The sequence below is a fragment of the Pseudomonas sp. 25 R 14 genome (assembly GCF_900004755.1).
Lineage (GTDB): Bacteria > Pseudomonadota > Gammaproteobacteria > Pseudomonadales > Pseudomonadaceae > Aquipseudomonas > Aquipseudomonas brenneri.
Map to the genome: position 1 here is coordinate 186022 of NZ_CVTS01000039.1, position 55113 is coordinate 241134.

Sequence of the window (55113 nt, forward strand, 5' to 3'; positions counted from 1 at the left end):
GGCGGTGGTCGAGACATGGCCGGTACGCAAATCCATCGGCTGCAGGGTTGCGCCGTCGAGAATCTGCACTTCTACTTTGGCGGCGGCGGTTTTTGGGGCGGTATTGCGCAAGTTGCCCGTGGCCGGGTTGATGGCCGGGCTGGTGCTTTCATACAACACGGCAACCTTGGTCGCATCTGGGCAACTGGCGCCACCCCCCACGTAGATAAAAAACGGCTTGGAACTGGCAGTCGCGCCCGCCGTCGACAGGGCACTGGCTTGTACCTTGTCCAGGACTACCGGAAAGTTTGCCCCGGAGCCAGCAACACCGCCGGTTCCGCCACTGATCGTGCAGGTGGTGCCGGTAATTTCGCCCGTCAGGGTAATGGTGCCATCGGCGGCAGAGGCCACAGGTACGAGGAAGCCACTGGCAAGCAACATGACTATCGCCAGGAGGTTGTTTTTCATTACGCAAGTTTTCCTAAGTGTTAAGTAGATGCCTCGGCACACGACGCGCAGGCACAAGCCCGCTCGCCGGATTCGGGCTTAATGACGCAAAAGGGGTTGGATCTTGAATGGCAGGTTGTTTATCAGGGCCAACACTGATCCAAGCAATAACGCAATGGACCAAACAACCTTTCCTCGTCAAAATGTGTTGCAAAGTTTGGCAAGGTTAAAAAACACCCACAACTGGCCAAGTGGCTAGGTCCGCACGTGAAACATGCTTATTTCCATAGGCCAACTATCCTCCTGACATTCGACGTATTGCCTGTAGCCGTTGCCAGGCGTCTCCCCCCCACTTCGCTACAGGCTGCATAAATGCCACTCACCATCAAAGGCCCGCGCAAACGCACCGCCCGTTACTTGATCACAGCCCTGTGTGGCCTGCTGCCGATACTGCTGGGGGTGGTCATCCTGTACATGCAGGCCCAACGAACTCTGGAGCAAAGTACCGAGCAGACGGCCGTCGAGGCCGTGCGCCAGTTCGACCTGATGCTCGACAACACCGCCCTCGCCGCCCAGGACCTGCTGCCACTGGCGGGCAAGGACTGTGACAACACGGTGAAACTGGCGCTTCGCGAGCAAGTCACCCGTCGCCCATTCGTACGCGCCACCACGCTGTCCTGGCAAAAAACCATTTATTGCAGCTCGTTGTTTGGCGACGCCTATGTGTCACCGGTCAACCCTGACGACTACGTCAATGGCCGCTTGTGGCTGATGAATGGCAACCCGGTCACGCCTGATACCGCACTGCTGGTGTACCGGCTGGTGGACGGTGACAAGGCCGCGTTTGCCTCGATTGACGGCTATCACCTGACAAATGCCCTGCGCCTGATCAGCCGCTATGCCGACCTGGTACTACAGGTCGGGCCCAATTGGCTGAGCAGCAACGGCAAAGTCCACACCACCTCGCCACCGGTATTTGCCGTGGCCCACCACCAGCTCGGCTCCCAGCGTTACGCCTACAGCGTGGAGGCCGGGATGCCCGAAGGTGAAGTGTGGCGTTACATGGAAGCGCGCTACCCGGCCTTGTTCAGCCTCCTGGTGTTCTTTGGCGTGCTGGCAGGCGTGCTCGCGCACTGGCTGCAAAAACGCTCCTCAGCGCCCACCCATGAGCTGCAGCGGGCGCTGGGCGCCAATGAATTCGTAGCGTATTACCAACCGGTGGTTCGCGGCGACACCCGGCAATGGGCCGGCTGTGAAGTATTGATGCGCTGGCAGCATCCAAAGGAAGGCCTGGTGCGCCCGGACCTGTTTATCCCCCTGGCCGAGCACTCCGGGCTGATCGTGCCTATGACCCGCGCCTTGATGCGCCAGGTCGCCACACAACTGGCGCCCCACGCCGCTCGCCTGGGCGACAATTTCCATGTGGGGGTCAATATCACCGCCAGGCATTGCCAGGACCTGGAGTTGGTGCAGGACTGCCGGGAATTCCTTGCGGCCTTTAAGCCGGGCCAAGTCCTGTTGACGCTGGAGTTGACCGAGCGCGAACTGATCGAACCCACCGACGTGACTCGCCAACTGTTCCAGGCCCTGCACGAACTGGGCGTGCTGATCGCCATTGATGACTTCGGCACCGGCCACTCCAGCCTGGGTTATTTGCGCAACTTCAATGTTGACTACTTGAAAATCGATCAAAGCTTTGTCGCAATGATCGGCGTCGACGCACTATCGCGGCATATACTCGACAGCATCATTGAGTTATCGGGCAAGCTTGACTTGGGCATCGTGGCAGAAGGTGTGGAAACCCAAGAGCAATGCGACTATCTGGCGGCGCAAGGCGTGGACTTCTTGCAAGGCTATCTGTTTGGCCGCCCGGTGCCTTTTGACGCCTTCATTAAGTCTTTGCAGTGAAATTGAATATCCATCTAGCAGGATGATGAAATATTGTTATTTATACAAAAGACATGATTTACTCGTGACTCATTAACTACTACAATTTTTCCTGCCTGCGCTGAATCGGCAGGAGAGCCACTTTTTACCGAGTCACGCTGAGGCTCTTGGCTTATAGCTTTGTTTGCAGTTGGTATCAGCCAAATACACTATTGGAGTAAAGATTTTGTCCAGACTCGCCGAATTTCGTGCAGCAGAAAAAGCCCTTCAAGAACAGCTCGCCCAGCTGGAATCCCTGAAGAACGACGCTGGTTTGAAGAAAGAAATCGAATTTGAAGAAAAACTTCAAGGGCTGATGAAAACCTACGGCAAGAGCCTGCGCGACATCATTTCCATCCTTGATCCAAACCCAGGCAAATCGGGCATCCAGGTAGCTGCCGCACCAAAAACCCGCCGTGCACGCGTGGTCAAGGTGTATCACAACCCGCACACGGGTGAACTGATTGAAACCAAGGGCGGCAACCACCGCGGCCTGAAAGCCTGGAAAGAACAGTATGGCGCAGCCACTGTAGACTCCTGGCTTCGCGGCTAATACTGGCGCACTAATAAAAAGCCCTGCAGACGCAGGGCTTTTTTGTTTTTGCGCTTCGCTTTCAAACCCTGTGGTTTTCGAAAGTGAATTTTGAAATACATTCCAGTGGGTACAAACCCGCCCAGCGGGCGCTGAGCGCCAATGCCGGATAGTTGTGCGCTAATCGTCACTGAACCAGGCCAGGCATCTAGCCTTCACCCATCAAAGTTTCAAGCTTGCACGCACCGAACTGACTTCTTCCTTACTCGCCGCATAAGCATCAGCGTGTCCGGCGTATGAAAAAACATAGGCCTTATTCGTATCAACAGCGCCCACCAGTGTTTGCGAGAGCACATGCCGACCGTTCTCGGTAACGACGCAGGTAGTTTCCAGCGCCTCAAGGCGACTTAAAGTGGTCGAGTGCATCTTGTTACAAACACTTTGATAACCGCTACGGGCAAAGTCCTTCTGGATAGACTTGCGCATCTGGAGCAGCACACCTTGCAGATTGACCACATGTCCAGGCTCGATCGGTGTACCCGTCAGCTCCATGACCATCTGTGTCTCGCCGTTTTCATTGTTCTTTATTGCACGCTGGCGAGATACCGGTGACGGCGTGGCCGCTGCGTCGGCATCCGGCACCACTTCTTCTACCTGCCAGCCGCTAGGCCAATGAATCTCGGGATCTGCCGCCAGTACAGCAGTGCTGGCCAAGATCAGGCACAAGGTGCTCAACAGCGGTTTGTTCGATCGGCTCATTGCAAAAAACACTCGAAGTTCAAGCCGTAAAGTTTGAGCCTGCGCATGGGATGGTCGCAAGGCCCGCGTAAGCTTTTTCATTTGGCGCGGCCGGCGCGGCTTGCGTATCATGGCCCGGCTGCACGGATGCCTGTCAGCCGCAAGCCAAAGGACCGCTCAAGTCACGAGCTGCGTCTGCCCCATTTTTTCTGGAGGGCCCATGAGCCTGCACGAATTGAATACCTTCCCGGGCGTCACTGCCCAACCCGACACCGCCACGTCGAACTTCGTGTTCAACCACACCATGTTGCGGGTCAAGGACATCACCAAGTCGCTGGACTTCTACACTCGCGTCCTGGGGTTCTCCCTGGTTGAAAAACGCGACTTCCCGCAAGCTGAGTTCAGCCTGTACTTCCTTGCCCTGGTCGACAAGGCGCAGATCCCCGCCGATGCCGCCGAACGCACCCAGTGGATGAAGTCGATCCCGGGCATCCTGGAACTGACTCACAACCACGGCACCGAAAACGATGCCAACTTCGCCTACCACAATGGCAACACCGACCCGCGCGGCTTTGGCCATATCTGCATTTCGGTGCCGGATATCGTTGCGGCCTGTGAGCGCTTTGAAGCGCTGGGCTGTGACTTCCAGAAGCGCCTGACTGATGGCCGCATGAAAAGCCTGGCGTTTATCAAGGATCCGGATGCGTACTGGGTCGAAATCATCCAGCCAGCGCCGCTGTAAACACCCACAAAAGCTGCACCCACAAAAAAGCCCATGATCGCTCATGGGCTTTTTAGTTGCAGGCCTTACGCTCGGATCAGGTGATCAAAAGCACTCAGGGAAGCCTTGGCACCCTCACCCACCGCAATCACGATCTGCTTGTACGGCACCGTCGTGACGTCACCGGCGGCAAATACGCCTGGCAGTGAAGTCTCGCCACGGGCATCGACAATGATTTCGCCACGGGGTGACAGCTCCACCGTGCCTTTGAGCCAATCGGTGTTGGGCAGCAAACCGATCTGCACAAAGATGCCTTCCAGGTCGATGGTCTTGAACTCGCCGGTATCGCGGTCCTTGTAGGCCAGGCCGGTGACTTTCTGGCCATCCCCCTTGACCTCGCTGGTCAGCGCACTGGTGATCACGTCAACGTTTGGCAGGCTGTAGAGCTTGCGCTGCAACACGGCGTCGGCGCGCAACTTGCTGTCGAACTCCAGCAAGGTCACGTGGCTGACAATACCGGCCAGGTCGATGGCCGCTTCAACGCCGGAGTTACCGCCGCCGATCACCGCCACACGCTTGCCCTTGAACAGCGGACCATCGCAATGCGGGCAGAAGCATACGCCCTTGGCCTTGTATTCCTGCTCGCCCGGCACCCCCATTTCACGCCAGCGCGCACCAGTCGCCAGGATCACGGTCTTGGACTTGAGGGTCGCACCGCTCTCGAAGCGAATCTCATGCAACTCGCCGGGATTTTTCGCCGGGACCAGGCTGCTGGCACGCTGCAGGTTCATGATATCCACGTCGTACTGACGCACGTGGGCTTCCAGGGCGCTCGCCAGTTTCGGGCCTTCGGTTTCCTGCACCGAGATGAAGTTTTCGATGGACATGGTGTCCAGCACTTGCCCACCAAAACGCTCGGCGGCCACACCGGTGCGGATACCTTTGCGTGCAGCGTAGATTGCAGCCGCAGAACCGGCCGGGCCACCACCGACGACAAGTACATCAAAGGCGTCCTTGGCGCTGATTTTTTCGGCAGCCTTTTCGATGCCGCTGGTATCCAGCTTGGCGAGGATTTCTTCCAGGCCCATGCGACCCTGGCCGAAGTTCACCCCGTTGAGGTAGACGCTGGGCACCGCCATGACCTGGCGCTCGTCGACTTCAGCCTGGAACAGCGCGCCATCAATCGCGACATGGCGGATGTTCGGGTTGAGCACCGCCATCAGGTTCAGCGCCTGGACCACGTCCGGGCAGTTCTGGCAGGACAGCGAGAAGTAAGTCTCGAAGTTGAACTCACCTTTAAGGCTGCGAATCTGTTCAATCACTTCGACACTGGCCTTCGAGGGGTGGCCACCGACTTGCAGCAGGGCCAGCACCAACGAAGTGAATTCATGACCCATGGGGATACCGGCAAAACGCAGGCTGATATCGGCACCCGGGCGGTTGATGGAGAACGACGGCTTGCGCCCGTCATTGCCATCGGTTTTCAGGGTAATCAGCGTGGTGAGGCTGGTTACGTCCTGCAAAAGAGCAAGCATTTCCTGGGATTTCGCACCGTCGTCGAGGGAGGCGACGATCTCGATCGGCTGGGTGACCCGTTCCAGGTATGACTTCAACTGAGCTTTAAGATTGGCGTCCAACATACGGGCGATTTCCTATTAATTCGGTTTATTGCAGACAAAAAAACGCCCGAGCGAATCTCGCCCGGGCGTTTTGAGGGCGGATGCAGCTTACTTAGGTGCGGTAATCCGCCCTTGATACTTCACAGACTTAGATCTTGCCGACCAGGTCCAGGGACGGAGCCAGGGTAGCCTCGCCTTCTTTCCACTTGGCTGGGCACACTTCGCCTGGGTGGGCAGCGACGTACTGGGCAGCCTTGATTTTGCGCAGCAGCTCGGAAGCGTCACGGCCAACGCCGCCGTCGTTCAGCTCAACGATCTTGATCTGGCCTTCTGGGTTGATCACGAAGGTGCCACGGTCTGCCAGGCCAGCTTCTTCGATCAGCACGTCGAAGTTGCGGGAGATGGTCAGGGTCGGGTCGCCGATCATGGTGTACTGGATCTTGCCGATGGCTGGCGAGGTGTTGTGCCAGGCAGCGTGGGCAAAATGGGTGTCGGTGGACACGCTGTAGATCTCGACGCCCAGTTTCTGGAATTCGGCGTAGTTGTCAGCCAGGTCTTCCAGTTCGGTTGGGCAAACGAAAGTGAAGTCGGCTGGGTAGAAGAATACGACAGACCACTTGCCTTTCAGGTCAGCGTCCGACACGTCTACGAAGTTGCCGTTTTTGTAAGCGGTCGCTTTGAACGGTTTTACTTGGCTGTTGATGATAGGCATCGTTGACTCTCCGTCAGGGGTTAGTAAGTTGATGAGTGAATCCTACCCAGTCTCATCGCCGATGGCTCATTGGCAAACCTGATGCTGCCGATTGGTTTTGGCTATCAACACACTGTATTAATAGAAGAAATCTTAAAGCAGCGGATCGCGGATCTGAGTCATACCAAGAAAGGGCGTCGCTTCAACATAGCGCATGGCTGACTTCATGTCCTTCCAGCCGACATACGTCATCAACGACTTCAAATCCCAACCGCTGCGATGGGCCCAGGTGGCAAAGCCACGGCGCAGGGAGTGACTGGTGTACTGCTCGGCGGCAATGCCTGCACGCTCAAGGGCCTGGCGCAGCAGCGGGATCACGCTATTGGCATGCAACCCCTCCTCCCCCAGATTGCCCCAGCGATCAATCCCGCGAAACAGCGGGCCGCGCACCAGGGCCGAGGCACTCAGCCATTCAATGTAGGCCTGCACGGGGCACAGGCGCAGCAGCGCGGGGGTTTGATAAGTGCGCCCGAGGTTTTCACGATCACTCTTGCTGCGCGGCAAGTACAAGGTGATGCCCGCGCCCGGCACCGCCTGCACGTGTTCGATCTGCAGCCGGCACAACTCATCGCTGCGAAAGCCGCGCCAAAAGCCCAGCAGGATCAATGCCGCGTCGCGCTTGGCGCGCAACCAGCCCGGGCGATCGCCGGCAGCTCGGGCTTGCTCGCCTTCGCGTTCAAGCCAGCCAACCACCTGTTCCAGGTGCTGGAGCTGCAAGGGTTCGGCCTGTTTTTCCTGGGCGGGATGCAAGGCGCGAATCCCCTTGAGCACCTTGCGCACTACCGGCGCCTTGGTGGGGTCGGGAAAGCCCTGGCTGGAATGCCATTGCGCCAGCGCCGACAAGCGCAGTTTCAGAGTATTGACCGATAACACCCCAGCATAGGCCACCAGGTAACGCGCCACGCTGTCGCTGGTGGCGGGCAGGAAACCACCCCAAGTCACTTCAAAGTGCTCGATAGCCGCGCGGTAGCTGCGGCGGGTGTTGTCGCGGGTGGCGGCGTTCAGGTAGCGATCAAGTTCACTCATACCACTATCGGGCAAGCCGGCTCCTACAGGGATTGGTGTACGGACATTGGGCTGCAATTGAGTCCAATGGGCACTGACACGGGATAATACGCCAATATCCCATCTTATAACTCATCAATTTATACGTTTTGTTATTCATGATACAATACGTATATACATACTACATACCACAGTACTAAATCGACGGAGACCCCATGGCTCGCGGCGGCATCAATAAAGCAGTAGTTCAAACGGCACGCCTGGCAATCCTCGCCCGCGGCGAGAACCCCAGCATCGACGCCGTACGCATCGAGATGGGCAATACCGGCTCGAAAACCACCATTCACCGCTATTTGAAGGAACTGGACGAGAGCGAAACCCGCCTCACCATCACCGAGGCGCCCCTCGATGATGAGCTTGGCGAACTGGTCTCACGCCTGGCCCAGCGCCTGAAAGAAAAGGCCCAGGAGCCCATCGACCTGGCCCTGGCGCAGTTCGAGCAGCAGAAAACCGCCCTGCTCACCCAGGTAGAAACACTTGAAGCAGCACACAGCCAGCTCCAACAGCAATTGGATATCCAGGCCGCCGCCCTGGCACAAGAAAGCGCCGCCCTGCAAACCGCCAGCACCAGCCTGCAGACCGAACAAACCCGCAACGCCGGGCTCAGCCAGGCGTGCAGTGACTACGAGCTACGGATTACGGATAAGGACGAACAGATTCGCTCACTGGAAGAAAAACACCTGCACGCCCGCGATGCCCTTGAGCACTACCGCAACGCCATCAAGGACCAGCGCGAGCAGGAGCAACGTCGCCATGAAGGCCAACTGCAACAACTCCAGGCTGAATTGCGCCAGGCGCAGCAGAGCGCCATGGTGCGTCAGGATGAAATCACCCAGCTGCATCGTGACAATGAGCGGCTATTGATTGAACACCGGATAACGGCGAAGGAATTGGCCGCCCTACAAGAGCAAAGCCGCAAGGATCAAGCCCAGCAACTCAAGCTGAGCGAACAGGTAAGCCTGATCGAGAGCGAACGCACCTTGCTCCAGGAGCGTCTGCGGGTTGCCGTGCTGGACAGCCAGTCACGCCAGGACGCGCTGACCAAGCAGCAGCACACCCACAAGACTGTAGAACTGGACCTGATCAAGGCCCAGGCCACCATCGAGGCGCTGCGCCTGGCTGCCGTCGTTGCAACGGCGCCAGAGGCAACAACCGAGGACTGATCAGCCAGCCACTGGCGTGCGCATGGTGACGAATTCTTCCGCCGCCGTAGGATGCACGCCAATGGTCTCGTCGAAATGCTGCTTGGTCGCCCCCGCCTTGAGGGCGATCGCCAGCCCCTGGACGATCTCGCCCGCATCCGGCCCGACCATATGGCAACCCAGCACCTTGTCGGTGTCTGCATCGACCACCAGCTTCATCAACGTGCGCTCCTGACACTCGGTCAGGGTCAGCTTCATCGGCCGGAAACGGCTTTCGAAGATTTGCACGTTATGCCCATCAGCCCGGGCCTGCTCTTCGCTCAGGCCCACGGTACCGATATTCGGCAAGCTGAACACCGCCGTAGGAATCATCGCGTAGTCCACCGGGCGATATTGCTCAGGCTTGAACAGACGACGCGCCACGGCCATGCCTTCGGCCAAGGCCACTGGCGTCAACTGCACGCGACCAATCACATCACCAATGGCCAGGATCGACGATTCGGCGGTCTGGTACAGATCATCGACCTCGACAAAACCACGCTCGTCCAGCTTGACCCCGGTATGTTCCAGGCCCAGGTTATCCAGCATCGGGCGCCGGCCCGTGGCATAGAACACGCAATCGGCCTCCAGCACACGACCGTCCTTCAAGGTGGCCTTGAGGCTGCCATCGGCCTGCTTGTCGATACGCGCGATATCGGCGTTGAATTGCAGGTCCAGGCCACGCTTGGTCAGCTCTTCCTGCAAGTGCTTGCGCACCGCACCATCGAACCCTCGCAGGAACAGATCACCGCGATACAGCAGCGACGTCTGCGCGCCCAGCCCGTGGAAAATCCCGGCGAACTCCACCGCGATATAACCGCCGCCAACCACCAGCACGCGCTTGGGCAGTGCTTTAAGGAAGAACGCCTCATTGGAACCAATGGCGTGCTCATGCCCTGGGATCTCTGGGATCTGCGGCCAGCCGCCCGTGGCGATCAGGATGTTCTTGGCCGTGAAGCGCTCGCCATTGATCTCGACTTCATGGGGCCCAGTCAGGCGCGCATGGCCTTCATGCAGGGTCACGCCGCTGTTGACCAACAGGTTGCGGTAGATCCCGTTGAGGCGATTGATCTCGCGATCCTTGTTGGCGATTAGCGTCGCCCAATCAAAATCAGCCTCGCCCAAGGACCAGCCAAAGCCACTGGCCTGCTCGAAATCTTCGGCAAAGTGCGCACCGTAGACCAGCAGCTTTTTCGGCACACAGCCAACGTTGACGCAAGTCCCGCCCAGGTAGCGGCTTTCCGCCACGGCCACTTTTGCGCCAAACCCGGCGGCAAACCGCGCCGCTCGTACACCGCCAGAACCGGCGCCAATTACATAAAGATCAAAATCGTAGGCCATTTCACTCTCCTCGGCAGGGCATCAGGATACCCGCTTGCGCCCAAAAAACCAGAAAGCCACCCGAAGGTGGCTTTCTTGAGACTCAACAGGCACTGCTTGAATCAGTAAGCCTTGCCAGTCTTGTAGAAGTGCTCGTAGCAGAAGTTGGTCGCCTCGATGTAGCCTTCTGCGCCACCGCAGTCAAAACGACGGCCCTTGAACTTGTAGGCAATGACGCAACCGTCCTTGGCCTGCTTCAACAGGGCGTCGGTGATCTGGATTTCGCCGCCCTTGCCTGGCTCGGTCTCTTCGATCAGCTTGAAGATATCCGGGGTCAGGATGTAGCGACCAATGATCGCCAGGTTCGACGGGGCGTCTTCCGGCGCCGGTTTCTCGACCATGTCACGTACACGAATCAGGCCATCGCCGATATCGTCACCAGCGATCACGCCGTACTTGTTGGTTTCCGAAGGATCGACTTCCTGCACCGCAACGATGGTGCAGCGGTATTTCTGGTAGAGCTTGACCATCTGGGTCAAGACACCGTCGCCTTCCAGGTTCACGCACAGGTCATCCGCCAATACCACGGCAAACGGCTCGTCGCCGATCAGTGGGCGACCGGTGAGGATGGCATGGCCGAGGCCTTTCATCTGGGTTTGACGGGTGTAGGAAAACGAGCACTCGTCGAGCAGCTTGCGGATACCGACCAGGTACTTTTCCTTGTCGGTGCCTTTGATCTGGTTTTCCAGCTCATAGCTGATGTCGAAGTGGTCTTCCAGCGCGCGCTTGCCACGGCCGGTCACGATGGAGATTTCGTTCAGCCCGGCATCCAGTGCCTCTTCGACGCCGTACTGGATCAGTGGCTTGTTTACCACCGGCAGCATTTCTTTAGGCATGGCCTTGGTCGCTGGCAGGAAGCGAGTACCGTAACCGGCTGCTGGGAACAAGCATTTCTTGATCATAAAAGTCCTTAATAAGGGCTGTGCGTACGAAATTCGGCGCAGTCTAATCAGGCCGCAGCCACCTTACAATGGGCGCTGCTGGCGTTGCGATGTCAACATAGAGAAAAAATGTCGGCGTTAGTTCCGCCCGTGTTCAAACAAGCGGCCCCAGCGGCACTGGAAAAAACCAGCCTGCCCCTGATTTCAAAGGGCCACATCCTTTTTAGCACGCTTTATGGGGTTCGGCACTGACCTGCAACAACTTACGCTCCCCCACGGCATTTGGCGCTATCATTGCCCACTTGAACCAGACCACGAGATTGTTAATCGATGTCAGAACCCAAAGGCGTAAACGGCTACCTGATCACTAAGCGAGCAGACGGCTGGCACCTGATCAATTTTCACGGAGACAGCGTCGCCGGGACCTTCGCGACTGAAAGCCAGGCTATTGCGGTAGCTGAAGTGTTTGTGGACGAGGCCGGTCACGCGTCGAGCAAAAGACCCAAGACCAAGTAAGCCACCGCAACTGCGCAAAAAGCCCCGGCAAACGGGGCTTTTTAGTGTTTGTCTGTACCTTGATGGCCGTTCGCTATAATCTCGCTGAAAACGCCCCACACCAGTGTCAGCACGCCCCTCAACACTTCTGAACGACGACCCTTAGATGAACAAGATCCTGGCACTGACAACGGTCCTGGCGCTCGCCGGCTGCACCACCACTTCCGACATTTATCTGAAAAACGGCGAACAGGGCCTGACCATTGATTGTTCGGGCGAGGCCAATTCCTGGGCCAGTTGCTACGAAAAAGCCGACGCGTCCTGTGCAGGCACCGGTTACCGCATCGTCGGCACCGAAGGCACGCCAGCCTTGAAGGACAGCGAAAAGACCCTGGGCGCGGATGTCGGCAATTTCAAAGGCCGCAGCGTGGTGGTGGTCTGCAAGTAACCCGGGCGGTTACATGTGAATCTCGGCGAACTTGATCCCAAGCCCACGAATGGTGTCGATCAGGTCATCCAGGCGCTCAAAGGATTCGACCTCATCCTGGTCATCCACCAGGAAAAAGCTGCGCCCGCCGCTTTTCTTGAAAAACACAATCCATTCCCCCGAGTTGGCCGGATTTTGAATCACATGGGTCGCAGAGATGTGACCCTCTGCATGCCGCTCTCTAACGCGTTCACGTTTCATAATTGGTTTTCCAGAATGACAATGCCGCTCAAACCCCGGGGTTTGAGCGGCATTTTTTGTGGTCTGCCAATAGTTTAACGGATGCCTTGACCAATCAGCACACCATCGACCGTTTGCCCATACAGATTCACGCCGTCATTGGCGTGGAACTTGATGCGCGTTTTCTCCACCGAACCGTCCACCAGGCGTGGGTCCTGCGGGCGCTCGTGGCGGTTGACGTAGGCTGCCACGTCCCAGGCCTGCTGGTCGGTCAAGCTGCCGCCTTTACCCAGCGGCATGTTGTGCTTGATAAAGGAGGCCGCCGTGTTGATCCGATGCATGCCTGCCCCCCAGTTGTAGGAATCCTTACCCCACAACGGTGGCATCACATAGCTGTCGCCCACCTTCTGCCCCTGCCCTTCGGCGCCATGGCACACCGCACACTGAGCCTTGTACACCTCGGCACCCTGCGTCAGGTTGTAGCCCTTGGCCGGTTGCGGCACCTCGGGGTAACCGCGCCCTGGCAACTCCACACCCAGTGGCGCCTTGCTCGCCAACCAATAGGCATAGGTCGACAGCGCGGTAATCTCATGGCTGTCCGCGGCCGGTGGCTTGCCGCCGTTCATGCTGAACTGGAAACAGCCCTGCAGGCGCTCGGCGAAGGTGTTGACCTTGTCATTCTTCTTGCGATAGGCCGGGTACATCGGGTACGCGCCCCAGAGCGGCGCCGAATTGGCCAGGCGCCCCTGATCCAGGTGGCAGTTGCTGCAGTTGAGGCCGTTGCCGACAAACTGCGGGGCCAGGCGCTTGGTATCGACAAACAACGCATAGCCCTGCATCACCAGCTTTCCGTAGGCGTTGTCGGGCAACTCGCTTTCCTGGGGTGGCTGAAACGCCGTGGCCACTGGAGCCGCAGCTGGCACCTGCAATTGCGACTGATCCTCCATGGCGATCGGTGCCGCCGACACCTGCACACTGATCAACGCAGCCAACACGGGTACAAATGACAGGTTCTTCATGGCTTGACCTCCTGGCCAGGCAAGGAGGCGAAGTAGTTGGCAATCCCCTGCACTTCATCCTCCGTGAGGGATTTGGCCACATGCCCCATCAGGTCATTGGGATCATTGTGCCGGGTGCCACTGCGCCAGGCATTGAGCTGGGCGACCAGATAGGCGGCAGATTGCCCGGAAAGCGGCGGAAACGCCTCGCCAACACCGATACCCGACGGGCCATGACAGCTCACACACGCAGGAATCTGCCGCTCCCAGGCGCCTTGTAGCGCCAGTTTTTCGGCGGGATTGGTCGGAGCGGCACTGCGATGGCCGGCAGGCGCGACCGGCGCCGGCATCGCCGCCAATGTCTGGCTCACCGCCGCGATTTCTTCCTCGGTAAGCGCCTTGGCCAGCGACGTCATCACCGGGTTGCTGCGCGCTCCACTCTTGAAGTCATGCAGTTGCTTGCTCAAATACGCCGCCGGCAACCCCGCCAGCCTGGGGAAACCCGCAGCGGCCAACCCCAGGCCATCAGCACCATGACAGGCCATGCAAGCGGCCGCGCCAGGCTGCGCGCCACCTTCATTGAAAACCTTTTTGCCCTCCAGCGCCTGCGCGCTGCCCAGCATGAGCAGCAGGGCGCCACCCATCAACACTCTCTCCACAGACATCATCACGACTCCATTTTTATAGTTATATGCTTAGACCTACAATGCATAAGCCTACAAATGGTAGGGTAATGAGCGGACAGTCACAACCGTCGCGTAAGAAATCTCAGACAATAAAAAGCCCGGCACTACAACCGCAGTGCCAGGCTTATTGATCGGAGCTGATCGCGTATGAGCGGCGTCGTGGGCTCAGCCGGAAATGCAGTCTTCCGCAGCTTTCTTCACGTCACCCGGGCGAATCGGCACATTGGACATGCTCTCGTAGAGCTTGATGCTGCTACCGCTGGAGCGGTCTTCAATTTCAAAAATGGCGGATGGGTCAGCAGAAAACTTCTGCGGCACAATCACGCGCACACCTTCCTTGTGAGGCTCGATCTGCGACGGACGACGGGTCGAAGACAGCTTCTGCACCACGCATGCCGCGTATTCCTGTGGTTTTTTCCCGGAGATAACCGCCAGGGTTGGCGGTGTCTGCTTGATGTCTGAAACCGAAGCACATCCACCTATTGCCAGGGCCAGAACCAATACACTCCACTTCATACAAAACCTCCGATAAAGACCCTACGACAGCGGAGATGGTATTTTTCTCCCGCCCACGTAGGATTTATCCCTGATATATCGGTAAATAACTGTTTTAAATTGTCGAAGACGTCGACGACGACCCGATAATAAACGTGCTGGGGCTGATAAACTCCATCTTAACCTACGTATCGTTCTGATTTTTCAGAAAAAGCCCTTCTGGAGACACCCCCATGAAATTCATCCACCAGCGCGAACACTTGAACGAAGGGGACATTGTCGTCATTGAATGCTCGCAGACCTGCAATATCCGCCTGATGAGCGATGCGAATTTTCGCAGCTTCAAAAATGGTGGTCGCCACACTTATCACGGTGGCGCATTCGACAAGTTCCCGGCCAAGATCACCGCGCCCAGCACCGGGTTCTGGAACATCACCCTGGATGTCGTGACGCGCCGTGCCATCAGCGTCACCCGCAAGCCGGCCTTGTCCCATAAAATCCGCATTGTCCGCCGCACCAGCACCAAACTGAGCTGATTGCGCGGCCCCAAGCCACAGGAATGACCGTGACCCAAACCACCAAATACGTCATCAAGTACAAACTCAACGGTGAACGCCGTTTCGAATTTGCCCAGTTGCACGCGGCCAGCGTCGAAGAGGCCCAAGAGGCCCTGGCGAAAATTCACGATGCCAGTGATGAAATCACTGAAATCACCGTGAGCAAGGCCCTGTAAAACCATTACCGGCGACGGAGTGATTCTGCAAGATGGACACTCATTCCACCGCCGATCTGTTCAACGACGATGCCCTGCAACAACCGGCCGGTCGTGAACAAATCGGCGAACAATCCTACGTTTTCAGAGGCTATGCCCTGCCCTGGCTTGAGCGTTTGTTGCCGGAGTTGCGCGCAGTCCTGACCCAGTCACCGTTCCGGCACATGGTCACCCCCGGCGGGTTTACCATGTCGGCAGCCCTGAGCAGTTGCGGCGAGCTGGGTTGGACCACCAGCCGCCAGGGCTATCGCTACAGCCCCATCGACCCCGAGCGCCAACTGCCCTGGCCCAAGTTGCCGGATGGGCTGCGTGAGTTGGCGATAACGGCTGCCGCCGCCGCAGGGTTTGATGGCTTTGCGCCTGACGCCTGCCTGATCAACCGCTATGTACCAGGCGCCAGGATGTCGCTGCACCAGGACAAGAACGAGCGTGACTTCAGTGCGCCCGTGGTCTCGGTGTCGCTGGGGTTGCCAGCGGTGTTTCTGTTCGGCGGCCATCAGCGCAGTGACAAGCCGCGCAAGATCTCACTGTTCCATGGCGACGTGGCGGTATGGGGCGGCGTCGATCGCCTGCGCTTTCATGGTGTGCTGCCAATCAAGGAAGGCGTGCACCCGCGCATGGGGCCACAACGGATCAACCTGACGTTTCGCGCGGCTGGCTGACCCGGTGAATTCAACCGCAAGCAACGGAGTGTCCGGCCCCACCGTAGCGATTATCCTGGCCATTGATCCCTTGCCGAGCTACTGCCATGAGCACTGAAGATGATCTGCGCTGGGCGGCCATTGTCGCCCGCGACCCCGCGGCCGACCAGGCCTTCGTCTATGGGGTCAAGACTACCGGTGTGTACTGCCGGCCCAGCAGCAGCGCACGCCAGCCGCTGCGCAAAAACGTCGAATTCTTCGACACGCCACAGCAAGCCGAAGCGGCCGGGTACCGCCCCAACAAACGTACCTCGGCCGATCAAACCCAGGTTGCACAACGCCATGCACACTTGGTCGCTGCCGCCTGCCGCCACATCGAGCAGGCCCAGACCCTGCCCTCCCTGGAAGACCTGGCCAACGGCGCCGGCTTGAGCCCGTTCCACTTTCACCGGGTGTTCAAGACCCTGACCGGGCTGACACCAAGGGGCTACGCCCACGCCCATCGTTCACGCAAGGTGCGGGCCCACCTTCAAGACAATCAGTCGGTGACCAATGCGCTGTACGACGCAGGCTTCAACTCAAACAGCCGCTTCTATGAATCAGCCGACCAGTTACTCGGCATGAAACCCAGCGACTACAAGGCCGGTGGCACCCATAACGATATCCACTTTGCCGTCGGCGAGTGTTCCCTGGGCGCGATACTGGTGGCGCAGAGCAATCGCGGAGTCTGCGCGATCCTCCTGGGCGACGACCCGGACCAACTGGCGCGCGACCTGCAAGACCAATTCCCGCAGGCCAATGTGATCGGTGCCGACCCTGGATTTGAACAACTGATCGCCCAGGTGGTGGGGTTTATCGAAGCACCAGCCCTGGGCCTGCACCTGCCCCTGGATCTGCGCGGCACTGCTTTCCAGGAGCGGGTCTGGCAAGCACTGCGGGAAATTCCGGTAGGCAGCACCGCCAGCTATGCCGACATCGCCAAGCGTATCGGCGCACCCAGCGCCTTTCGCGCCGTGGCCCAGGCCTGCGGCGCCAATAGCCTGGCCGTGGCGATTCCCTGTCACCGCGTGGTGCGCAGCGATGGCCATCTTTCGGGCTACCGTTGGGGGGTGGAACGCAAGCAGCAGTTGCTCCAGCGCGAACGCCGCACCCCGCATGAACAGCCACCTGCGTCCAGTGAATAATACAAACTGGCCTTGCCCTGGCCGCCCCTGTTAAAAATGCCGGGCAGTCCTTCCTGAGCGTTCCACCCCTGGAGAAACGATCCATGAGCACCTGGCCAGACACCCGGATTCTTGACCTGCTGGGCATTGAACTGCCGATCATCCAGGCCCCCATGGCCGGCAGCACCAGCCCACAGATGGTGATCGCCGCCAGTGAGGCCGGCGCCTTGGGCTCGATGCCAGCGGCCACGTTGAATATCGAGCAACTGCGCCAGGCCCTGATCACCATTCGCCAGGCCAGCGACCGCCCGTTGAACGTCAACTTCTTCTGCCATCAGCCACCGCCCCCCAACCCCGAGCGCGACTGCCAGTGGAAGGACCTGCTGGAGCCTTACTACCGTGAGTTGGGTGCCGACTTTGAAGCGCCCACCCCGGTCTCCAACCGCGCACCGTTCGACAATGCCAGCTGCGAGGTGGTGGAAGAGTTCCGTCCCGAAGTGGTCAGTTTTCACTTCGGCCTGCCGGAAAAAGCCCTGCTGGACCGGGTCAAGGCCACCGGGGCGAAAGTAGTGTCGTCCGCCACCACCGTCGAAGAGGCCATCTGGCTGGAACAGCATGGCTGTGACGCGATTATCGCCATGGGTTACGAGGCCGGGGGGCATCGCGGGATGTTTCTCAGCGACCGCCTTACCAGCCAGATCGGAACAATGGCCCTGGTGCCGCAAATCGTCGATGCCGTCAGCGTGCCGGTGATCGCCGCCGGTGGGATTGGCGATGCGCGGGGGATCGTCGCTGCATTCGCCCTCGGGGCCTCGGCCGTGCAGATCGGCACGGCGTATCTGTTCACACCCGAAGCCACCATCACGCCCGCACACCGCCAGGCGCTGCACAGCGCCCAGGCCAGCGATACGGCACTGACCAATCTGTTTACCGGGCGCCCGGCGCGAGGCATTGTCAATCGGGTAATGCGCGAACTGGGACCGATCCATCCCACCGCCCCAGCGTTCCCACTGGCTGGCGGTGCTTTGATGCCATTGCGCGCCCTGGACGAGGCCGGTTTCAGCAGCCTGTGGGCCGGCCAGGCACTGCGCCTGGGGCAAGACCTGACAACCCGCGAACTGACCCTGGACCTGGCCCGGCAAGCCCTGATGCAACTCAACAAGGGTTAAGCCCCTGAGACAACTTTGCACTGTACCGACGATGGCGAACCGCTATATATTCCCGTACATAGCGATTAACGATAACAAGCCGCCACGTCGGCCCCCCCCCAAGGAGCTGCTTCATGATGATTCGTGCCTCACGCCTGGCCACCCTGATCGCCCTGTTCACCCTCGGCTCGGCCCATGCCGACGAAGTGCAAGTGGCGGTTGCCGCCAACTTCACCGCACCGATCCAGGCCATCGCCGCCGACTTTGAAAAAGACACCGGGCACAAACTAGTCGCCGCCTACGGGGCCACCGGGCAGTTCTATGCCCAGATCAAGAACGGCGCGCCGTTTGAAGTGTTCCTCAGCGCCGACGACACCACCCCGCAAAAGCTCGAAAGCGAAGGCGACACCGTCAAGGGCTCGCGCTTCACTTACGCCGTGGGCACCCTGGCACTGTGGTCGGCCAAGGAAGGCTATGTGGATGCCAAGGGCGCTGTCCTGAAGGAAAATGACTACCAGCACCTGTCGATCGCCAACCCTAAGGCTGCACCCTACGGACTCGCCGCCACCCAGGTGCTGGCCAAGCTGGGCCTGACCGAACAGGTCAAGAGCAAACTCGTCGAAGGCCAGAACATCACCCAGGCCTATCAATTTGTGTCCACCGGCAATGCCGAGTTGGGTTTTGTCGCCTTGTCGCAGATCTATAAAGACGGCAAAGTCAGCAGCGGCTCGGCGTGGATCGTTCCCGGCCAGATGCATGACCCGATCAAACAGGACGCGGTGATTCTCAACAAAGGCAAGGACAACCCGGCCGCCAAGGCACTGGTTGACTACCTCAAGGGGCCAAAAGCTGCCGCGGTTATCAAATCCTACGGTTATCAATTGTAAATGCCGCTATCGAGTGCCGACTTCTCTGCCATTTGGCTGACCCTGAAACTAGCGTCGCTGACCACTGTGATCCTGCTGGTCATCGGCACTCCGATTGCCCTGTGGCTGTCGCACACCCGCTCATGGTGGCGCGGCCCCATCGGCGCGATCGTCGCCCTGCCGCTGGTGCTGCCTCCCACTGTGATTGGCTTCTACCTGCTGCTGACCATGGGCCCCCATGGCTACCTCGGGCAGTTCACCCAATGGCTGGGCCTGGGCACCTTGACCTTCAGCTTCGCCGGCCTGGTGATTGGCTCGGTGATCTATTCCATGCCGTTTGTGGTGCAACCGTTGCAGAACGCGTTCTCGGCCATCGGCAGCCGCCCCCTGGAAGTCGCTGCCACGTTACGGGCCAATCCCTGGGACACGTTTTTCACGGTGATCCTGCCCCTGGCCCGTCCCGGGTTTATCACCGCGTCGATCCTCGGTTTTGCCCATACCGTGGGCGAGTTCGGCGTAGTGCTGATGATCGGCGGCAATATCCCCGACAAGACCCGCGTGGTCTCGGTGCAGATCTACGATCACGTCGAAGCCATGGAATATGCACAAGCCCACTGGCTCGCCGCAGCCATGGTGGTGTTTTCTTTCCTGGTGTTGCTGGCGCTCTACTCCAGCCGTAAAACCAAGGCAGGCTGGAGCTGATGTCGATGATTGAGGTACGCCTGCAACTGAATTATTCCGGGTTTGCCCTGGACGTCGACCTACAATTGCCGGGGCGTGGCGTGACCGCGCTCTACGGGCATTCCGGCTCGGGCAAGACCACCTGCCTGCGCTGCATTGCCGGGCTGGAGCGAGCCAGCGACGGCTTTGTGCAAATCAACGATCAAGTCTGGCAAGACAGCCACAACGGCGTGTTTGTGCCACCGCACAAACGCGCCCTCGGCTATGTGTTTCAAGAGGCCAGCCTGTTTCCCCACCTGTCGGTGCTGGCCAACCTGGAGTTCGGCCTCAAGCGCATCCCCAAGGCCCAGCGCCGCGTAGACCTGGCCCAGGCCACGCAATTGCTGGGCATCGGCCACTTGCTGGATCGCCATCCACAGCATTTGTCCGGCGGCGAGCGCCAACGCGTCGGCATCGCCCGCGCCCTGCTCACCAGCCCGCAGCTATTGCTGATGGACGAGCCCCTGGCCGCACTCGACAGCCAACGCAAAGGCGAAATCCTGCCGTACCTGGAACGCCTGCACGAGCAACTGGAAATCCCGGTGCTGTATGTCAGCCATGCCCAGGATGAAGTGGCACGCCTGGCCGACCACCTTGTCCTGCTCAGTGAGGGCAAGGCCCTGGCCAGTGGCCCGATTGGCGAAACCCTGGCGCGGCTCGACCTGCCGCTGGCCCTGGGCGACGATGCTGGCGTGGTGATCAATGGCACGGTCAGTGGCCATGACGCCCACTATCAATTGCTGACCCTGCAACTGCCCGACAGCCCGCTGCAAATGCGCGTAGCCCATGCCCCGCTCGATTTGGGCAAACACCTGCGGTTCAAGGTCCGGGCACGGGATGTGAGCCTCAGCCTGCAACCCGGGGAGCACAGCAGTATCCTCAACTGCCTGCCCGTGACCGTGACCCAGGAAATCCCTGCCGATAACAGTGCGCATGTACTGGTGCGGCTCGACGCAGCGGGGACGCCGTTGCTGGCGCGGATCACCCGTTACTCGCGGGACCAATTGCAGGTGCATCCCGGCCAGGTGCTGTGGGCACAGATCAAGGCGGTCGCGGTATTGGCTTGAACGGGAAGAGGTGGGGCTGGCGATGTTTCTTGAACAACTGTAGGAGCGAGCTTGCTCGCGAAAAACTTGAGAGCGCCGCGTTTACCCTGCATACACGCGTTATCGTTCACGCCCTTCGCGAGCAAGCTCGCTCCTACAGGTGGTATTGGCCTTGCCACAGGCGTAGGAAATATGACGCAACTGCGCTAGGCTACCGGTCCTTTCCTATATCAGGACGACCGCCGACGTGAACCACTAAGCCTTCCAACATGTAAACGCAACGAGCCGCCTGGCGCGCTTGTTGGCTTGTGCCACATTGTTCTGGAGGTGCTGATGACTGACGTCAACCGGCTGCCTGTACTTGTTTCCTTGCATCACGTGGGTTTCCAGTTCGCCAATGGCGAGACGCTGCTGGAAGACCTCAACCTGTCTATTGATCACACCCCGACCGGAATTGTCGGCCGTAATGGCATGGGCAAGAGTGTGTTGGCGCGCCTGCTGGCCGGCGTGCTTCTTCCTTCCAGCGGCGTTATCAAATCCTCGGCCCGTATCGCCTATATCCCACAAACCATAGCGTTGTTGCCTGGGCAGACCGTGGCCCAGGTCAGCGGTTGCGCGCCAATCCTGGCGGCTCTTGAGCGCCTGACCAAAGGGCAAGCGCTGCCTGAAGACCTGGAACTGATCGATGATCGCTGGGACCTGGCCGAACGCCTACGCCAGGCGCTGGACAGCGCCGGTTTGCCCGAGATAGACCCCAACCACCCCGCAGAACAGCTCAGTGGCGGCCAATTGGCCAGGGTCGCCCTGATTGGCGCCCTGCTGTGTGCGCCGCAGTTGCTGATTTTCGACGAACCCACCAACCACCTCGACAGCGCCGGCCGCGACTGGCTGCTGGCGACCCTCGGCGCCTGGCGTGGCGCCTTGGTCGTGGTCAGCCATGACCGACACCTGCTCAACACCCTGGGGCGGATCATCGAATTGTCACCCCTCGGTGCCCGGCTGTATGGCGGCAACTACGACGACTATCGTGCGCAGCGTGATGCCGAACAGCACGCCGCCCAGGCGGCCCTGGAGCACGCCCGGCTGGATCGACGTCGCGAGCACCAGCGCCTGAAAAAGGACCTCGACAGCTTCCAGCGCCACGCTGCCAGCTCCCGTAAACATGCCGAGACCGCCAATGTCGATGCCTTCACCAAATCCAGGTGGAAAGGCGCCGCCAACGAAATCGTCAGCCACGTGCGCAGCGCCCATGTGCAGCACAAACAGGCCTTGAACGAGCGTGTGCGCTCGGCCCATGAACGAGTGATCGACGAAACGCCGACTTTCCTGGCCTTGCCCGGCATGCCACTGCCGGCGGGCCGCCAGGTCGCAACCCTGGTCGACACCCAGTTGCCCTGGCTCGATCCCCACGCGCCGAGTACCTTGATCAACGCTAGCCTGTGCGGGCCGGTTCGGGTCGCCGTCAACGGGCCGAACGGCTGCGGTAAATCCACCTTGCTCAAGCTGTTGGCCGGCCAATGGCAACCCATCAGCGGCGAATGCACGGTTCACGTGCCCTGTGCCTATCTCGACCAGCAGTTGAGCCTACTCGACGACCGCCAATCAATCGTCGAACAACTGAGACTGATGGACACACCACTGGCCGAAGCCGAACTGCGCACCCGCCTGGCCCTGTTGCACCTGGACGCCTTGCGTGTGACTCAACCCATCGGCCAACTCAGCGGCGGTGAACGCTTGAAGGCCGCCATGGCGGTTGCCTTATGGCGCAAGATCCCAGCACAACTGTTACTGTTGGACGAACCCACCAACCACCTGGACCTGGAGTCGGTCCTGGCTTTCGAACAGGCTTTGCAAGGATTTGCCGGCGCGCTGATTGCGGTCTCCCATGATGCGGCGTTTCTCAAGGCGCTCAAGCCAACTCACGTCCTGACCTGGGCAGCCTCTGGATGGCAGCTGGAGGTGAATTGAAGGATGTGCCAGGTCATTGCAGTCCGCAGGAAAGCGTCCTACGGTAGTGGCCGGATAATCTCATTGAGGAACCTCTCGCCGTGCTGCCCTCCTCCCCTAAACCCATGGTCAATACCGCCCTGCAACACCAGCACAAATGGCGCGGCCGCATCGGGCTGGCGCTGGTGGCCAGCCTTTCGGTGCTGGCCGGCATGACCGACGCCATCGGCTTTATGGCCAGTGGCGACTTTGTCTCGTTCATGAGCGGCAACACCACCCGGCTGGCAGTGGCAATCAGTGAAGGCGACCTGGGGCTGACCGGTCGCCTGACGCTGCTGGTGGCGACGTTTATTCTGGGGAACGCACTGGGCGTGATCATCAGCCGTCTCAGCAAGCGCCACGCGTTGCCGCTGTTGCTGTGTATTGCCACGCTGTTGTGCGGGGCAGCGGCGTGGCCGATGACCGAGCAGTTGCCGGCCGTGCTCGCCGCAATCATTGCCATGGGCATGCTCAATGCGGCGGTGGAACAGGTCAATGGCCTGCCCGTGGGGCTGACTTATGTGACCGGCGCGTTGTCGCGTTTCGGTCGCGGGCTGGGGCGCTGGATGCTGGGGGAGCGGCGCAATGGCTGGCGTGTACAGTTGATTCCCTGGGCCGGGATGTTTGTCGGCGCGGTGATCGGCGCCTTGCTGGAGCATCAGATGGGGATCAAGGCACTGCTGGTCAGCGGCCTGCTGTCGGCGCTGCTGGGCCTGGCGTCGCTGAAGATTCCCAGGCGCTGGCACTTGGGGTATATGCCACGCTGAAAAGGTGCTTGCCCGACATTAGGGCCTCGACGTCCATGTACTGGTAAAGAGCCATCATGTCGGGCAAGCGCAGGCATTTTAAGGCAAAGCCGGCGGTGTGTCCGCCGGGTATTTCTGAAGAAATCTAAGGAAACAACTTACAGGCAGGTCGCCAAGGCTGCCAGGCGACGCTTGGTGGCCCAATTGTCCTCGGCGGCGTAGTAACGGACCGTGGTGCTGGTACCAGCACTCTGTACATCGACAAAGTAGTTACCGCCCGTGGTGTAGACCGTATGGCCACCGCCTTGCGCTGGCTCCATGAAGCCGCCGGCATCGACGCCGAACACCGCCTCGTCCTGCCAGCCGAACTGAATGCACTGGGCGACAACCAGCGCGGCCTTGTCGGAAGCCAGGGTTTTATAGGGCGCGCCAGAGCGTGCGTCTTTCATCTTCGAACCTGCGCAACCGGCCAGCGCCGCCAGGACCAACGCACCTATCACCACCTTCCGCATGCCATCGCTTCCTTGAAAAAAACGCGACTGTACCACTGCCTACAACAACCAGCGAAACAGATAGAACAGCGCCATGCTCAACAACACCGTGATCAATACGCTGCGGGTCCAGAACATCAGGGCCACCGCACAGATACCGGCCAGCAGATAGGGGTTGGTGGGGTTCAGGTTGAGCTTGTGCTCGGCCAGGAAGATGATCGGCCCACAAATCGCCGTCAACATACCCGGCACCGCGAACCCGAGAAACTCCCGCGCGCCGCGATTCAGGCGCACTGGCAAACGCGGTTCCAAAAACAGGTAACGATTGAAAAACACCGCCAGGCCCATGCCGATAATCATCACAAAAATCATCGCTGCCCCACTCCCAAGCGTTTGCAGGCATACCCTGCGCTCATCCCCAGCAACCCCGACACCACCACCGCCGACTCCCAGTGCCAGTAGCTGAGCAGCACTGAGAACAGCAAGGCCACCGCCACGCACACCACCGTCGGCACATCGCGCACTACCGGGGTGATCAAGGCGATAAAGGTCGCGGCGATGGAGAACTCCAGGCCCAGTTGATCCAAATTGGGGATGCTCTTGCCGAGGACGATACCGGCCAGGGTAAACAGGTTCCAGGCCACGTAGAACGTCAGGCCCACCCCCAGGGCATACCAGCGGTTGAAGGTCTGGCGGTCGTACTGGCTGACCAGGGCGAAGAACTCGTCGGTCAGCAAAAAGCCCAGGCTCATGCGCCACCGCGCCGGCAAGGGCGACAGCGTTGCGCGCATATGCATGCCATACAGCAAGTGCTGGGAGGTCAGCAGCAAGGTGGTGAGCAAAATGGCGATCAGGCTGGCACCACTCTTGACCATGCCAATCGCCACCAACTGCGCGGCACCGGCAAACACAATGGCCGACAGGCCCTGGCTTTCCAACGGGGTGAACTGGGCGTCAATCGCCAGGGAACCGGCCAGCAGGCCCCACGGGGCACAGGCCAACGACAGAGGAATAATCGCAATCGCACCACGGGCGAAAGCGTAATGCGGCAAGGCAGTAGGCATGGACAACAGGCTCATCGACAGACAGTCGACAAGCATGGCAGCGCCCACCAGGATTGTCTTGAACGATCTTGCAGTGGGCAACACTCCTGCACAGGGAAGGAATGTTGCCCGCCGGATTTACTGCTGCAGGGCCGTCGCCGCCTTGTCAATAAATGCCGCCACTTCACCTGGCCTGGAGGCCAGCGAGGCGTGACTGGCGTCCAGGGTGAGAGTCTCCCGGGGCTTGATGCGCGCGGCCATGCGCACCTGGTTATCGGGGTGAATCATGTGGTCCTGGGTGGACACCTGATACCACGACGGTTTGTTCTTCCACGCCGGGTTGCTGACTTCATCGCCGAAGGTACTGGCCAGCGGTGCCTTCTGCGTGATGCCCAGCACATCGCCCTCTGATTGCGATAAGTCCTGGCAGAAACTTTCATGGAACAGCTCGGGCTTGACCCACAGGTAGCCATCGCTGTCCGGGACCAGGTTGGCGGCAGCCTTGGGCAAATGCGCCTGGGTGATTGCGCCCGGGCTTTCCCCCGCATCCGGAGCAAAGGCGGCAATGAACACCAGGCCCTGGACGTTGGGTTCGTTGCCCGCCTGGGAAATGACCGCCCCGCCATAGGAATGCCCGACCAACAACACCGGCCCCTTGATCTGGGCCACCATCTTGCGCGTGCGTTCGGCGTCGTCGGCCAGTGAGGTCAGGGGGATTTCCACCGCGTGCACGTCGCGATAGCCCTTTTTCTGCAGCTCGACGATCACTCGACTCCAATGCGCTGCGCCGCCCCAAAAGCCGTGTACCAGGACAATTGCCGGTTTTTCACTCATTCGATGACTTCCTGTGGTTTGAGCATGAAGGTCTCACGGACAACCGTGACCCTGCCCAGTGTCGACGCAGCCGACGCAATCGTCACCCCCCAGTCGCTGGACGGTCACGCGCCGCTATATCAGGCGAGTTTGACCGACACTCGCTCTACCGCATCCCGGGCTTCACGCAGTTCGTGGGCATCCTGGTTAAGGCGGTGGATGGTGTTGAGCAGGCGCTGGCGCAGCACTTCATCACTGAGTTTTTCGACGGCACGCATCAAGTCGAAGGCCGCGGTTTCGTTGTTGTCCGCGACAGAATCGAGGGTCTTGCGCAGATTGCGAGTGGCACGGGTCACACCGTTACTTCCTTTATCACCAATGGCGGGCACTTTAGGACAGTTGTGTTTCAGTTTAATTTCAACCACTTGGCAGCAATGCCCAAGGCGTTGATCCAGATCAACAGGATCTGGGCTTGCCCAATACATATGAATATCCGTATATTCGAATAAGCATATATAGAGCTACGACAATCATGACTGATCTTTTCTCTCCTCCCGATGTATTCAAATGCCTGGCCGATGCGACCCGCACCAGGCTGGCCTTGTTGATCCTGCGCGAAGGCGAACTGTGCGTCTGCGAACTGATCCATGCCCTGGATGACAGCCAGCCGAAAATTTCACGGCATCTGGCACAACTGCGCAGTTGCGGGCTGCTGGTAGACCGTCGCCAGGGCCAGTGGATCTACTACCGCCTCAACCCGCAATTGCCGCACTGGGTGAGTACGGTGCTGGAGACCACCTTGCACGCCAATCAGCCCTGGCTGCAAAACGACGCGCAGCGCCTCGATGCAATGGGCGACCGACCACAACGAGCCAGCACCTGCTGCTGACCCCTGGAGAAGAGCCTCATGCTGATCGCAGCCGCGATTTTTCTAGTCACCATTGTGCTGGTCATCTGGCAACCCAAAGGCCTGGGCGTGGGCTGGAGCGCCTCCATCGGTGCGATCCTCGCCCTGGCCTGCGGGGTTATCAGCCTGGCAGACATCCCGGTGGTGTGGCAGATCATCTGGAATGCCACCGGCACCTTTGTCGCATTGATCATCATCAGCCTGATCCTCGACGAGGCTGGTTTTTTCGCCTGGACCGCGTTGCACGTTGCGCGCTGGGGGCGTGGCCATGGCCGTCGCCTGTTTGCCTATATGGTGCTGCTGGGAGCGCTGGTCTCGGCACTGTTCGCCAATGACGGGGCGGCCCTGATCCTGACGCCGATTGTCATGTCGATGCTCCTGGCGTTGCGCTTCTCCCCAGCGACGACCCTGGCGTTCGTGATGGGCGCAGGCTTTATCGCTGACACCGCCAGCCTGCCGCTGGTGGTGTCCAACCTGGTGAACATCGTCTCGGCGGACTACTTCAAGATCGGCTTCAACGAGTACGCGGCGATCATGGTGCCGGTCAACCTGGTCAGCGTCGCCGCGACCCTGGCGGTGCTGCTGTGGTTCTTCCGACGTGATATCCCACAAAGCTATGACCCTGCCGACCTGCCCGAACCGGCCAGCGCCATCCATGATCCAGCGACCTTCCACGCCGCGTGGTGGGTGCTGGGCATCTTGCTGATCGGCTGCTTTGCCCTGGAGCCGCTGGGCATTCCCATCAGTGCCATCTCGGCCGCTTGCGCCCTGCTACTGCTGGTCATCGCCGCCAAAGGCCACAGGATTTCCACGCGCAAGGTGCTCAAGGAAGCCCCCTGGCAGATCGTGGTTTTCTCCTTGGGGATGTACCTGGTGGTGTATGGCCTGCGCAACGCCGGCCTGACCACTTACCTGGCCACCTGGCTCAACACCTTCGCCGATTACGGCGTGTGGGGCGCGGCGCTGGGCACCGGGTTGCTGACGGCGCTGCTGTCTTCGGTGATGAACAACCTGCCGACCGTGCTGATCGGTGCACTGTCCATCGAAGCCAGCCATGCCGTGGGCGTGGTCAAGGACGCGATGATCTACGCCAATGTGATCGGCAGCGACCTGGGCCCGAAAATCACCCCTATCGGCAGCCTGGCGACACTGCTCTGGCTGCACATTCTGGCGCGCAAAGGCATTCGTATCACCTGGGGCTATTACTTCAAGGTCGGCATCGTCCTGACCCTGCCGGTGCTATTGATCACCCTGGCCGCGCTGGCCCTGCGCCTGAGCCTTTAACGGAGAGTTGTCATGAAAGTCCTGTTCATCTGCACCGCCAACAGCTGCCGCAGCATCCTCAGCGAAGCCCTGTTCAACCACCTGGCCCCACAAGGGTTCCACGCCGTCAGTTCCGGCAGCGTTCCCAAGGGCCAGGTGCTACCCCGCACCTTGAGCACATTACAAACTGCCGGCATCCGCACCGAAGGTTTGTACAGCAAAGGCAATGACGCGTTTGAAGGCAGCCCGCCAGACATTGTGATCAGCGTGTGCGACAAAGCCGCCGCCGAAGCCTGCCCGGTGTACTTCGGCCCGGCGATCAAGGCGCACTGGGGGCTTGAAGACCCATCGGACAAAAGCGGCGATGAGGCGCATATGGATGCCGCTTTCCAGGCCACTCTAAAGATCATCGAAGCCCGCTGTCGGGCGCTGTTCGCCCTCCCGTTCAGCCGCCTCGACGCGGCACAGGTCAAGGCTGAACTTGATCGAATCGGCCTGTTGTAAACGGAGAATGTCATGACCACCCTGCCCAACCTCGACCTCACACTGCTCACGCCACTGCAAACGGATGCCGAACAACGACCACGGATTCTCCTGCTGTATGGTTCCAATCGCACGCGCTCTTTCAGCCGATTGCTGGTGGAAGAAGCCGCACGCGTGCTTCAGCATCTGGGCGCCGACACGCGGATCTTCAACCCGTCGGGCCTGCCAATGCCCGACGACGCCCCGGATGACCATCCAAAAGTCCAGGAGCTATTGGCCCTTATGCAGTGGTCCGAAGGCCAGGTGTGGTGCTCGCCGGAACGTCACGGCTCCATGTCGGCAGTGTTCAAGGCGCAAATCGACTGGGTGCCCCTGGCACTGGGCGCCATCCGCCCAACCCAGGGCAAGACACTGGCGGTGATGCAAGTCTGCGGCGGGTCGCAGTCATTCAACACCGTCAACCAGCTGCGCGTACTGGGGCGTTGGATGCGGATGCTGACCATCCCCAACCAGTCATCCGTGCCCAAGGCTTTCATGGAGTTCGATGAACAGGACCGGATGAAGCCTTCCGCTCTATATGATCGGGTCGTGGATGTCATGGAGGAACTGATCAAGTTCACCCTGCTGGTGCGTGAGCGTCCGGACCTGGTGCAGCGCTATTCCGAGCGCAAGGAGGATGCGCAGGCGCTCTCTGAACGGGTCAATCAACGGTCGATTTGAACGCCGCTGAACGCGTATGCTTTGCAGCAACCGCCGCCACTGAGCCCGTCCCATGAGTTCCTCGCACCACACCTGGCTGGGCGATTACGAAATCAGCAGCACCACCTGCAGCGGCCTGACGTTTGCCCGCCACAGCCACGACGAGTGCGTGATTGGCGTCAACCTGATCGGTGAGGAAAAGGTCTGGCTGGACCGCCGCACCTTCGAGGCCGGGCCCGGCAGTATCACCCTGTACAACCCCGGGCAGATCCAGGGCGGCGGCGCGGCCCAGGGTGCGCCCTGGCACTTTGTCAGCCTGTACGCCGGGGCCGACCGCCTGGCCTCCGACCTGGGGCTGGCGCACCTGGAGTTTGATCGCGCATTGTGTTTTGCCCCGGCTTTGGCGGCGCAACTGGCGCAGGCCGCCAAGGGCGCATTGAATGTCGACCCACTGGTGCGCGAACTGAACGAAGAGGCGCTGGTGCTGCTGCTGGGCGATGTGGTCAGGCTCAGCGGTGTGCGCTTGCCGGGTGGCGCCAGTGCGGGGACAGGCATGGTCGCCCGAGCCCAGGAACTGCTCGCCGCGCAGTTGCATCAGAGCGTGGCACTGGACGCACTGGGTGACGCCTTGGGCCTGTCGAAATTCCACGTCTTGCGCACGTTCCAGAAAGAAACCGGCCTGAGCCCCCGCCAGTGGGCCATGCAACTGCGCACCCGCCGGGCAAAAGGCTTGCTGCGCAGCGGCTTGAACGCCGCCGATGTCGCCCATGACCTGGGCTTTGCCGACCAAAGTCATCTCAACCGGCACTTTCGCGCGGCCTATGGCATGACTCCTGGCCGCTATCAGAGCGCAATCGGGTCCAAGACAACTCCACTTCCCCGGCATCAGACTGGCCCCATTACCGGTTAATCATGGGTGACACTGATGTTGACGATCTTTTTTTCCGCGCTGGTGTTCGGCTTTGTGTTTTGCCTGTCCCCCGGTGCCGTGCTGGCAGAGACGCTACGCCGTGGCCTGCTGCATGGGTTCACCCCTGCGTTGCTGGTGCAGGTAGGCTCGCTGGTGGGCGACGCGACCTGGGCGGTGATCGGCCTGACCGGCATGGCCCTGCTGATCCAGCACGAAGCGGTGCGCGTGCCCCTGACGGCCCTTTGCGCGTTGTACCTGGCCTGGCTCGGCCTGCGCAGCCTGCTGGATGCCTGGCGCCTGCCACAACCCGACAGCGCCCCGGCCAGCAGCGGGCGCAATGCGCTGGTGGTGGGGGCTGCCATTTCATTGGCCAACCCGAAGAACATCGTCTATTGGGGCGCCCTGGGCAGTGCCCTGTCAGGCATCGTTGGCGCCACCCCGAGTCACGGCCAGACATTGATGTTCTTCGCCGGCTTCATGCTGGCTTCAATCCTGTCGTGCTTTTTGATTGCGGCGTTGGTGAATATCTTGCGAAAGAACGCCTCGGCAACTTGGCAACGCATCAGTCATGGTGCCTGTGGCTTAGTGTTGATTTATCTCGCGTTACTGGCGGCATACAGTCTATGAGCTTATATATCCAACACTGCCAACCTGAATAAACTCTGAACATACAACAAACAGGCTCATTATATATTGACATCCAGTGCCTGCCTGAGTAGATTGCCCGTGCCTGCAACTCGGGCCTTTTTTCAACCTCACAAAAGAAGCCAATGGACACAGTATCTAGTCGCTGTCCTTCACCCGCGAATGCGGGGGCCGGGCGCCAAACCCAGAGTAATGACGGGACTCGCCTTCAAGGCCGGGTAAGCTGCGCTAGAGCTTGATGCTCCAACGTAACTGCCTTGAGCCGGCGCCAGTCCGGTCCCGAGGTGTGTTATGAATTTCCAGACCCTTGTTCTACCTGATGTACGCACGCTGGCCTCGGTCCTGCGTGCCAAGCTGTGCCGTGGCTCCCTGGGTGTTACTCCCGCACGCACGGCCTTTGCTTCCCCCTCCCCGCGTATCAACCCGGTGCACCTCCAGGCTCACTGGCGCCTGTGCCCCACCACCGGCCATCTGGTCCAGCACTGGGACCACGCCGACCCTCAAGATCCGCAGAGACGGAGCGTTTTCAGCCTGCTTGCCCAAGCGCGCCTGATGCTCAACGCTCGCGCGGCATAAGCTGACTGAAAACAGCAACTTCCTGATTATTGGTTAATTAATTAACTGGCGTTCCTTGCGAACTAAGCCAGCCGTAGTTTTCTGCGCGCCCGTTAATTAACTCGCCTATTTAAAGTTATTTAAATCGATCGCATAAATTGCGACTCGGCCTACTTGCGTGTGCCTGCCTGTCAGGTCAGCCACAAGTATGTCGACAGGAGTACTCACAATGAGCGCCGTAAAAACCACACAACTGCCAAACAAAAACAGCACCGCTGCCGACACCAAACTGTCGATGCGTGCTGCCCGCGAAGCGCAAAACGGCCTGGCGGCGACCCTGGCCAACGTCCGGGCGACCAAGGACGGCCTGACCGAACTGGATGCCAGCGCCCGCCTGCAACGCGAAGGCTTTAACGAGGTGGCCCACGACAAGCCGCCCCATGCCTTCGTGCAGTTCCTCCAGGCCCTGAACAATCCCTTCATCTACGTCTTGCTGACCCTGGCGGCGATCAGTTTTGTCACTGACTACTGGTTGCCGCTGCGCGCCGGTGAGGAAGTGGACCTGACCAAAGTCATCATCATCATGACCATGGTCGCCCTGAGCAGCCTGCTGCGCTTCTGGCAGGAACACCGCTCGGCCAAATCCGCCGAAGCACTCAAGGCCATGGTGCGCACCACCGCAACGGTGCTGCGCCGCGAGCAGGTTGGCGCCAAGCCGACCCTGCGCGAAGTGCCGATGCGCGAACTGGTGGCCGGCGATATCGTGCAGTTGTCAGCCGGCGACATGATCCCGGCCGATATCCGCCTGATCGAGTCCCGCGACCTGTTTATCAGCCAGGCGGTGCTGACCGGTGAAGCCTTGCCGGTAGAAAAATACGACACCCTGGGCGATGTCACGCAAAAATCCGCCACGGTTCAGGCGGCAGACCAGAGCAACCTGCTGGACCTGCCCAACATCTGCTTCATGGGCACCAACGTGGTCAGCGGCCGCGCCCTGGCGGTGGTGGTGGCGACCGGGCCGCGCACTTATTTCGGCTCTCTGGCCAAGGCCATCGTCGGCTCCCGGGTGCAAACCGCCTTCGACCGCGGGGTGAACAGCGTCAGTTGGTTGTTGATTCGCTTCATGCTGGTGATGGTGCCCATCGTGTTCTTCCTCAATGGCTTCTCCAAGGGCGATTGGGGCGATGCCTTCCTGTTTGCCCTGGCGGTGGCCGTGGGCCTGACCCCGGAAATGCTGCCGATGATCGTCAGCGCCAACCTGGCCAAGGGCGCGAACGCCATGGCCAAGCGCAAAGTGGTGGTCAAGCGCCTCAATGCGATCCAGAACTTCGGCTCGATGGACGTGCTGTGCACCGACAAGACCGGCACCCTGACCCAGGACAAAATCATCCTGGAGCACCACGTCAACGCCTTCGGCCAGCGGGATGACCAGGTGCTGTCCCTGGCCTGGCTCAACAGCCATCACCAAAGCGGCATGAAGAACCTGATGGATCAGGCGGTGCTGGCGTTCTCCCAGCACAACCCCAAGTTCCAGGTACCGTTTGCCTTCAGCAAGGTCGATGAATTGCCCTTCGACTTTGTACGCCGACGCCTGTCGATTGTGGTCAAGGACAACCACGGCGATCACCTGTTGGTGTGCAAGGGCGCCGTGGAAGAAATGCTCGAAATCGCCACCCATGTGATGGAGGGCGATAGCGCCGTGGCCCTGGATGAGCAGCGCCGCCAGGCGTTGCTCAACACTGCCAACGAGTTCAATGAAGACGGTTTCCGCGTGCTGGTGGTGGCCACCCGCAACATTCCCAAGGCCTTGGCGCGTCAGCAATACACTCCCACCGATGAACGCAACCTGGTGATCCACGGTTTCCTGACCTTCCTCGATCCACCGAAGGAAACCGCCGGCCCGGCGATTGCCGCCCTGCAAGAGATCGGTGTCGCGGTCAAAGTGCTGACCGGCGATAACGCCGTGGTCACCCGCACTATCTGCCGCCAGGTCGGCCTGGAGCCCGGTGAGCCACTGCTGGGCGTGGATATCGAAGCGATGGACGATGCCACCCTCAAGCACCAGGTCGAACAACGCACAGTGTTCGCCAAACTGACCCCGCTGCAGAAGTCCCGGGTGCTCAAGGCCTTGCAGTCCAATGGTCACACCGTGGGTTTCCTCGGCGACGGCATCAATGATGCACCCGCCCTGCGCGATGCCGACGTCGGTATTTCGGTAGACAGCGCCACCGACATCGCCAAGGAATCGGCAGACATCATCCTCCTGGAAAAGAGTCTGATGGTCCTCGAAGAAGGTGTGCTCAAAGGCCGCGAGACCTTCGGCAATATCATGAAGTACCTGAACATGACGGCCAGCTCCAACTTCGGCAACGTGTTCTCGGTGCTGGTGGCCAGTGCGTTCATTCCCTTCATGCCGATGCTGGCGATCCACCTGCTGCTGCAAAACCTGATGTATGACATCTCCCAACTGGCCCTGCCATGGGACAAGATGGACAAGGAATACCTGGCCAAGCCGCGCAAGTGGGACGCGCAGAACATCGGGCGTTTCATGATCTGGATCGGGCCGACCTCGTCGATCTTCGACATCACCACCTTTGCCCTGATGTGGTACGTGTTTTCGGCCAACAGCGTAGAGATGCAGACCCTGTTCCAGTCCGGCTGGTTTGTCGAAGGGCTGCTCTCGCAGACCCTGGTGGTGCACATGCTGCGTACCCGCAAGATCCCGTTCTTCCAGAGCACCGCCGCCTGGCCGGTGCTGATGATGACCGGCATCGTCATCGCGCTGGGGATCTATGTGCCCTTCTCGCCCCTGGGCACGCTGGTGGGCCTGCAACCGTTGCCTTGGGCCTACTTCCCTTGGCTGGTCGGCACCCTGCTTGCCTACTGCTGCGTCGCGCAACTGATGAAAACCCTCTACATCCGCCGCTTCAAGCAGTGGTACTGACCGACCAGGCGCGGGCTCTCACTCGATGGCCCGCGCCTGAGCAACACAAGGAAACTCCAGCATGCGCGTGTTGATCTGTGCGGGTCGTCATTACGCCGATAGCAAAAGGTCCCGCCAGGTCCTGGATGCCTGGCATCGCCTGCACCCGGTGCAGGTATTGATCCACGGTGGCAGCCAGTTCCTGGGCAGCGATATAGAGGATTGGGCGCGGGAAACGGGCATAGACGTTGTGCGTTACCCACCCAACTGGCAGCGCCATGGCAAACAGGCTGAACGCCATCGCAACCAATTCATGCTGAGCGACAGCCGCCCCGACGTGGTCATCGCGCTACCCGGTGGCGATGACACCTCTGAACTGGTCAACCAGGCCAAGGCCTGCGGCATCCAAGTGCTGACCGTCGACAACTGACATCTATTCTTTGGAGCATGTAGCCATGCACAAACACACCTCGCGGCGCCCGGACGGCTTTGCCAAATACCGTCGCCGCCAGCAACACCAATCCCTGACGGCCTTTGCATTGCTGCCTGCATCGCGGCGGCGGGCATTGCGCCGCAACTTGATCTTTGTCGGCGCGACCCTGGGCGGCATCCTGGTCCTGGGCCTGCTGTCCAAGGCCTTTGCCGCAGGAGGTTCGTATGTGGTTGATGATGCGGCGATCAATGCGCCGGGCGAATGCAACCTTGACGCCTGGTACACCCGCAACCGTCATGACGCGTCCACCCACCACAGCAGTTTATCCGCAGCCTGTACCGCCCGTGGCTTGCCGACAGTGCAATGGGGCGCAGCCATTGAGGATGACCCGGACCAGACGCAGGTCAGCCCGCAGATCAAGGCATCGCTGTGGTCCTGGGATGACGCGGGCGTGGAAATTGCCGTGGCCGGCGCGGCGCATATTGCGCTCAATCGCCGCCATGCTTTCGACGGTGCCGACCTGACGGTGCCACTGACCTGGCAACCGTTGCCAGCCCTGCGCCTGAACCTCAACGCCGGCTGGGCCCACGCTTATGATGACGGCGAGCAGAATCACCGCCTGACCTGGGGTACGGGGCTGGAGTACAGCGTGGTGGATTCACTGACGCTGGTGGCTGAACGTTACGGCCAGCAACGCGGCGACCAGGCCTGGCAGGCCGGGCCGCGCGTGCACTTGGGCAGGCAGGTGGATGTGGACCTGGTGATCGGCCGCAGCCTGATCGGCGACCGCGATCAGTGGCTGACCACGGGGGCTACTTTACGGTTTTGACGATCCGTTTTAGCAAAGGTGGGATGTGATCCATGTCGCACCCCGCTCCCACAGGGGGGCTCGGCGAAGCAGAGTTTTGGGTACGCCACAAATCAAATGTGGGAGCTGGCTTGCCTGCGATAGCGGCGTGCCAGCCAACAGATATATGACTGAAAAACCGCTATCGCGGGCAAGCCCGCTCCCACAGGGGATATGCGCCGGGCGTCAGGCCGCTTTGGCTTGTTGCTCCAGATGCACTTGCAACTCGGGATCAATTTTCAGGACCCCCGCCAGTTCATCCAGATAGTTGCGCTCGGCATCCTGCTGGTCATCCACCAGCAGGACACTGGCCAGGTAGACCTCGGCAGCCATTGCCGGGTCTGCGGCGCAATCGGCAAAGTCTGCCGCATTCAAGGGTTTGGCGACCTCAGCGTCCAGCCATTGCTGCAAGTCGGGGTCATCGGTATGACGACCAATCTCAGCCGAGATCCTCTCCTCTTCCTGCGCGTCAATCCGCCCGTCCGCCTTGGCCGCCGCGATCAACGCCCGCAGCAGCGCATGGCTATGCGCCTCGACCGCCGGGCCGGACAGTTGATCCACCGTCTGCAACGCCTGTTGCGGTGCCGAAGCCTGTTGCTGTTGCCAGGCTTGATACGCCTGGAACGCCATCATTCCCAGTGAAGCCAGCGCCGCATAATTGGTGCCGCCTGAACGCGTCGGGCGCGCGCCGCCGGATGCGGTACCGCCCAGCATCCCGCCGAGGCCACCGAGCAAATCACCCAGGCCGCCGCCGCCCGAAGTTGCACCGCCCGCGCCGGCGCCACCGCCCCGCAGCAGACCACCGAGCAAACCGCCTAACCCACCGAGCCCTCCGGCTCCGCCTTGAGGTGCCGCCGAACCGCCTTGCGGCTTGATCGCCGCCTGTAGCAGTTGTCCCAGTAGATCGCTGGTGTTCATGGTATTGCCCTCCTGTGGGCTGTGCTCCAGACCAGCAACAATAGTCGCTGCTGCCTATAACGCCAACACCCGTAGACCAGAGTATTTTTGTCGACGGGCCTGCGCCTCAACAAACCCGGTGCCGCGCGGTAACGACCGTGAGAATTCTTCAGATCAAGGGTGGTCAGGATCACGTCTGAACGCCAGCCAGCTCCCTACATTGACCTCTTTGTAGAGGCTGGCCGGCGGATACGGGATCAGGGTCTTGGGCGGACCTTGTAGCCCGGTAACGTCGCGGCATAGGCCAGTGCCTGCTCACGGGAGCCAAAGGAAGCCAATCGATCATCCTTGGTGCACACGCGCCACGGGCCGCTGTTGACCCGGACAATGTCATAGCCATTGAGATGCATCTTGTTCAACAGGGGAACGCTCATAGTCACCTCTCCTATTCCAGAGATAATCCACGGGTTGCCCGATCCACCATACTCCCGATCCAGGCAGCGTGGCCTACCGAACGTCGCTGATGCTGGCCAATTGCGTCATGTAGTACTGCACTTCCCCATACAACCACTCGGAAAACACCCGCTGTTTGTTTTCCGAGCTTTCCCGAGGTGGCCAAACCAACCAATACGGGTAGGCATACGTCGCGCGGATGTCGCACAACTGCACCAGTTCCCCGCGCACAATGGCGTCATGCACCAGGCTACGCCGCTCCAGGGCGATGCCCTGCCCCAGCCGGACCGCTTCCAGCACCAGGTTGGAGTCATTGGTGCACAGGCCTTTGCGTTCGGAGCTCATCTCAATACCTGCGGCCTGGCACCAGGGCTGCCAGGACTCATTGCTGTAGATGATCGGGCTGTGCACGATTTGCTGCGGGGTTCGCGGCAATTGCCCGCCATTGAAATGCGGGGCGGCTACGACCACCATTTCGTCGTGGAACAACAGTTTGCGCTCCACCCCTTCCCAATCGCCCTTGCCCATACGGATGCCCACGTCCACCGACTCCTGGTGCAAGTTGGTGATCGCCAGGGTGGCTTGCAGGCGAATGCTGATATGCGGGTAGCGACGCTGGAAATCCGGCAGCCGTGGCAGCAACCACGAACGCGCGAATGAAGGCAGCACCGCCACCACCAGCTCATCGCGCTTGGGCTGGGCCTGGATCAGGCGCGTGGCATCAGCAATATCCCCCAGGGCCTGGCGGATCTGCAACGCATACAGCCGACCATCTTCGCTGATGCGCAAGCCACGCCCTTCACGCACGAACAGCGTGAGGCCGACGATCGCTTCCAGCACCTTGATCTGCTGGCTGATGGCCGAGTGTGTGACATGCAGCTCTTTGGCCGCGAGAGTGACACTACCCAGCCTGGCGGTGGCCTCGAAACTGCGCAGGGAGGTCAAGGGAGGAAAGGCACTCATGTAAGGCCGGCTAACCTTTTAAGGTAAAAAATATGGATATTTAAAGGAGTATCGCCGCTATAAAGTAATCCGTAATTAACAATCACACCATCGAGAATGGAGGCTTCATGAAACTGGTTGGCATGCTGGACTCACCTTATGTGCGCCGCGTAGCGATTGCCCTGGAGCTGTACGGCGTCGATTTCGAGCAGCAATCGCTGTCGGTCTTCAGCACATTCAAGGAATTTTCCCGGATCAACCCGGTGGTCAAGGCTCCGACACTGGTGCTCGACGACGGGACGGTGTTGATGGACTCCAGCCTGATCCTGGATTACTTCGAAGCCTTGGCGCCGGCCGATAAAAAGCTCTTGCCCCAAACCGCTGCGGCCCGTGCACGGGACCTGCAAGTAATCGGCCTGGCATTGGCCGCCTGCGACAAGAGCGTGCAGATTTACTACGAGCACAACCTGCGACCAGCAGAGAAACTGCATGAGCCCTGGCTCGACCGGGTAACCGGGCAGTTGCTGGCGGCCTACTCAGGCCTGGAACCACTGCTGGCCAACCCTCAAGGCGAGTCATTGAGCCAAGCATCACTCAGCGTCGCGGTGGCCTGGTCCTTCTCCAGGTACGCCGTGCCCTCGGTGGTCAAGGCCGAAGACTTTCCCAACCTACAGCGCCACGCCCGGCTGGCCGAGCAACACCCGGCGTTCGGCAAATACCCTATCGAATAGGCAGCAACGCAACGTCGATCATCGTCGCCCCCTGGCAAAGCCGTTGACCACGATATACAGCAGCGGCCCGACCGAGACGAACACCATTGTCAGCAACCAGTAAGGCATGACACTGGCCAGGGACTTGCCCTTGGCGCGTGCGTCACGGTACATCCACACACACGCCAGGGCTGCCATCAGGTACAGGTCAATCACCACCTGGGCGGTGTCTGGCCTGGATAACAGTTCAATGCCGAACGCCAGCAGCGACTGCTCGGCCCAGAGCAAGGTGCCCAGGGTATACAGCGAAAACACCAACAGGCTGGCAAGGGCGATATAGGGTCTGTGCATGGGGTCCACCGTGCAGGATTGGGCAAGCCGCAGATTAGTGATAACGTCGCCGCCATCTCAATGACCTGCGAGGTCATGGACGCCCCTCGACCCGCCCTGCCAGAGTCACCCCATGAGCCGCCCACCTTTCCCCCGAGCCACTCCCGATACCGACGCCGGCACACAGCTGCGGCTATTGCGCCGCCAGGCCAAGCTGAGCCAACTGCAACTGGCGCTGATCAGTGGTATTTCCCAGCGCCACTTGAGCTGTATCGAAACCGGCCGCGCCAAGGCCAGCCCTGGCACGCTGCATAACCTGCTCAGCGCTCTCGATGTGCCGCTGGAGCACTGCAACAGCCTGTTCCTCGCCGCCGGCTATGCCCCACGCTACGAAGCCACGCCACTCGCCGCGCCGTCGATGGATGCCATTCGGGACGCGATCAGCCATGTACTGAAGGCCAACAACCCGGCACCGGCCATCGTGCTGGGTAGTCACTGGGAAGTGCTTGCCGCCAACGCCAGCACCCAGGTCCTGTTTGATCTGGTGGGGTTGGCGCCAGACGCCGCGCAGGGTCTGAACCTGCTGACGACACTGCTGCAACCGGGGGGCTTGGGCGACTATTTGCTCAATGCCGAGGAAATCCGCAACCTGGCCTGGCAACGCGCCGCGCGTGAAGCGCTGGGCAATCCGACCCTGGCCACACTGTTGGAAAGCCTGCCGGTGCCCCAGGGCTCGACAGCACCGGCCAATGACCTGCCGCCGCTGGTGCTGACGCGCATCAACTCGCGCCAGGGCGAGCTGGACTTCATGTCCACCTTCACCACCTTCGGCATGCCCCAGGACATCACCGTCACTTCATTGCGGATCGAACATCTGATCCCGGCCAATCCCCATACCTGGCAAGTCATGACTGCGGCCTACGAACAGTCCCTGTAAGAGCCCGCTTGCCAGCGATGGTGATTATTCAGCCAATAAACTCGGTGACTGACACACCGTCATCGCGAGCAAGCCCGCTCCCACAGGGGGTCTCGGCGAGGCAGAATTTTGGGTACGCCACACATCAAATGTGGGAGCTGGCCTGCCAGCCGCTAGAACTTGGTCACCAGCCCCATACGCAACGTGCGTCCCGGCGCCGGCATGAAGCTCTGGGCCAGCGGGTCCAGGTAATAGCGGTCCGTCAGGTTCTGCAGCGACAGGTTAACGTTGGTGTGATCCTGCCATTTGTAGTTGAGGAAAAGATCAAACAGCGCCACCTCGCGGTAGACCAACTGCGGCGTGGTGGCGCCGGTTTGCCAGTTCTTGTCAGCCGTCACGGTCGGGCCGGAGGTATAGGTCAAGCGCCCGCCCACGGTCAATGTCTGGTCAAAGAAGCGCAACCCCGTGGTCAGGTTGCCAGAGGCCCGTGGCGGGTTCTGGGTATTGGTGTATGAGCCCATGAAACTGCCCGGTGTGCAATTGGGCGTGGCGCTCAGGTCATTCCAGCGGGTACTGCTGGCCCGCAGGCGTGCGGCGAAAGCCGAGTCACAGGTTTCGGTCTTCAGATAGTAGGTCGCGGACAGGTCGGCAAACACCCGCCCGGCATCGTAGTTCGATTGCAGTTCCAGGCCGCTGGTCTTGAAGCTATCGGTATTGCTGAAGTTCATCAGGCCATTCTGGCCAGGGGTTGGGTCGTAATAGCGAGTGATGTAGTGCTTGATGCTGTTATTGAAGTACGCCAGCTTGATCGCCGCCGAGTCGTTGTCGGCCAACAAACCTTTTTGCATTGTGCTCGCGCCGATTTCCCAGTTACTGGAGCGCTCGGGTTTGAGCCCCTTGCCTGGCAGGGTCTGCAAAGTGCCCAGGCTGCTTTCGAACAACGAGGGCATGCGCAGGCCCTGGGTGTAAGAGGCATAGAGGAAGGTATCTGGCGCCACTTCGAAATTGACGCCAAAGGCCGGAGAAAATGCACCGGCACTGTCACTTTGCTTCTTCGCGTACGTATAACCGGTGACCACTTCACCGACACTCGCGGGGAAGACTCGCGTACCCGTCCCGCCATAGTCGTTGTACGGTGTGCCTTCGAACGGATGGTTGGTGTTACTGAAGACAATCCCGTTGTTCAAGCGCGGGTCCGTGGCATCGGTGTATTGCCCGTTCTCGTCGGGGAACCACATCATGAAGTCGTAGCGTCCAGGCTTGATGACGTTCACATAGCGCGCCTCACGCTCCTCGCGTTGCGCGGTGGAATGCATCATATGGTCTTGGGTGCGGTAGTAGAGGTAGCGTCCGCCGCCCCACAGCGTCAGCTCATCGACCGGCTTGTACTCCAGCTTGCCGTTGAGGCTGAACTCTTGCCGGGAACCATCACGCAGGCCACGGTTGGCGTTGATATCGTGCTGGGTCGTGACCACGCCTTTTTGCGGACGCAGTTCCTCGACCTGGAACCCGCCACCCAGGTCCAACTTGAAATCGCCGTGATTGGTCACAAAGCGCGAGGTATTGGCCAGCTCACCGCCAATGCGCCGGTTGGCCTGGCGGGTCCAGTTACGGTCCGAACGATAGGCCTGGGATGCCGGGGCCATCACCGAGGTCAACTGGCTGGTTTTGGCATCGGTCATCCACAGGCTGGTCGTCAGGTCCACCAGCATGTTGCCTGTCGGCAAGTAGTGGTAACGGGCGGTATAGGTGTCGATCTCGGTACGGCCCCGAGGGTACTGATAAATGCCACCCGTGCCGAAACGGAAGATGTCCGATGGCATGATCTCACCCATGCGCCCGTCGTAGCGGATGTAGCCGAAGTCGAACGTATGGTCGTCCGCAGGTCGCAGTGTGGTCTTGAGCAGGATCGATTCAGTCTCTGCCGAGCTGTTCAACACCTCCTCACCGGCGTTGTAGGTGGTGGCCACCGTGCTGTTTTCGCGACCATAGCGGTCATAGGTGCGATAGCGATCCTGACCGTGCTTGCCGGAGAAATAGTTACCTTGGTTACGATGGGCATAAGCCGCCACCACATCAAACAGCTCATGGGTATAGGCAAACGCCGCACTGCCTGACTCGGCGTCGGAGCCAAACAGGCCACCACGGCTCTGATGCGGCTCGGCGTACAACTCCTGGGTCGCCGAATGACTGCTGCGCGAGGCCGGCGACACGCCGTTGTTCCACACATCGCCCTTCAAGCGCAGGCCCACGGTCTTGCCGTCACGCAGGATGTCATCCACACCCAGGGTGCGGATCGCCACCTTGCCGCCGATGGCGCTGGAGTCCAGGCTCGGCCCCTTGTCGATGGACACATCGCTGATCAGGTCGGGGTCGATGTAGCTACGCTGCTGCGTGCCCGCATAGCCACGATAGACATCCAGCGCCTGTTGCGAGCCGTCGACCGTGACCGCGACCCGGCTTTGCCCCTGGATCCCGCGAATGTTCACATCCAGGCCACCGCCATTGCGGCTGTCACCGACCTGCACCCCTGGCAGGCCCTTGAGCAGGTCACCGGCGGAGATCACGCCAAAGCGCTGGACTTCTTCCGGGGCGATATACACGGACGAACGTGGTGCCGAATAGACGGCTTTCTTATCGACGTCATCGCCGATGACCTTCTGCGACGGCAACACCACTGCACTGGTTGCCGGATGCAACTCGAAGCTGCCGTCGGCCTGGCGCTGAAAACTCAGGCCGGTGCCCGCCAGCAACCGCGCAAGACCGGCTTCGGTGCTGAAATCCCCGCGCAGGCCATTGCTGCGCTTGCCCGCCGTCAGCGTCGAGTTGCCCGCCATACTGATCCCCGCCTGCACGCCGAAACGCGAGAGCGCCTGGTCCAAGGGACCGGCGTCAATACTGTAGGGCTGGCGCTCGGCCTGGGCGAAAACCGCCGTGCTGTACAACGGTTGCAGGCTGAGTAACAACAGACCCAATGTGCGGGTGCGCAAGACACTTGCGGGAGAAATCATGCAGGGCTCCTAGAGGTGAAGGCCCACCTGTTTCGGTGGGTTATTCCTAGAGGCCAAGCGAGGTTTGAAAAACTGCGGCGAGCACACAAAAAAAGTTTCAGGCGGGCACCACTGTCACCCAATAGCGGGTGCGCCGTTCGATGCGCACCGGCAAGGCATGGGCCACCAACGCCAGTGCGGCATCGGTATCGTCCAGTTGAAAACTACCGGTCACGCGCAACGCCGCGACCTGCTCGCTGCATCGCAAGACGCCCGGACGATAACGGGAAAGCTCGGCCAGCAGCACATCCAGGCGCATGCGCTCGGCGGGCAGAATGCCGCGCAACCAGGCCTGTGCCAGAAACCCATCGGTTTGCCGTGGCGTGCCCACGCCGTGGCGGTCCACCTGGGTCTGCCACCCTGCCGCTACCGACATGGGTGACAGGCTGCGCGGCGAACTCACGTCGACCAGGCCACGCAATACAGTAATCCACGTGCCCTGCTGATCGTGACGCACCAGCAGATTGGCGTCCTGACTGCGCACCATCGCATCCGGCGTGAGCAGTTGCAGTGGGCGCGACTCGGCTCGCGCATCCAGCGCCACCTCGCCCTCGATCAACTGCACGCTGCGCAGGTGTGCGCTGAGTTCCAGGCTGACGGCACTGGCGGTGTTGAGCCACAGCGAACTGCCATCGGCCAGCGTCCACCGGCGGCGCTCGCCGGTCGCCGTGCGGTAAGTGGCAAAGGCTGCGCGCACCCACGTCGCATCGGCGCCCTGCCAGGACAAACCGCCAAGCAGGCCCAACCCCAACAAACACTTGAGGACTTGCCGGCGCCGCGCCGGATCAACCCCGGCAGATTCCAACGCCCGCCGCGCGGTGACATCGGCCAGCAGGTTGGCCCCGGGCTGGAGCATCAGCGGCAAGCTGGCGACGCGTTGCCAGGCGTATTCGTGCTCGGCACGCGCCAGGCGCCACTGCTGCAACGCCTGGTGATCGGCCGGGCTCATCGTTCCGGACTGAACCCTGACGATCCAATCAATGGCCCTCTCGCGGACTTTCGGCGCAACCACCGTGCCATTCATTCAAAACGGCTCGCGTAGCATACGCTGAAGGCCTTGCCCATCGCCCGCTGCACCTGGGCCACACTCAAGCTCAACTGCGTGGCGATCTGCGGGTATGTCAGGCCATCGAGCTGGGATAAGAAGAAAATCTTGCGCACCTGCATCGACAACCCCACCAGCAGCACATCGAGCTGCAGCAGGGTTTCGATCATCAAGTAGCGCGTTTCGGGCGAGGGTTCCTCACCTTCTGGACGCGCGGCGAGCGCCTCAAGGTAGGCCCGCTCAATGGCCTGACGACGCCAGCGATTGATCAGCAAGCCATTGGCGATCGTGGCCAGAAACGCCATGGGCTGGCGTAACTCACGCACGTCCTGCTGGGTGCGCAACACGCGGATAAACGTATCGTGCGCCAGGTCTTCGGCGTCGGCGCTATGCCCCAGCCGCCGATGCAACCAGCCGCGCAGCCAGTGGTGATGACGGGTGTAAAGTTGTTCGACGGGCGAGACGAGACTGTCGTCGTACATGTCAGGTCCAATGAGCGGTAATGATAATATTTCTCATTTTAGTGTCTGAACCTGAGACTTGTACAGCGCCTGCTGCTGCCCCTGCTGCATATGAGGTTTCGACCCACCCCTACCGCGAACGGATGGCGGCTCTTTAATGGCAGTGTCTTAGGTCTGACAGAGCGATCAGACTTTATTAAAAGACCTGTATGACATACGCCGACTAGCACGTCGGGCAAAGTCATCACCATGATTCCTACTCTTTTATCTCAATCAACTCAAACGCCAACAGTCCTCAGCAGGTCAGCTTACTGCCTGCAGGCAGGATGGGCTTCTGAGTTACACGACAAAATGCTGGCAGCAGGATTACCGATTTAACAGAAGTTTTGGTTACCCAAATTCAAGTAATAACTTGAGGACTGTAATATGACTTTGATTAGCGACGTACAACTTGCATGCTCCCGTTTGGCACAACACGGATGGCACTCACTCTTACTACAACATGGTTTAGACATTACGGCGCTCGACCTACAACAAGAACTGTCAAAACCCTTACACATTGATAGAACAATCAAGGGTTTCGAAGACTACTCACACTCTGGTGTACGAGGCATCGAAGCAGGTAAACCTGCTGAAAGTTTGCTCTATCATGCCTTTGCTTCACCTAATGTCATCACCACCGCCCAGGGCACCCAACTGACTGCATTCCCATCAGCCCTTGAAATTGAGCAGTTGCTGAACTTCGTTTACGGTGTTAACCCACCCAGTTTAGAGACATTGAGGGTGTACGCGGGAACGGCACCCTTGGCGATAGTAGTCTTTGCGTATGAATACCGGCCGCGCCCGGAAACTGTGCATCAGTGTCAGGCAGACCTGTGTTTCTCTCGCACAGGTGTCGCACGAGTAGGCACTGCGCCGGTCTTGTATGATGCCGCACGGCGAGGGTTCCTGCCCTTTGTTGACACGGCTACACAACAGATGCGTGTTACGCCTGCCCGTTATGGCGCGTACCTTGCCATGCAAAAAAAAGGAGCGCGCGAATGCTTCGGCCCCATGAACTTTCAAATACCCAGTGACGCCGACTTGGACTTCTGGGTGCCGATACATAAGTTATTCAACGGTAAAGAATGCTTGCTCGGCTTGGACTTGACGGTGCATCTGGACAACTACCAGATCAATGAGAAGATCAGGCAAGTGCATACGAGGTTCAACAATACGGGATGGCAAGAACCTGACATCCTGAATTATCCATTTGTAATTACCGAAGGCCTTTGTCATTGGGCCGAGCCAACTGACTTTGGCATGGGGCTTCTGGTCCCGGATGACAAGGAACGACTGGTCGAGCTGGCCTACTATCAAGAGCGACCATTATCATTCACGATGCCGTCGGGTACGGGGGGGTTGGTGCATGGTCGCCATCGAGTACATGACGACGGATCAATCGAAGACTTGAACAATGTCGAAGGTGTTGATGCAATCGTCAAGCAGGGAGGGTATCGCGCCTTGCACTATCAGGACGCAATGGCAGACGGTTGGGTGCACGCGCGCTGTCCGCAACTGGAGTCCTGCGGACTGGACAAAGATAGCGTTGCGGCCTACTCGATTATCGGTGCCCCCGACTTCTTCCCTCTATGTGGACAGCGCGAACTGAAGGTTTGGTCAAGTGATCCGGATATTTTCCCCTGTCCGACACCTCCGTGCCCCGAGGTTTGGCATACACGCGTCAATCCCCTGTCGGATGTCCGTTTCCCGATCAACCCGACGCTTGCGGGCGGCCACTTTGCCGATGGAGACCGCACCGCCACTGCAATTGTCTCCTTACCCCTCGATGCATCAATGGCTGTTACGGCTCAGGCGGTGCCTGAGGTCGGTTTGGCTCAACGTCAGTCCTATTTACCCGACTTCGCCAGTGGCGTGTTCGGACCTGGCTGGGAGGTTGGCAGGGGCTTGATCGATAAGCCTTTTACCAACGTACTAAACGGTTACATGCTCGCCAGCCCCTTTACAGAAGATGCCCGGATTTGCGCAGCGCTGGGTTCCTACTGGCCAGGCGTAGCACCCGATTCAACCCGTACATTTGAGCCCCGTTCCATCGCTTCGACAGTCATCCCCTTAACAGACACAGAGATCGGCCTAACGGGCGAGACCTCCTGGGACGGCCTGACAGGTCCCGTTCTGGTTGATTACGATGGGCGTCAGGTTGTCCAGTATCAGTCCTACGAATACAGCGACTACACCGGGGCTGCATTGGCCGGGCAACTGTCATCGGCAATCACTGGGCAAGTCGGGACTCAGCAATACCACCAACGGGTCCTGGCAATGCGTCGGGCATATCACGCTGTGGGAGCGGGGACCGATAAAGCGCTACGAACGCTATGGCCCGTACTTTCTTTCTCTTTGGTGCAATCAGCAGACGAGGGTCTGCAAGCAGCACAGCAGCAGGCAGGCCACCTTTTGGAAGGTGAGGTGATGTATTTTTTCCTCTACAAACACGGCGCAATCATCACGCCATCGGATAACTTCAAGCGGCGTTATGTGGAGATTGAAGCGCGAGTGCAATTGTATGTCAGTCAGACCGCCCTATTAATCAAGCAAGACGAGACGTTGTGGCGTTTACTTGATGAATCGTTTTGACGTGATTGTTGTAGGGGCCGGGCCGGCCGGCTGTGCCACTGCGATCGCGTGCGCACAACGCGGGATGCGCGTGGCACTGCTCGAACGGGCTACATTCCCGCGACACCGGCCCGGTGAAACCCTTCACCCGGCCATCGAGCCGCTGCTTGCCCAGTTGGGGATGATGCCCGATCTGAGCGAGCAGCCTTGTCTACGACATGAAGGGCACTGGGTACAGTGGGACGCAGCGCCGCGTTTCATCAAGTTCGGTGGTGATGCTGCTGGCCCTTGGCGAGGTTTCCAAGTCCAGCGAGCATCCTTCGATGCTCAACTCGTGAAACGGGCGTGTGTGTTGGGTGTAAAGATAATTCAGCCTTGTTTAAATCCAACGGTGATTCGTGAAGGCAACAGGGTCACCGGTGTGAACGTCATGTCAGACCGGCTTATGGCAACCTATGTTGTCGATGCCTCGGGGCATCACGGATGGCTCAGGCGCCAACTGCCGATTCAGTGGCTGGAATTTTCGCCGATCCTCATTGCGCGCTATGGCTATTACCAAGGCGACCTTGAGCTTGTTAATGACGCACCGCGACTTATCGCGAACAAGGACGGTTGGCAATGGATCGCACGCGTCGACAACCACCTCCTCCACTGGACAACGTTGAGCTTTCACTTAAACAGCAAACTGGCAGCCGGATCGCCCGAGACACTCAAGCATTTAACACCTGCGGGTCCGGTACGCGGCGCCGAAGTGTCTTGGCGCCTGTCCAATGTTCCCATGGCAGCCGGTTATGTACTCGTAGGTGATGCTGCTGCAATATTGGATCCGGCATCATCGCACGGTGTGCTCAAAGCGCTAATGTCCGGCATGCAAGCGGCCCAAGCCATTGCCGACTGCCTCGCGTGGCCAAGTGGCGAACACGTCGTACACAACCATTATAAAACCTGGCTGCACAATCAGTTCAACACCGACGTCGATGCCCTGCGCCAGTTCTATCGCGTGCATCCTTACCCTCCGGCATGGGTTTGATGAACGGTAGAAGTCGCCGTTAGACTCACCCAATACGTCGCCTGACCCACCGCTATCGCAGCCTCGCTGGAGCTCGACAGCTCCCACAAGGTTAGATATTCATCGCTTACTTTTCCCACTCGGCCTTGGGAATCAGCAAGCCATGGTTACCGTTGTACGCCGCACGCGCAGGCGACCTCCAACCCTCCAGCAACGCCTCATCCAATCGGTAGATTTCCACCCCCAGCGGGCGGCATACCGTCAGCGGGTCCTGGGCATCCGGGCCCCACATCGGCAGCGACAGATCGCCGCCCGGGCAGGTGGACAACGCACACAGCAAATCGATCTCGGCAAAGAATTCCAGATAATCACCTTGCTTGGCCGGGCACGCCTTCATGAAGTACATATCGTCGTGATTCAGGCCCGTGCACTGGAAGATGTTCAATACATCGTGCACATCAAACTCGGTCAGGCCATGGGGCAATACGGCGCGGGTCAGGTTGGAATGGCAATGGTGATGGAAGTCCTCGCCGGTCAGCATCTTGTTCACATAAGGATCACAGCGCGTACCCAGCAGGTCATGCAGGCGCCCGCCATGTTCATCGATGCCGTAGCCGGCCAGGCTGTCATCGGTGATGGTGACCATCGGCCGCAGAAACGGCAGGTTCGACCACAGGCGGTCATAGGTGCTGACATGCGCGCCTTGCAGTTGGCGGGTGCGGGCCGCCCACATACGCTCGCGCGGATCGTTGGCATTCCACACGTTGAAATCACCGACCTGGGGGCCGATCGGTGTGGTCACGCGAAACACATGGCCAGCCGGCACTTTCCAGGCACGACCGGTGCGGATCGGCACTTCGAACTGCTCGATCAGGGTGCGCCCTGCCCCGGACTCGCGCACACGATCATAAAACGCCTTGTCGACCTGCAAGGCAGCGCCTTTGCTGACTTGGTAGGCGGCGGGATAGTCCTTGTACATGGGGGATCCTCCATTGCAGGGTTTTGCAAAACCATACAAGCGGGCTTGCCCTAATGCCAGTCAGTTAAGCGGATTCTGCTTTCTGTAGGAGCGAGGGGGACGCCTAGTTCTTGCTCGCGAAGGACATCAACGATAACGCGTGTTTGCTAGGTAAACGCGGCGCTCTCAAGTTCTTCGCGAGCAAGCTCGCTCCTACAAGGGGGGGCGTCGTCAGTTGAACTCGCCAGAAACTTCGGACCACAGGCTGACCTTCTGCCCGCGATTCTTGAAGAACTCGATTTCACGCTTGATCCCCGAGCTCAGGTCCCAACCCGGCAGGTCGAGGATGATCAGTTCCTCCATCATCTCCATGAACAGCGCGTCCACCGGCGCCCACAGCTTGCCGATGGTTGCACTGTCCTTACCTTCAAACGCCAGGTTGATCGGGTGCGACATCGACACCTGACTGAACACCCCATGACCTGACTCGATGATCGAGGCCGCCACCTTGTTGCACTGGATAAAGCGCTCATGGGTGACCGACGCATCGGCATGGCTGTAGGGGCAGGCCAGAAAGATCTTTCTCATTGTTACCTCAGGGCAATGCAAGGGCTCGCGCCCTTGCGGGGGTTAAAGAGTTAGCGTCAGACCGCCTGGGCTGCGGGCACGCCGGATGCTTGGGCCTCGTCGCGCTCACGCTCCTGTGCTTCGTAGCGCTGAGCGGCAGGCACGGAGATCTTGATCGCGATTGCCACGGCGAGCAGGCCGCCAAACAGCTTGGCGAGCAGGATCGGCATGATCAGCGTCGGCTGGAAGTTCGCGGTAAAGGCCAGGTGATCACCGATGGTGGCCTGCGCGCAGACGCCCAGGGCCACACACAAGACCTTGTCCCGGGCATTCATTTTCTTGAACAGATGGTAGACCGCGATGATATTGGCAAACACCATCACAAACGCCGCCGCGCCATTGGCCGACAACCCGATGTGCCTGCCGAGTACTTCCATGGGCTTCTTGCAGTAGCGGTTGAACAGGTAGCAGATCGGGAACGTACCGGCGAGCATGATGCCGATGTAGCCAGCAATCTCGATGGCGCGGAACAGTTCCTTCTCGTCGGCGAACATCGGATCGAAGCCCCACACGCCGAAGTTTTTCATGAAGAAGCCAGTGAAGTGCTCGACGATGGCCAGCGCCAGGACGATCTTGATAAAGGCGTCCATCAATTTGCCGAACACCAGGAACCCGGCCACCATCCACGAGGCCCGGTAGCGCAAGCCGGCAGCCAGCAGGAAGCAGAACACAAACAGTGGCGCGAGCAAGCGCACGCAGTCGACAAAACCCAGGCTCAGGTAATGCAGGGCCGGCGAGGTGGTGGACACGATGTCACGCACCGGCAGGTTGAAGGCGGTGATCATCATCAGCGACGCAAGCACGGCAAACGGGATGCTGATCAACCCGGCCATGGCCCCCAGCGCCAGGTACTTGTGGTCCTTGCGTTCGAGCATCATCAGCCCGACCGGGATCAGGTAGACGATGGTCGCGCCGGAGGTGTAGCCGACGATCATCGCGGTGATCCACATGTCGCGGTTCGCCGCCAGGGCGTCGGCGAGCTGGTAGCCGCCCATGTCCACGGCGATGATCGACAGTGCCGCAATGGAGACGTCAGAACCCATCGCACCAAAGTACGGCCCCAGTGCGACCTCGATGAATTTAGACAGGTATGGAATCGCCACCATGATGCCCGCCTGCGCCAGGAACACCGGGCCGATGGAGTGGATGCCGTTGACAAACTCCTTGCCCAGGCCACTGTCCGGCTTGATCACGGAGGCAAACGCGCCGACCACCGCGCCGATCATGATCAGATAAATAACGTAGTTCCCGAATTCCGCCATTACTTTCGCTCCATCTGTACTGAATCAATTGTTGTTGTAGGAGTACGCCCCAGTCCGGTCGCTCCATTGGCCAAACGTTGGCACCCATGAGTGTTTTACCGCCTCATTTACGGCGCTTTCACACCCTATTACTAACCACTTCCCATGCCAATCGTGTGTTTATTGTGGTTTTGCGGGTTAAACACACTGGAATCGGTCAATTCTATTGCGTAATCTCTAGTCATACCTTTCAAGGCAGCGGACTCTACGGCCGTGAACGGCAAACGCCAATACCAAGTTCACACCACCGGCGCTGGCGCCCAAGCCCCCCAACACGCGCTGCCCCGGCATCATTTGAGTGCCTCGGTAACAGCACTGCGCACCTGTGGCGCATTCACGTAGCATCAAGAGGATGACTCCCATGCGCCCCAATGAAAGACGCCAACATATCCTTGAGCTGCTACGCCAGCGTGAACGCATTTCGGTCGACGAGTTGGCGCGCACGCTCAGCACTTCGCAGGAAACCATTCGCCGCGACCTCACGGCCTTGGCCGAAGAAGGCCAGGTCACCAAGTTCCACGGCGGTGCCTCGCTGCCACCCAGCGGTGAACATGAGAACGCGTTCCAGACCCGAATGAATGAATTCTCCCAGGAGAAACGTGCGGTGGCGCGGTTCGCCGCCGGGCTCTATGCGCCGGGCGACAGCCTGTTGATCGATACCGGTACCACCACTCTGTTCTTTGCCCGTGAACTGGCAAAGCTCAACCGCATCACTGTCATCACCAACTCCTTGTTGATCGCCTCCGCCATTGGCACCAGTGGTAATCGCGTATTCATGATCGGCGGCGAATACCGCCCCGAATCGGAACAGAATATCGGCGCCCTGGCCATGGAGCAGATTGCACGCTTCAACGCCGAACATGCCGTGGTCACGATTGGCGCCCTGAACACCGACGGTGCCTTCGACTTCTCCATCGAAGAGGCCGAAATCACCCGCGCCATGATCGCCCGCACGCGCTACCTCACGGTCATTGCCGACTCCTCGAAAATGGGCAAACACGCACTGTTCCAGGTATTTCCCCTGGAGCGCATCGATCGCTTGATCATCGACCGCAAACCCCTGGGCGAGCTGGCCAAGGCCCTGGCACAGGCCCAGGTTGAAGTACTGGAGGCCCCTGCCCTGACCCGGCCTGAATGGTGACCGGTCAGCGCCAATCGCGGCAACGGGTGACCGCATCGCTGAACGAGGCACGCCACTGCCGGGCTTGCTCGGCACTGACTTTGGGGTGAAAGGTGGTACTGGTGTTACGCGGCGGCTTGAGCGCCACGCCAATACCTTTGGCTGCCAGCGCCGCGCAGCCAAACGCGGTCAGTTCATCAAAACGCTGGGTGACAATGCAACGCTGCAAGGCATCGGCGAGAAACTGCGCGAAATACGGGCTGCGCGCCAAGCCACCATCGATGGACAGGTGATCGGTCACGCTGAGAAATTCGTCCATCGCCGTGATCACTTCAACACTGCGCAACGCCACGCCTTCGAGCACCGCCTGACACATATCCTGGCGCGTGGTGCTGCCATTCATGCCCACCCACAGGGCCGCCGCACTGCGATCCCAATGCGGGCAGGCCAACCCGGACAACGCCGGCACAAAGGCCAACTGTCGACCAATCGCCGGCGGCTCGTCGAACGCCGCCAGCTCCGAAAAGTCGCTGAACAAACCGAGGCGCCCGGCCCACTCCACTGCCGAACTGGCATCGTAGACACCACCGTCCATGGCATAAGTGGGCTTGCCGTCGATCTGCCAGGCAATGGTCGCCAACAGGCCCTTATCCGGCGCGCGGATGATCTGCTCGCCGGTCAATGTCAGGGCAAACGCCCCGGTACCGAAGGTGATCTTGGCGTCGCCCTCATTGCGGCAGCCATGGCCATACAGTGAGGCTTGCTGGTCAACAATCGAGGCGGTAATCGGCGTAGCGCCGATCTCACCAAAGTGCCCGACGGTGTCGCGGATCTGCGGCAACGTTTCCATTGGCACGCCAAACAGCTCGCAGAGCTGGCTGTCCCACTGCCCGGTCGCCAGGTTCATCAGCGAGGTGCGCGAAGCGGTGGTGACGTCAGTGGCGAAGACCCCGGTCAGGCGGTCGAGGAAATACGCATCGGTGGTGCCCAGGCGCAGCCTTCCGGCCCGCAAGGCGCTCTGCGCGGCCGGCAGATTGCGGATGATCCAGGCCAGCTTGCTCGCCGAAAAGTATGGATCCAGGGGCAACCCCGCACGCTCCAGGGTCAGGGCCTCGCCGCCATCACCACGCAGTTGGGCGATCTCGGCCGAGGTGCGATTGTCCTGCCATACAATGACCGGCGATAACGGCTCACCGGTCTTGGCGTCCCACGCCAGGCAACTCTCGCCCTGGTTGGCCAGGCCGATGGCATCTACCCGGCCGGTGGCCTCCAGGCAACGCTGCAGGTTATTGAGCAACTCCAGCGGGTCGTGCTCCACCCAACCGGGGTGGGGATGATGCTGCTGGTGGCGTAACGAGAGCTGGATATCAGCAGACCCATTTTGGCTCACCACCAACACACGGGTGCTGGTAGTGCCTTGATCGAGCGCGGCAATGCGCATAGTGAAGACTCCTCGGCAGGTCTTGTTATTGGCCGACAAAGTCGACTTCGAGTTGCTGTACGCCCTGGGGCAGGTTCAGGCTGGCGATGGGGATCAGCAGCCGGCGCTCGGGCAGCGAACTGCCGGCGCGCGACCAGATTTCCTTGCCATCGGCCCGCACCACCAGGCGCCCTTTCACCGCACGGCTGACACGCAGTTGCAGGTGCTGCATGCCCACCACAGAAGAGTTGCTCAAGCACTGCGGCACGCACAGTTTCAAATCGCCCTTGCAGGCAATCTCGATACTCGGCGTGGCAGCCGGCAACTGCCCCTGCAGATCACGGGCGATCATCGTAGCGATCTTGTGACCTTCGCGAAACGACCAACCTGCCGTCTCGACGGGGCGCAACAGATTACCTGCGGCAAAGTAGGCCGGGTCGCTACAGCGCCCGTATTGATCGATATACGGGCCGCCGCTTTTCGGGTCGAGCCGCAAATCGCTCAGGCGCACCAGGCTGGATTCGGGGGTGAACTGGCCGGTGAGCAGCACGCCGTCACAGTCGAAGGTCCTGGTCTGCCCGTCGGCCAGGCGCACCGTCGCGCCCTCCACCCGCCCGGTACCGTGGATTTCCAACAGCTGCGCGCCGAAATGCATCGGCACCCCGCACAGCCGTGGGAACAGCGACAGCGGCCAGCGCGCCGTGGCCCGAAGATTGGCTTCGATCATCGCCACCGGCTTGATCCCCGCGCGTCGGCAACTCATGACGGCCGACAGGCTGACCAGTTCGGTACCGACAATCAACGGCCGCTCAAAGGGCTTGAGGTGCTCCAGGTACAGATAGGACTGGAACGCGCCAGTATTGATCACCCCCAACGGGCGATCGCCGCCCAGCAGGCGTGCCGAGCGTGGCGTTTCCCGCGCACCGGTGGCGATCAGCACCCGGCGCGCCTGAATCACCTGGGCGCCGTCAGGGCTCACTACCTCCAGGCGCCCGCCCTGGCCCATCTGCGTCACCGAGTGTTTGACGCGGATCTGCACCCCCGCCTTCAACGCCTGCGCGACATTTTTGCGCGCATACGCAGGCCCCGTGTAAATCCGGCCATATTCGCGCAAGCCAAAGGGTGGATGCCCACAATGACGCGGGATGCCGCCAGCTTCGGGCTCACGTTCGAGCACCACGACCTTGTCGACACCCAGCTTGCGCAGGGTCATCGCCGCCGACAGCCCCGACGGCCCGCCACCGATAATCGCGACATCAATGTTTTCGACTTCAATGGGCTTCATGACAAACACCTGTTGCAAGGGGAATGGCCAGGTGGCCAGCGCTCAGCTCGGCTACCCGCGCCCCACAATAAAAACCCTGGCAGCGCCCCATGCAGGCCCGCGTACGGCGCTTCAACCCACCCAGGTCACCGGGCGGCAGCGCGCTGGCCAAGGCATTCTCGATTTCCCGTAGCGTTACCATTTCACAATGGCACACGATTTCGCCGTAGCCCGGGCGCTGGTAATCGCGCGGTAGATGTTCAGCGAGGTTAGGCAGCGTCGGCCATTGCAGGATGGGTGCGGGAACCGGTGTGTGCTCGCGCTGATAGAGGCTGA

General features: G+C 60.1%; 60 protein-coding genes (1 of these 60 only partly in view). 31 read left to right on the plus strand and 29 right to left on the minus strand.

The genetic code is table 11. The features are described 5' to 3' along the window. The coding region (locus tag BFQ03_RS12595) for a fimbrial protein (RefSeq protein WP_065943264.1) at nucleotides 1–447 on the minus strand (447 nt) is incomplete at its 3' end. A 351-nt stretch (nucleotides 448–798) separates the two neighbouring features. Here BFQ03_RS12595 and BFQ03_RS12600 point away from each other — a divergent pair. Both BFQ03_RS12600 and BFQ03_RS12605 read left to right on the plus strand, forming a co-directional pair. Continuing rightward, the gene (locus tag BFQ03_RS12600) at nucleotides 799–2334 is read left to right on the plus strand and encodes an EAL domain-containing protein (protein WP_065943265.1); all 1536 of its coding nucleotides are present in this window, start codon (nucleotides 799–801) and stop codon (nucleotides 2332–2334) included. 205 nt (nucleotides 2335–2539) lie between these two features. Beyond that, on the plus strand, nucleotides 2540–2905 hold the full coding sequence (locus tag BFQ03_RS12605; protein ID WP_029294664.1) for a histone-like nucleoid-structuring protein, MvaT/MvaU family: 366 nt from the start codon (nucleotides 2540–2542) through the stop codon (nucleotides 2903–2905). Nucleotides 2906–3106: 201 nt separating this feature from the next. Here BFQ03_RS12605 and BFQ03_RS12610 read toward each other — a convergent pair whose 3' ends face one another. Further along, nucleotides 3107–3643, minus strand: coding sequence for a DUF4946 domain-containing protein (locus tag BFQ03_RS12610; protein WP_065943311.1), 537 nt, complete (start codon nucleotides 3641–3643; stop codon nucleotides 3107–3109). A gap of 199 nt (nucleotides 3644–3842) precedes the next feature. Here BFQ03_RS12610 and gloA point away from each other — a divergent pair, with 199 nt between their 5' ends. Further along, nucleotides 3843–4364, plus strand: coding sequence for a lactoylglutathione lyase (gene gloA, locus BFQ03_RS12615; protein WP_032860597.1), 522 nt, complete (start codon nucleotides 3843–3845; stop codon nucleotides 4362–4364). A gap of 65 nt (nucleotides 4365–4429) precedes the next feature. On the opposite strand, the gene ahpF is transcribed toward gloA, so the two are convergent. From ahpF to BFQ03_RS12630, 3 genes are all read right to left on the minus strand, one after another. After that, nucleotides 4430–5983: an alkyl hydroperoxide reductase subunit F gene (gene ahpF, locus BFQ03_RS12620; RefSeq protein WP_065943266.1), complete on the minus strand. Its 1554-nt coding sequence runs from the start codon at nucleotides 5981–5983 to the stop codon at nucleotides 4430–4432. A gap of 127 nt (nucleotides 5984–6110) precedes the next feature. After that, nucleotides 6111–6674, minus strand: a complete 564-nt coding sequence (ahpC, locus tag BFQ03_RS12625) for an alkyl hydroperoxide reductase subunit C (RefSeq protein ID WP_010210361.1) — start codon at nucleotides 6672–6674, stop codon at nucleotides 6111–6113. 132 nt (nucleotides 6675–6806) lie between these two features. Beyond that, nucleotides 6807–7739 carry a site-specific integrase gene (locus BFQ03_RS12630; RefSeq protein ID WP_065943267.1) on the minus strand — a complete coding sequence of 311 codons (933 nt, stop codon included), beginning with the start codon at nucleotides 7737–7739 and terminating at the stop codon, nucleotides 6807–6809. A gap of 194 nt (nucleotides 7740–7933) precedes the next feature. On the opposite strand from BFQ03_RS12630, the gene BFQ03_RS12635 reads away from it, so the two are divergent. After that, a complete protein-coding gene (locus tag BFQ03_RS12635; protein WP_065943268.1) occupies nucleotides 7934–8941 on the plus strand; it encodes a DNA-binding protein in 1008 nt (335 codons plus the stop codon). On the opposite strand, the gene gorA is transcribed toward BFQ03_RS12635, so the two are convergent. Continuing rightward, nucleotides 8942–10300: a glutathione-disulfide reductase gene (gene gorA / locus BFQ03_RS12640; RefSeq protein WP_065943269.1), complete on the minus strand. Its 1359-nt coding sequence runs from the start codon at nucleotides 10298–10300 to the stop codon at nucleotides 8942–8944. It abuts the gene before it with no gap. Between the two features lie 101 nt (nucleotides 10301–10401). Then, nucleotides 10402–11241, minus strand: a complete 840-nt coding sequence (galU, locus tag BFQ03_RS12645; protein WP_029294645.1) for a UTP--glucose-1-phosphate uridylyltransferase GalU — start codon at nucleotides 11239–11241, stop codon at nucleotides 10402–10404. Between the two features lie 309 nt (nucleotides 11242–11550). Here galU and BFQ03_RS12650 point away from each other — a divergent pair, with 309 nt between their 5' ends. After that, a complete protein-coding gene (locus BFQ03_RS12650) occupies nucleotides 11551–11736 on the plus strand; it encodes a hypothetical protein (protein WP_032860603.1) in 186 nt (61 codons plus the stop codon). A 145-nt stretch (nucleotides 11737–11881) separates the two neighbouring features. After that, the gene (locus BFQ03_RS12655) at nucleotides 11882–12163 is read left to right on the plus strand and encodes a YgdI/YgdR family lipoprotein (protein ID WP_065943270.1); all 282 of its coding nucleotides are present in this window, start codon (nucleotides 11882–11884) and stop codon (nucleotides 12161–12163) included. 9 nt (nucleotides 12164–12172) lie between these two features. On the opposite strand, the gene BFQ03_RS12660 is transcribed toward BFQ03_RS12655, so the two are convergent. The 4 genes from BFQ03_RS12660 to BFQ03_RS12675 form a co-directional block, all read right to left on the minus strand. Further along, on the minus strand, nucleotides 12173–12403 hold the full coding sequence (locus BFQ03_RS12660) for a hypothetical protein (RefSeq protein WP_032860607.1): 231 nt from the start codon (nucleotides 12401–12403) through the stop codon (nucleotides 12173–12175). Between the two features lie 74 nt (nucleotides 12404–12477). After that, entirely contained in the window at nucleotides 12478–13401 is a 924-nt protein-coding gene (locus tag BFQ03_RS12665) for a c-type cytochrome (protein WP_065943271.1), read from the minus strand. Beyond that, nucleotides 13398–14048, minus strand: coding sequence for a c-type cytochrome (locus BFQ03_RS12670; protein WP_065943272.1), 651 nt, complete (start codon nucleotides 14046–14048; stop codon nucleotides 13398–13400). Before BFQ03_RS12670 ends, BFQ03_RS12665 begins: the two co-directional genes overlap by 4 nt. 183 nt (nucleotides 14049–14231) lie before the next feature. Continuing rightward, nucleotides 14232–14582 (minus strand): hypothetical protein, encoded by a 351-nt coding sequence (locus BFQ03_RS12675; protein WP_029294633.1) that lies wholly within the window; start codon nucleotides 14580–14582, stop codon nucleotides 14232–14234. A gap of 212 nt (nucleotides 14583–14794) precedes the next feature. On the opposite strand from BFQ03_RS12675, the gene BFQ03_RS12680 reads away from it, so the two are divergent. The 10 genes from BFQ03_RS12680 to BFQ03_RS12720 all read left to right on the plus strand — a co-directional run bounded on the left by BFQ03_RS12680 (nucleotide 14795) and on the right by BFQ03_RS12720 (nucleotide 23670). After that, entirely contained in the window at nucleotides 14795–15097 is a 303-nt protein-coding gene (locus BFQ03_RS12680; RefSeq protein WP_003173824.1) for a DUF1883 domain-containing protein, read from the plus strand. A gap of 29 nt (nucleotides 15098–15126) precedes the next feature. Next, a complete protein-coding gene (locus BFQ03_RS30240) occupies nucleotides 15127–15294 on the plus strand; it encodes a hypothetical protein (RefSeq protein ID WP_090293131.1) in 168 nt (55 codons plus the stop codon). Between the two features lie 32 nt (nucleotides 15295–15326). Then, entirely contained in the window at nucleotides 15327–15995 is a 669-nt protein-coding gene (gene alkB / locus BFQ03_RS12685) for a DNA oxidative demethylase AlkB (protein WP_032860612.1), read from the plus strand. Between the two features lie 86 nt (nucleotides 15996–16081). Beyond that, entirely contained in the window at nucleotides 16082–17158 is a 1077-nt protein-coding gene (gene ada / locus BFQ03_RS12690) for a bifunctional DNA-binding transcriptional regulator/O6-methylguanine-DNA methyltransferase Ada (RefSeq protein ID WP_032860613.1), read from the plus strand. Between the two features lie 83 nt (nucleotides 17159–17241). Beyond that, complete coding sequence (locus tag BFQ03_RS12695) at nucleotides 17242–18306, plus strand: NAD(P)H-dependent flavin oxidoreductase (protein ID WP_065943273.1); 1065 nt, start codon at nucleotides 17242–17244, stop codon at nucleotides 18304–18306. Between the two features lie 113 nt (nucleotides 18307–18419). Next, complete coding sequence (gene modA, locus BFQ03_RS12700; RefSeq protein ID WP_032860615.1) at nucleotides 18420–19172, plus strand: molybdate ABC transporter substrate-binding protein; 753 nt, start codon at nucleotides 18420–18422, stop codon at nucleotides 19170–19172. Next, on the plus strand, nucleotides 19173–19853 hold the full coding sequence (modB, locus tag BFQ03_RS12705) for a molybdate ABC transporter permease subunit (RefSeq protein ID WP_032860616.1): 681 nt from the start codon (nucleotides 19173–19175) through the stop codon (nucleotides 19851–19853). Beyond that, nucleotides 19853–20938 (plus strand): molybdenum ABC transporter ATP-binding protein, encoded by a 1086-nt coding sequence (gene modC / locus BFQ03_RS12710; protein ID WP_223232751.1) that lies wholly within the window; start codon nucleotides 19853–19855, stop codon nucleotides 20936–20938. Before modB ends, modC begins: the two co-directional genes overlap by 1 nt. A 312-nt stretch (nucleotides 20939–21250) precedes the next feature. Further along, a complete protein-coding gene (locus BFQ03_RS12715; protein WP_065943274.1) occupies nucleotides 21251–22885 on the plus strand; it encodes an ABC-F family ATP-binding cassette domain-containing protein in 1635 nt (544 codons plus the stop codon). 80 nt (nucleotides 22886–22965) lie between these two features. Continuing rightward, nucleotides 22966–23670: a YoaK family protein gene (locus tag BFQ03_RS12720; protein WP_065943275.1), complete on the plus strand. Its 705-nt coding sequence runs from the start codon at nucleotides 22966–22968 to the stop codon at nucleotides 23668–23670. Between the two features lie 137 nt (nucleotides 23671–23807). On the opposite strand, the gene BFQ03_RS12725 is transcribed toward BFQ03_RS12720, so the two are convergent. The 5 genes from BFQ03_RS12725 to BFQ03_RS12745 all read right to left on the minus strand — a co-directional run bounded on the left by BFQ03_RS12725 (nucleotide 23808) and on the right by BFQ03_RS12745 (nucleotide 26352). Further along, nucleotides 23808–24161, minus strand: a complete 354-nt coding sequence (locus BFQ03_RS12725; RefSeq protein WP_032860619.1) for a hypothetical protein — start codon at nucleotides 24159–24161, stop codon at nucleotides 23808–23810. 39 nt (nucleotides 24162–24200) lie between these two features. Next, entirely contained in the window at nucleotides 24201–24512 is a 312-nt protein-coding gene (locus BFQ03_RS12730) for an AzlD domain-containing protein (protein ID WP_032860621.1), read from the minus strand. Further along, nucleotides 24509–25204, minus strand: a complete 696-nt coding sequence (locus tag BFQ03_RS12735) for an AzlC family ABC transporter permease (RefSeq protein WP_032860728.1) — start codon at nucleotides 25202–25204, stop codon at nucleotides 24509–24511. The genes BFQ03_RS12730 and BFQ03_RS12735 overlap by 4 nt, the downstream gene beginning before the upstream one ends. 117 nt (nucleotides 25205–25321) lie before the next feature. Further along, nucleotides 25322–26017 (minus strand): alpha/beta hydrolase, encoded by a 696-nt coding sequence (locus tag BFQ03_RS12740; protein ID WP_032860622.1) that lies wholly within the window; start codon nucleotides 26015–26017, stop codon nucleotides 25322–25324. A gap of 119 nt (nucleotides 26018–26136) precedes the next feature. After that, nucleotides 26137–26352, minus strand: coding sequence for a hypothetical protein (locus tag BFQ03_RS12745; protein ID WP_003212603.1), 216 nt, complete (start codon nucleotides 26350–26352; stop codon nucleotides 26137–26139). A 176-nt stretch (nucleotides 26353–26528) separates the two neighbouring features. Between BFQ03_RS12745 and BFQ03_RS12750 the strand changes: the two genes are divergently transcribed. From BFQ03_RS12750 to BFQ03_RS12795, 10 genes are all read left to right on the plus strand, one after another. Next, nucleotides 26529–26885 (plus strand): metalloregulator ArsR/SmtB family transcription factor, encoded by a 357-nt coding sequence (locus tag BFQ03_RS12750; RefSeq protein ID WP_032860624.1) that lies wholly within the window; start codon nucleotides 26529–26531, stop codon nucleotides 26883–26885. An 18-nt stretch (nucleotides 26886–26903) separates the two neighbouring features. Next, complete coding sequence (locus BFQ03_RS12755) at nucleotides 26904–28187, plus strand: arsenic transporter (protein ID WP_032860626.1); 1284 nt, start codon at nucleotides 26904–26906, stop codon at nucleotides 28185–28187. Between the two features lie 12 nt (nucleotides 28188–28199). Further along, nucleotides 28200–28670, plus strand: a complete 471-nt coding sequence (locus BFQ03_RS12760) for an arsenate reductase ArsC (protein WP_065943276.1) — start codon at nucleotides 28200–28202, stop codon at nucleotides 28668–28670. Between the two features lie 12 nt (nucleotides 28671–28682). Then, nucleotides 28683–29369 (plus strand): arsenical resistance protein ArsH, encoded by a 687-nt coding sequence (arsH, locus tag BFQ03_RS12765; RefSeq protein ID WP_065943277.1) that lies wholly within the window; start codon nucleotides 28683–28685, stop codon nucleotides 29367–29369. Nucleotides 29370–29421: 52 nt separating this feature from the next. Next, on the plus strand, nucleotides 29422–30258 hold the full coding sequence (locus BFQ03_RS12770; RefSeq protein WP_065943278.1) for an AraC family transcriptional regulator: 837 nt from the start codon (nucleotides 29422–29424) through the stop codon (nucleotides 30256–30258). Between the two features lie 15 nt (nucleotides 30259–30273). After that, nucleotides 30274–30885: a LysE family transporter gene (locus BFQ03_RS12775; RefSeq protein ID WP_065943279.1), complete on the plus strand. Its 612-nt coding sequence runs from the start codon at nucleotides 30274–30276 to the stop codon at nucleotides 30883–30885. A gap of 309 nt (nucleotides 30886–31194) precedes the next feature. Continuing rightward, complete coding sequence (locus BFQ03_RS29015; protein ID WP_083204843.1) at nucleotides 31195–31479, plus strand: hypothetical protein; 285 nt, start codon at nucleotides 31195–31197, stop codon at nucleotides 31477–31479. A gap of 208 nt (nucleotides 31480–31687) precedes the next feature. After that, entirely contained in the window at nucleotides 31688–34402 is a 2715-nt protein-coding gene (gene mgtA / locus BFQ03_RS12785; RefSeq protein ID WP_065943281.1) for a magnesium-translocating P-type ATPase, read from the plus strand. Between the two features lie 61 nt (nucleotides 34403–34463). Beyond that, nucleotides 34464–34811 carry a DUF2493 domain-containing protein gene (locus tag BFQ03_RS12790; protein ID WP_032860634.1) on the plus strand — a complete coding sequence of 116 codons (348 nt, stop codon included), beginning with the start codon at nucleotides 34464–34466 and terminating at the stop codon, nucleotides 34809–34811. Nucleotides 34812–34836: 25 nt separating this feature from the next. Next, nucleotides 34837–35643, plus strand: coding sequence for a hypothetical protein (locus BFQ03_RS12795; RefSeq protein ID WP_065943282.1), 807 nt, complete (start codon nucleotides 34837–34839; stop codon nucleotides 35641–35643). 204 nt (nucleotides 35644–35847) lie between these two features. On the opposite strand, the gene BFQ03_RS12800 is transcribed toward BFQ03_RS12795, so the two are convergent. The 3 genes from BFQ03_RS12800 to BFQ03_RS12810 form a co-directional block, all read right to left on the minus strand. Next, nucleotides 35848–36579, minus strand: a complete 732-nt coding sequence (locus tag BFQ03_RS12800) for a DUF533 domain-containing protein (protein ID WP_065943283.1) — start codon at nucleotides 36577–36579, stop codon at nucleotides 35848–35850. 236 nt (nucleotides 36580–36815) lie between these two features. Next, nucleotides 36816–36992, minus strand: a complete 177-nt coding sequence (locus BFQ03_RS12805; RefSeq protein WP_065943284.1) for a DUF2188 domain-containing protein — start codon at nucleotides 36990–36992, stop codon at nucleotides 36816–36818. Nucleotides 36993–37065: 73 nt separating this feature from the next. Then, nucleotides 37066–37974: a LysR substrate-binding domain-containing protein gene (locus tag BFQ03_RS12810; RefSeq protein WP_065943285.1), complete on the minus strand. Its 909-nt coding sequence runs from the start codon at nucleotides 37972–37974 to the stop codon at nucleotides 37066–37068. Between the two features lie 107 nt (nucleotides 37975–38081). On the opposite strand from BFQ03_RS12810, the gene BFQ03_RS12815 reads away from it, so the two are divergent. Continuing rightward, a complete protein-coding gene (locus BFQ03_RS12815; RefSeq protein WP_065943286.1) occupies nucleotides 38082–38684 on the plus strand; it encodes a glutathione S-transferase family protein in 603 nt (200 codons plus the stop codon). Nucleotides 38685–38702: 18 nt separating this feature from the next. Here BFQ03_RS12815 and BFQ03_RS12820 read toward each other — a convergent pair whose 3' ends face one another. Then, entirely contained in the window at nucleotides 38703–39014 is a 312-nt protein-coding gene (locus tag BFQ03_RS12820; protein ID WP_065943287.1) for a DUF2834 domain-containing protein, read from the minus strand. A gap of 112 nt (nucleotides 39015–39126) precedes the next feature. Here BFQ03_RS12820 and BFQ03_RS12825 point away from each other — a divergent pair, with 112 nt between their 5' ends. Next, nucleotides 39127–39930 carry a helix-turn-helix domain-containing protein gene (locus tag BFQ03_RS12825; protein ID WP_032860641.1) on the plus strand — a complete coding sequence of 268 codons (804 nt, stop codon included), beginning with the start codon at nucleotides 39127–39129 and terminating at the stop codon, nucleotides 39928–39930. 152 nt (nucleotides 39931–40082) lie between these two features. On the opposite strand, the gene BFQ03_RS12830 is transcribed toward BFQ03_RS12825, so the two are convergent. From BFQ03_RS12830 to BFQ03_RS12840, 3 genes are all read right to left on the minus strand, one after another. Further along, entirely contained in the window at nucleotides 40083–42920 is a 2838-nt protein-coding gene (locus BFQ03_RS12830; RefSeq protein WP_032860643.1) for a TonB-dependent receptor, read from the minus strand. 97 nt (nucleotides 42921–43017) lie between these two features. Beyond that, nucleotides 43018–43983 (minus strand): FecR domain-containing protein, encoded by a 966-nt coding sequence (locus BFQ03_RS12835; RefSeq protein WP_032860644.1) that lies wholly within the window; start codon nucleotides 43981–43983, stop codon nucleotides 43018–43020. Next, nucleotides 43980–44486: a sigma-70 family RNA polymerase sigma factor gene (locus BFQ03_RS12840; RefSeq protein WP_032860645.1), complete on the minus strand. Its 507-nt coding sequence runs from the start codon at nucleotides 44484–44486 to the stop codon at nucleotides 43980–43982. Before BFQ03_RS12840 ends, BFQ03_RS12835 begins: the two co-directional genes overlap by 4 nt. A 405-nt stretch (nucleotides 44487–44891) precedes the next feature. Between BFQ03_RS12840 and BFQ03_RS12845 the strand changes: the two genes are divergently transcribed. Both BFQ03_RS12845 and BFQ03_RS12850 read left to right on the plus strand, forming a co-directional pair. Beyond that, entirely contained in the window at nucleotides 44892–47099 is a 2208-nt protein-coding gene (locus tag BFQ03_RS12845) for a hypothetical protein (protein WP_065943288.1), read from the plus strand. Beyond that, nucleotides 47086–48108 carry an NAD(P)/FAD-dependent oxidoreductase gene (locus BFQ03_RS12850; protein WP_065943289.1) on the plus strand — a complete coding sequence of 341 codons (1023 nt, stop codon included), beginning with the start codon at nucleotides 47086–47088 and terminating at the stop codon, nucleotides 48106–48108. Before BFQ03_RS12845 ends, BFQ03_RS12850 begins: the two co-directional genes overlap by 14 nt. Before the next feature lie 106 nt (nucleotides 48109–48214). On the opposite strand, the gene BFQ03_RS12855 is transcribed toward BFQ03_RS12850, so the two are convergent. The 3 genes from BFQ03_RS12855 to eutH form a co-directional block, all read right to left on the minus strand. Continuing rightward, nucleotides 48215–49066: an urea carboxylase-associated family protein gene (locus tag BFQ03_RS12855; protein ID WP_032860649.1), complete on the minus strand. Its 852-nt coding sequence runs from the start codon at nucleotides 49064–49066 to the stop codon at nucleotides 48215–48217. 210 nt (nucleotides 49067–49276) lie between these two features. Continuing rightward, the gene (locus BFQ03_RS12860; RefSeq protein ID WP_032860650.1) at nucleotides 49277–49633 is read right to left on the minus strand and encodes a DUF1937 family protein; all 357 of its coding nucleotides are present in this window, start codon (nucleotides 49631–49633) and stop codon (nucleotides 49277–49279) included. A gap of 56 nt (nucleotides 49634–49689) precedes the next feature. Next, nucleotides 49690–50934, minus strand: a complete 1245-nt coding sequence (eutH, locus tag BFQ03_RS12865; protein WP_032860651.1) for an ethanolamine utilization protein EutH — start codon at nucleotides 50932–50934, stop codon at nucleotides 49690–49692. A 400-nt stretch (nucleotides 50935–51334) separates the two neighbouring features. Here eutH and BFQ03_RS12870 point away from each other — a divergent pair, with 400 nt between their 5' ends. Then, a complete protein-coding gene (locus tag BFQ03_RS12870) occupies nucleotides 51335–52114 on the plus strand; it encodes a DeoR/GlpR family DNA-binding transcription regulator (RefSeq protein WP_065943290.1) in 780 nt (259 codons plus the stop codon). A gap of 4 nt (nucleotides 52115–52118) precedes the next feature. Here BFQ03_RS12870 and BFQ03_RS12875 read toward each other — a convergent pair whose 3' ends face one another. The 3 genes in view from BFQ03_RS12875 to BFQ03_RS12885 are tightly spaced (at most 25 nt apart) and all read right to left on the minus strand, a layout consistent with a single transcriptional unit that may run on beyond the window. Further along, nucleotides 52119–53534: an FGGY family carbohydrate kinase gene (locus tag BFQ03_RS12875; RefSeq protein ID WP_032860654.1), complete on the minus strand. Its 1416-nt coding sequence runs from the start codon at nucleotides 53532–53534 to the stop codon at nucleotides 52119–52121. Between the two features lie 25 nt (nucleotides 53535–53559). After that, entirely contained in the window at nucleotides 53560–54798 is a 1239-nt protein-coding gene (locus tag BFQ03_RS12880; RefSeq protein WP_065943291.1) for an NAD(P)/FAD-dependent oxidoreductase, read from the minus strand. Next, nucleotides 54785–55113 carry the end of an NAD(P)/FAD-dependent oxidoreductase gene (locus tag BFQ03_RS12885; protein ID WP_032860656.1) on the minus strand. 1081 nt of this gene lie beyond the right edge of the window, so the window shows 329 of its 1410 coding nt (coding positions 1082–1410); the start codon falls outside the window, past its right edge; its stop codon occupies nucleotides 54785–54787. Before BFQ03_RS12885 ends, BFQ03_RS12880 begins: the two co-directional genes overlap by 14 nt.

Excerpts from the sequence above, each read along its gene's own strand:
- BFQ03_RS12750 (WP_032860624.1), top strand. The coding sequence starts at position 26,529 with ATGACTGATCTTTTCTCTCCTCCCGATGTATTCAAATGCCTGGCCGAT.
- gloA (WP_032860597.1), top strand. The coding sequence starts at position 3,843 with ATGAGCCTGCACGAATTGAATACCTTCCCGGGCGTCACTGCCCAACCC.
- ahpC (WP_010210361.1), bottom strand. The coding sequence starts at position 6,674 with ATGCCTATCATCAACAGCCAAGTAAAACCGTTCAAAGCGACCGCTTAC.
- BFQ03_RS12805 (WP_065943284.1), bottom strand. The coding sequence starts at position 36,992 with ATGAGCGTTCCCCTGTTGAACAAGATGCATCTCAATGGCTATGACATT.
- BFQ03_RS12860 (WP_032860650.1), bottom strand. The coding sequence starts at position 49,633 with ATGAGAAAGATCTTTCTGGCCTGCCCCTACAGCCATGCCGATGCGTCG.
- BFQ03_RS12680 (WP_003173824.1), top strand. The coding sequence starts at position 14,795 with ATGAAATTCATCCACCAGCGCGAACACTTGAACGAAGGGGACATTGTC.
- BFQ03_RS12675 (WP_029294633.1), bottom strand. The coding sequence starts at position 14,582 with ATGAAGTGGAGTGTATTGGTTCTGGCCCTGGCAATAGGTGGATGTGCT.
- ada (WP_032860613.1), top strand. The coding sequence starts at position 16,082 with ATGAGCACTGAAGATGATCTGCGCTGGGCGGCCATTGTCGCCCGCGAC.
- BFQ03_RS12880 (WP_065943291.1), bottom strand. The coding sequence starts at position 54,798 with ATGAAGCCCATTGAAGTCGAAAACATTGATGTCGCGATTATCGGTGGC.
- BFQ03_RS12775 (WP_065943279.1), top strand. The coding sequence starts at position 30,274 with ATGTTGACGATCTTTTTTTCCGCGCTGGTGTTCGGCTTTGTGTTTTGC.
- ahpF (WP_065943266.1), bottom strand. The coding sequence starts at position 5,983 with ATGTTGGACGCCAATCTTAAAGCTCAGTTGAAGTCATACCTGGAACGG.
- eutH (WP_032860651.1), bottom strand. The coding sequence starts at position 50,934 with ATGGCGGAATTCGGGAACTACGTTATTTATCTGATCATGATCGGCGCG.
- BFQ03_RS12800 (WP_065943283.1), bottom strand. The coding sequence starts at position 36,579 with ATGAACACCAGCGATCTACTGGGACAACTGCTACAGGCGGCGATCAAG.
- BFQ03_RS12790 (WP_032860634.1), top strand. The coding sequence starts at position 34,464 with ATGCGCGTGTTGATCTGTGCGGGTCGTCATTACGCCGATAGCAAAAGG.
- BFQ03_RS12875 (WP_032860654.1), bottom strand. The coding sequence starts at position 53,534 with ATGCGCATTGCCGCGCTCGATCAAGGCACTACCAGCACCCGTGTGTTG.
- BFQ03_RS12830 (WP_032860643.1), bottom strand. The coding sequence starts at position 42,920 with ATGATTTCTCCCGCAAGTGTCTTGCGCACCCGCACATTGGGTCTGTTG.
- BFQ03_RS12630 (WP_065943267.1), bottom strand. The coding sequence starts at position 7,739 with ATGAGTGAACTTGATCGCTACCTGAACGCCGCCACCCGCGACAACACC.
- BFQ03_RS12665 (WP_065943271.1), bottom strand. The coding sequence starts at position 13,401 with ATGAAGAACCTGTCATTTGTACCCGTGTTGGCTGCGTTGATCAGTGTG.
- mgtA (WP_065943281.1), top strand. The coding sequence starts at position 31,688 with ATGAGCGCCGTAAAAACCACACAACTGCCAAACAAAAACAGCACCGCT.
- BFQ03_RS12760 (WP_065943276.1), top strand. The coding sequence starts at position 28,200 with ATGAAAGTCCTGTTCATCTGCACCGCCAACAGCTGCCGCAGCATCCTC.
- BFQ03_RS12820 (WP_065943287.1), bottom strand. The coding sequence starts at position 39,014 with ATGCACAGACCCTATATCGCCCTTGCCAGCCTGTTGGTGTTTTCGCTG.
- BFQ03_RS12810 (WP_065943285.1), bottom strand. The coding sequence starts at position 37,974 with ATGAGTGCCTTTCCTCCCTTGACCTCCCTGCGCAGTTTCGAGGCCACC.
- modA (WP_032860615.1), top strand. The coding sequence starts at position 18,420 with ATGATGATTCGTGCCTCACGCCTGGCCACCCTGATCGCCCTGTTCACC.
- BFQ03_RS12695 (WP_065943273.1), top strand. The coding sequence starts at position 17,242 with ATGAGCACCTGGCCAGACACCCGGATTCTTGACCTGCTGGGCATTGAA.
- arsH (WP_065943277.1), top strand. The coding sequence starts at position 28,683 with ATGACCACCCTGCCCAACCTCGACCTCACACTGCTCACGCCACTGCAA.
- BFQ03_RS12835 (WP_032860644.1), bottom strand. The coding sequence starts at position 43,983 with ATGAATGGCACGGTGGTTGCGCCGAAAGTCCGCGAGAGGGCCATTGAT.
- galU (WP_029294645.1), bottom strand. The coding sequence starts at position 11,241 with ATGATCAAGAAATGCTTGTTCCCAGCAGCCGGTTACGGTACTCGCTTC.
- BFQ03_RS12855 (WP_032860649.1), bottom strand. The coding sequence starts at position 49,066 with ATGTACAAGGACTATCCCGCCGCCTACCAAGTCAGCAAAGGCGCTGCC.
- BFQ03_RS12655 (WP_065943270.1), top strand. The coding sequence starts at position 11,882 with ATGAACAAGATCCTGGCACTGACAACGGTCCTGGCGCTCGCCGGCTGC.
- BFQ03_RS12735 (WP_032860728.1), bottom strand. The coding sequence starts at position 25,204 with ATGCCTACTGCCTTGCCGCATTACGCTTTCGCCCGTGGTGCGATTGCG.
- BFQ03_RS12850 (WP_065943289.1), top strand. The coding sequence starts at position 47,086 with ATGAATCGTTTTGACGTGATTGTTGTAGGGGCCGGGCCGGCCGGCTGT.
- BFQ03_RS12670 (WP_065943272.1), bottom strand. The coding sequence starts at position 14,048 with ATGATGTCTGTGGAGAGAGTGTTGATGGGTGGCGCCCTGCTGCTCATG.
- modB (WP_032860616.1), top strand. The coding sequence starts at position 19,173 with ATGCCGCTATCGAGTGCCGACTTCTCTGCCATTTGGCTGACCCTGAAA.
- BFQ03_RS12845 (WP_065943288.1), top strand. The coding sequence starts at position 44,892 with ATGACTTTGATTAGCGACGTACAACTTGCATGCTCCCGTTTGGCACAA.
- BFQ03_RS12600 (WP_065943265.1), top strand. The coding sequence starts at position 799 with ATGCCACTCACCATCAAAGGCCCGCGCAAACGCACCGCCCGTTACTTG.
- BFQ03_RS12770 (WP_065943278.1), top strand. The coding sequence starts at position 29,422 with ATGAGTTCCTCGCACCACACCTGGCTGGGCGATTACGAAATCAGCAGC.
- BFQ03_RS12650 (WP_032860603.1), top strand. The coding sequence starts at position 11,551 with ATGTCAGAACCCAAAGGCGTAAACGGCTACCTGATCACTAAGCGAGCA.
- BFQ03_RS12840 (WP_032860645.1), bottom strand. The coding sequence starts at position 44,486 with ATGTACGACGACAGTCTCGTCTCGCCCGTCGAACAACTTTACACCCGT.
- BFQ03_RS12740 (WP_032860622.1), bottom strand. The coding sequence starts at position 26,017 with ATGAGTGAAAAACCGGCAATTGTCCTGGTACACGGCTTTTGGGGCGGC.
- BFQ03_RS12715 (WP_065943274.1), top strand. The coding sequence starts at position 21,251 with ATGACTGACGTCAACCGGCTGCCTGTACTTGTTTCCTTGCATCACGTG.
- BFQ03_RS12815 (WP_065943286.1), top strand. The coding sequence starts at position 38,082 with ATGAAACTGGTTGGCATGCTGGACTCACCTTATGTGCGCCGCGTAGCG.
- BFQ03_RS12870 (WP_065943290.1), top strand. The coding sequence starts at position 51,335 with ATGCGCCCCAATGAAAGACGCCAACATATCCTTGAGCTGCTACGCCAG.
- BFQ03_RS12610 (WP_065943311.1), bottom strand. The coding sequence starts at position 3,643 with ATGAGCCGATCGAACAAACCGCTGTTGAGCACCTTGTGCCTGATCTTG.
- modC (WP_223232751.1), top strand. The coding sequence starts at position 19,853 with ATGTCGATGATTGAGGTACGCCTGCAACTGAATTATTCCGGGTTTGCC.
- BFQ03_RS29015 (WP_083204843.1), top strand. The coding sequence starts at position 31,195 with ATGAATTTCCAGACCCTTGTTCTACCTGATGTACGCACGCTGGCCTCG.
- BFQ03_RS12660 (WP_032860607.1), bottom strand. The coding sequence starts at position 12,403 with ATGAAACGTGAACGCGTTAGAGAGCGGCATGCAGAGGGTCACATCTCT.
- BFQ03_RS12795 (WP_065943282.1), top strand. The coding sequence starts at position 34,837 with ATGCACAAACACACCTCGCGGCGCCCGGACGGCTTTGCCAAATACCGT.
- gorA (WP_065943269.1), bottom strand. The coding sequence starts at position 10,300 with ATGGCCTACGATTTTGATCTTTATGTAATTGGCGCCGGTTCTGGCGGT.
- BFQ03_RS12635 (WP_065943268.1), top strand. The coding sequence starts at position 7,934 with ATGGCTCGCGGCGGCATCAATAAAGCAGTAGTTCAAACGGCACGCCTG.
- BFQ03_RS12725 (WP_032860619.1), bottom strand. The coding sequence starts at position 24,161 with ATGCGGAAGGTGGTGATAGGTGCGTTGGTCCTGGCGGCGCTGGCCGGT.
- BFQ03_RS12825 (WP_032860641.1), top strand. The coding sequence starts at position 39,127 with ATGAGCCGCCCACCTTTCCCCCGAGCCACTCCCGATACCGACGCCGGC.
- alkB (WP_032860612.1), top strand. The coding sequence starts at position 15,327 with ATGGACACTCATTCCACCGCCGATCTGTTCAACGACGATGCCCTGCAA.
- BFQ03_RS12755 (WP_032860626.1), top strand. The coding sequence starts at position 26,904 with ATGCTGATCGCAGCCGCGATTTTTCTAGTCACCATTGTGCTGGTCATC.
- BFQ03_RS12730 (WP_032860621.1), bottom strand. The coding sequence starts at position 24,512 with ATGATTTTTGTGATGATTATCGGCATGGGCCTGGCGGTGTTTTTCAAT.